This window comes from Deltaproteobacteria bacterium (assembly GCA_016183235.1).
GTDB lineage: Bacteria > UBA10199 > UBA10199 > DSSB01 > JACPFA01 > JACPFA01.
In genome coordinates, this window is the sequence record JACPFA010000021.1 from 1 (window position 1) to 57,671 (window position 57,671).

The window sequence follows — 57,671 nt, forward strand, 5'->3', positions numbered from 1 at the left end:
TGAAATTCAGCCTGCTCATCCGATAAATTGTAGTAGCGTTGCAATACCAATATCTTAAACATCATCACCACATCGTGGCGGGGGCGGCCACCAGGGGCTTTAGCTTTCTTGAGAACCAACTCTTCCAAGCTAGGACGAAACAGCTCCCAATCAATTCGCTCATCCAAACGTTCCAACGGTTGCGTAGTTTGACTCAGTTTTTTCAACCGTTGATCGTAATCAAAAAAACCAGGGGACATTTTTCTAATGAATTTATTCATTCCCCCTTATAACACATCTTATTCCATACTCAAAATAGGCATGGACAGGAAACTCAATAGAATCAATACTTGTAAGCCTTTTTTATCTTTGAAAATAGTCCAGAATAAATAACTTGTTTTACGCCATCTCGGCGCTTCTCACCCTCTCCCTGGCCCTCTCCCCTCGAGGGAGAGGGGAAAAGAGGGTTTTTAGAGGTGCCCTAAAGTGGTAGTATTATGTCCGAAGATAAAATTGGTAAGTTTGTCCAACAACAGCGTGCTAAACGAAATATGACGCAGGAGTATCTTGCGTCAGAGCTTGGTATTTCCCGCCCTACCTATATGCAAATTGAGCGCGGGGAGCGAGAGCTTACCATATCCGAGGCAAAGAAGCTTGCGGCGATTTTTGACATGTCGCTTGATAATTTTCTTGTCGGAAAAGAACCAAAACGCAGTGTAACAATTGAGAAAGAATCATTAAAAAAATCAGATGATTTACAAATTCGTGTTACAGAAAAGAATCTTGATAAGTTCAAGCAAGTTTTACTCTATGTTTTGGGGAAAGTAGGTAGCAAGCCAAATGTAGGCGAGACCGTGCTCCATAAATTACTCTATTTTATTGATTTTGATTATTACGAAAAATTTGAAGAAAATTTGATGGGCGCAACATACATTAAAAACCATCATGGCCCCACCTCTGTTGAGCTAGGTTCAATAATGAAAGAAATGCAAGAGCAAGGCGAGTTAGAAGCCGTAAAAAGTCAGTATTTTAAGTATTTACAAAAGAAGTATCTGCCACGAAAACGTCCGAATCTCGATATTCTATCCGCGCGCGAAATTGAGCATATTGACGATGTACTAGCGCGTCTTTCCGATAAAAACGCCGCCGAGATAGAAAATTACTCACACGAAGATATACCATGGAAATCTGCGCAGGACGGCAAGCCGCTTTCTTATGAGAGCGTTTTTTACCGCGACGAGCGATACTCCGTAAGAAACTATGACGATGAACTTTGATGAGCTGCCGGAATTTCAAAAAGAACTCAAACGGCTTGCCAAAAAATACAAATCACTTCCTGACGATCTGGAGGAATTTCGGAATGTAGTTTCTGTTGTTCCTCTTGGCAACAGCAAGCATTTTAATGTCATCACGCAAACCGAAGTTTTGCATATTGTTAAAGCGCGGTTATTTTGTAGGTATTTGAAAGGGTCGTCATTGCGGATTGTTTATGCTTATTTTGAAAAAAATCAACACATTGAATTTATCGAGCTGTGCTAACCTCGCCCACCACTATTTCTTCTTCCCTATCCATTCCAAAATGGTTTTTTCAAACCCGTGACCCTTGGGTTGGTAATATTTTTGCTCTTTAATTTTATCGGGCAAATAATCTTGGATTTTTCGACCCTCTGCAAAATCGTGCGGGTAAAGATAGCCCTTGTGATAACCTAGTTCCTTCATAAGTTGGGTGGGGGCATTTAAAATTGTTTTGGGAATAGCCAGGTTGCCGTGTTTATTCACGTCTTCTTTAGCCGCAAGATAGGCTTGGTAGCTAGCATTACTTTTGGGACACACCGCTAAATAAGCGACCACTTGAGCTAGAGGAATCCAACCCTCCGGCAAACCTACTAAATCAAAGGCTTGCAGAGCGCTTACCGCTAGAGGCAAGGCGCGGGGATCGGCGTTGCCCACATCTTCGCTCGCAAAAATAACCATGCGACGCAAAATAAAGTGTGGATCTTCTCCGGCCTCTAGCATCCGTGCTAGGTAATATAAACTAGCGTCTGCATCGCTGCCGCGCATACTTTTGATGAAGGCGCTGATGGTATTATAATGTTCTTCAGCATTTTTATCATAACGGAGGGTTTTGGTTTGTAAGGCCTGTTGAATATGGGCCGGCGTGATTTCTCGTTCATTGGTTTTGAGTAAGTTATGCGCGGTTTCAAGGGTGTTGAGTAATTTGCGAGCATCACCATAGGTAGATTCGATTAGGCTTTGTTCAGCATCCGTACTTAAAACCAAAGACGAATTCTGCAAATTTAAATAAGCCATGGCCCGTTTGATGATGGCCTTTAGGTCATCGGTGGTGAGGGGATTAAGCACCAAAACTTGGCAACGTGATAAGAGGGGGCCAATGATTTCAAACGATGGGTTTTCGGTGGTGGCACCGATAAACGTAACTGTTCCATCTTCTACATAGGGCAATAGATAGTCTTGTTGAGCCTTATTAAAGCGATGAATTTCATCGATAAAGAGCAGGCTTTCTTTACCATCATATTTCTTTTGATGTTTGGCCCGTTCAATGGTTTTACGTAAATCAGGCAGGCCAGCTAAGACAGCAGAAAAGAAATAAAAGGTTTTTTCAGAAGTCTTGGCCAAGAGTTTAGCCAACGTGGTTTTTCCGACCCCAGGCGGGCCCCATAAGAGTAGCGATGGGAGTTGTTTTGACAATAAAGAGGTTAACAAACCGTTGGGCCCCACTAGGTGGGGTTGCCCGACAAATTCAGCCAAGGCTTGGGGGCGTAATCTTTCGGATAATGGTACGTTATTGCTTGCCTCGTGGGGCAATTTGTAATCAAATAGGTCCATCTTTCAAATGCTAAAATCATTAACCTTAAAAAATCTAGCCGTTTTTGCAGATGCCCAACTTGAATTTGGCCCTGGCCTCAATGTGATTACGGGTGAAACCGGTTCAGGGAAAAGTGTGCTGATGCAAGCCTTATTTTTGTTGGCTGGCGGCAAAGTCAGTTCCAGCATGGTTCGTACGGGTTCTGCTGAGGCAACGGCTCTGTTACAAGTCGACATTCATCAACAGGCTGGGCTGCTTCATATTTTAGAAGAATTGGGCATTTCTGCCGAAGCAGAATTATTGTTACGCAGGGTCTTAAACCAAGAAGGCAAATCAAAAGCCTTTGTTAATGATGTCCCCGTGACACTCAATGCTTTGGCAAAAATCACGATAGCCATTTTTCACCTCACTCGTCAGCATGAGTATGTGCGTCTGCTGGATCAGGATACGCCTCGGTTCTGCATCGATCAAAAGTTGCAAGCGCAGGTTCAGCAATTTAAGACTATTTTTTCAGATTATTCACAGTTTCAAAAAAAATGGCTCGCTTTCCAGTCTCATTACGAAGCAAGTCGAAAACAAGAAGATTTTTTGCGCTTCCAGTTAGAAGAATTAACCAAAGCCCAATTGCGGGCTGGAGAAGAAGCTGAACTAGAAACCGAAAAAGCAAAATTAAAAAATATTGCTAAAATTTCCCAAACTTTGACTCAAGTGTTGAGCATGTTAGGCGAAGAAGAAGCTTGTGTGCAACATCAACTGGGGCGGGTGAATCGTGATTTAGAAAAGCTAGCGATGATCGTGCCTAGTTTTTCTGAACCGGCAGGCCATATAAGCCAATGTTTATCGCAGTTAGACGAGGTTTATCGCCAATTGCAAAATGAATGTTCAATTTCAGAAGATGCCCCCGCTCGTCTTGATCAAATCGAATCAAGGTTAGCCCTGCTTCACGAGTTGAAACGAAAATATCATTCGGATTTACCAGCTTTAATCCAAAAACAACAAGAGATTGAAAATAATCTTCAGTATTTAGATCATCACGATGAAAAATTGCAGGAGTTTAAAACTGAAGGGCAAGGCTGGATTCAAAAACTAAGCGAACAAGCTAAAAAACTTTCTCATTTAAGAAAAAAGGCGGCCCTTGATTTAAGTCGGGTGATACAAAATGAACTTCATGGCTTAGGTTTGCCCAAGGCGCGTTTTGAAATTGTGGTAAAAGCGGGAGAAGATTTTTCTGAGATGAAAGAAACGGGGTGGGACGAAGTTGAATTTTGGATCAGCATGAATCCAGGGCAAAACTTAGTACGACTCGCTGAAGCCGCCTCGGGTGGTGAATTGTCGCGCATTTTATTATCGTTACGGCGATTACTTTACCCTAGCGAATGGAAGGGCGCCCTTATTTTTGACGAGATTGATCAAGGCGTTGGCGGGGGGGTTGCCGAATTAGTAGGGCAAAAATTAAATCAACTGGCCAAAGATCGGCAGGTGATTTGTGTTACTCATTTGTCGCAAATTGCGGCCTTTGCGCCCCATCATTTTAAAGTTGAGAAACGTATTGAAGGCCAGCAAACGAAATCTTTTGTGCAAGTTTTGAGCCGCGAAGATAAAGTAACAGAGATGGCTCGAATGTTAACCGGCGTTAAAATTAGTGAAAAGGCTTTGAGTCATGCCCGAGAGATGCTAAGAAATTCAGCTGCTTAGTGTGATTTTAACAGTTGGCGATACGGATAAGCTGTTTTATAATGGTAAAAATATGACACAAACTCCATCCTTTGAAATTGAATCCTACGGCATGTCGAATGTAGGAATGAAACGCACCCAAAACGAAGACAGCTATTTGGTCAATGATAGTTTAAACCTTTATTTCATTGCTGATGGGATGGGTGGGCATGTGGGGGGTGAATATGCCTCCCGCTTAGCGGTGACCACCATTGAAGAAGTCATGGGCCATTTTGTGCAAGACCCCGAGGCCACCGTTATTTCAGGGGTTAATTCAGTGGGTAGTGAATTGGGCGATCAAATACGTTTTGCCATTCGAGAGGCCAGTCGGCGTATTTATGAAGAAGCTACTGCCAATGCGGCTTTGCGGGGGATGGGTACCACGGCGGTGGGGGTTATGGTCGATGACTCGCGTGGGTACTTCGCTAATGTTGGGGATTCTAGGGCTTATCTCATTCGAGATCGCGAGATTATGCAAATCACCAAAGATCACTCGTTAGTGGGCGAACAAGTGCGTGAGGGCATTATTGGCGAAGAAGAGGCCAAGGTTCATAAATTGAAAAATATCATCACTCGTTCGGTTGGCTTTCAAGAAGAGGTGGAGGCCGACATTGAAACCGTTTCTTTAAAGAATGATGATATCATTATGCTTTGTTCGGATGGCCTCTCGAATCAGGTGAAAGATGCTGAAATTTATGAAATTTTATCCAAGCTCGACCTGCCTACGGGTTGTAAGCGCCTCATCGACTTGGCCAATAGCCGGGGGGGCGATGATAATATTACCCTGGTAGTTTTGCAAGTCCATGAAATTACTAAACAAAATTGAAAAACTTTAAGTCTTGACCTGCCTGGCAATCTCTGCTACTTTTCACGCCAAGTTGTACGCATCCCGCTCCTTTAAATAAAATTTTTTAAGAAACCAGTTTTTGGGCCTAGCCGATAAGTCTAATACGGCTGTGTTAGGTAAAAGGGGTGTGTTGAGAAATGTCATTCCCGCGAAGGCGGGAATCTAGAACTGCCTGAAATCGCTGGATCCCTGCCTCCGCAGGGATGACAGAAGGCACGTTTTTCAACAAGCCCAAAAGACAAAACCGCTATTTGAGGTTTTTGAATGTTAAAAAAGATTAGGGATACGCTTAAGCGGGGCAGAAACTATTGTAAAGCCCCAGCTATTACCCTTCAACAGCCCATTTTTCGCTTAAGTCTAGGAATTGTTGGGGTTGCGATTTTTTATTCACTAGCCATGACCTGGGGGTTTTTTCATTACCGTACTCAATATACAGAATTAAGTTCTTCCGCTGTGCTCACTTCGGCTAGTCACTTTGAACGAGAAAAGGCCAAGTTAGTGGCTAAAATAGGTGGTTTAGAAGACGCCCTACAGCGGACCGAACATTTTACCCAAAAATTAGAAGCTGCGGTGGGGGTAGAATCCAACAAACTCAATAAAGGGGTGGGGCCGCTTTCTGAGCAAGAAGATTTGGCAGAATTTTTAAAGCGAGTTCATCAATTGCCCAAGGTTGGTTCGACCGCCTTAAAACAAGATTGGCAAGAGGGTAAGTTTGACACTGAATTTTATGCAAAACTAAATGTTAAGATCGATGAAATGGCAGAATTTGCAAGCCGTTTAGAAGAGCGAATTAATGAAGTTTATACCGCCAGTCAGGAGAAAATTTCTTTTTGGTCAACCACCCCATCCCATTGGCCGGTGCAAGGCTGGGTGACCAGCGAGTTTGGGATGCGTTATAATCCATTCGGTGGTTATCGTTTTCATGAAGGTCTTGATATAGCCGCGCCCGTGGGTACATCCATACTTGCCCCTTCGGATGGGATCATCATTATGTCTAAATATGATAGTGGCTATGGTAATAGTGTCATCATCGATCACGGTTATGGTGTAACCACGCGTTATGCCCATGCCTCGGCACTTTTTGTGACAGAAGGTGATCGAGTGATGCGAGGGCAAAAAATTGCTGCTGTGGGTAGCACCGGTTCTTCGACCGGGCCGCATCTTCATTATGAAGTCAAGGTCGATGGGATATCGACTAATCCAATGAATTATATATTCGAGTAGACTAAATAACGGTCACGTCTTTTCAAAGTGAGTAAGCCGGCTGCTTTACTTGGCCAGCGCTCCATTGGGGGCCCCGCCGCGGACCCTGTCCTGGACAGGTCCTTCGGCTTCGCCTCAGGATAAACTCCGGAGCGATGGCTTCCCCAAGGTGCAGTCTTGCTCAGAGATGGTTATTTTAAATAAATGATTTTAATCATTTACATTGATTAACCGATCGGTTACATTTAAGTCTATGATAAGAATTAGTTTATGGTTCTTGATGGTGCTTTATTTTTTGGGGGCTTGCCTATTTTTCTTTCAGGCTGATCTTATGTTTGCGGCCCTTAATTATTTCCCCAATCAATTAGGGTGGTTTAACCCTATACCTGATGCGGGGGCTTCTTTTTGGCAGCCCTTGGTTTTTTCGATGATGCTCATGCTGGTGGCTTTATGTTGGGCTAGTCTCAAAGAGCCGCAAAACACTCGTTATTTTCAGATTCATCTTTTATCCAAAGTTATTTCAACAGCGGGGTTTTTTTATATGTTTTGGTTTCATCGTCATTACTTTGCTTATTTGGCAGGGGTGCTGACCGATGGGCCTATTGCCCTGTTTGTTTATTATTTGTTGTTCAAAACTCGTAGCAGCACGAATCGTTAACGTAGATTTTTATGGAAATTACCAATCGACCTGCTTGGCCAGCGGTGAAATCAGATCTTGGGTTTCAAGAGGTCTGGTATCTTAAACTGGTAGAACCAAAAGGGCAACGTGCCCTGTGGTTACGATTTACCTTATTAAATAATCCTCATGTGCCAAAACAAGAAGCTTGCGTTTGGGCAATTTTTTTCAAAAGAACTTCTGACCACGTTGAAAAAGTCGCCCTTAAAGAAACCTTTGCAATACCATGTCATCCCGGGCTTGCCTGCCCCGGACACCGATCCGGGGACCCGGGATCCATGATGGCATTTAAAATAAATCAACATGGTTTTAAGATAGGTGATCATTCTTTTTCAGATCAACAAACTTCTGGAAAAATTAAGCAGGGCAAACAAGAGATTGAATGGTCTTTGGCCATGCGTCCTTGCAAAAATTTGAATTTTGATTTTGTGCCTTCGTTACTTGCTCGCTTAAGGCTGGTGAAGAATTATGCCGTGACCGTTCAATCGGATTTAAGTTTTGATGGTTGGGTTAAGGTTAACGGAGAATCTTTTCAATGGCAGAACGCACCTGGCATGCAGGGGCATCTCTTTGGCCAAAAGAATGGTTATGCCTGGGCTTGGGCGCATGGGAACTGCTTTGTTGATTCTCAAGGGGCGCCCGTTGATTTTGTTTTTGAAGGCCTGACTGCCCAAGCGAGATTAGCAAATCGTTATCCTTCGCCCTACATTTCTTCGTTTTTCATTGTTTATCAGGGGAGGCCTTTCTATTTTAACCGCGTCCGTGATTCCATCTTTTGTCATTCTCGTTTTGATTATCAGGGTTGGGAAATTAAGCTTAAGGCTAGCGATTTAGAATTTCATCTCCACATCCAGTCGCAGCCTCATGAATTTGCAGGCCTCACCTACGAGGACACTGACGGGAGTTTTATTTATTGTTCAAACTCCAAACTTTCTTCGATGAAAGTTCAAATATTTCGCCAACAAAAATTAGAGGTAGAATATACAGCACCTCATACTGTTGCCTATGAGGTGGCCAGCCGAACCAAACCAACTAATATTGAGTTTTTATTATGAATATTTTTAAGTCTCATCAAGGTCGCATCATTAAAGCACTCATGCTAGCAGCCCTTGCCTATGATACTGACTTATTAAAAACCTTTGATGTCGATCAGGTGGTCAAAGAAGTTTTTCAGCGGCTCAAGAATTTTCCTTTTTATATTCGATTTTCTTTTCATAGTTTTCTTATTTTGTTCGAATATTTTTTCCCAAAATTATGGCATTGGTTTAGGCCGTTTAGTTTTTTGCCTCAAGAGGTTCAAGTTATCTATCTAAACCGTTGGGAGTACAGTGGTTTTGGCCCCTGCCGGCAGGGAGTTTTATTAATCAAGGCCCTAAGTCTTGGGGTATTGTTGCGGCAGAAACTTCTGTTAGAAGCCATTGGTTATGGAGCCGCTTTAGCTAAACGTGCCAAGGCCCCTTTTGACAAACACCATCCTATTTTAGATTTGCCTAATCACCTTCAGCCGCGTGATTTATCTTCTTTCAGCGAAGATAAAGAAGAATCTTGTGATGTCATTGTGGTGGGTTCGGGGGCAGCGGGGGCGGTGTTGGCTAAAGAGTTGGCTGAAGGTGGTATGAAGGTGGCTCTGGTTGAACAAGGCACTTTTCATCCCCAACATAATGACTTGGCCATTGAGTCGGTAGATCGTCTTTATGAAAATCATGGCATCACCGGAACTTTGGGCAAACCCATGATTCCCATTCCCGTGGGGCGATGTTTGGGTGGGACAACCGTGATTAATTCAGGCACTTGTTTTCGGGTATTGCCTCATGTCTTAAAACGCTGGCAAACCGAGTTGGGTTTAAGTGAACTATTAGATGAAGAGATGAATGCAGCCTTTCAACGGGTCGAAGAACACTTAGGCGTAACCCCGGCCGATTATAAGGTGATGAGCCGTTCGAATACCCTGATTCGTGATCTTTTGGTGCAAGAAGGTTATCAAGGTGCACCTTTGCTCAGAAACGTGCGGGGTTGCCAAGGGAGTGGGATGTGTTGTTTTGGTTGTTCGACCTTGGCTAAACAAAGTGTGGATATTAGTTACATCCCCAAAGCCTTGGCTGCAGGCACGGTTGCTTATACCGGGGCGCATTTAAAAAATATTTTAACGGCTTCTCATCAAAGGGGTCAGGTCATAGGCATCGAAGCCGAAGGGGTTCAAAAACGAAAATTAACGCTTTATGCCCCTAAGGTGATTTTAGCCACGGGTTCGTTTGTGACTCCACAAATTTTGGTAAGGCACGGTTGGTTAAAGGGCAATCAACATTTAGGCCAACATTTAACGGTGCACCCGGCGGTAAAAGTATTGGCCGAATTTGAAGAAGAAATTCAAGGTTGGGAGGGTACCCCGCAAGCCTATTACTATGATGGTTTGCGCAAACAGGGGATTCTTTTTGAAGGGATTTTTGTGCCCCCTGATTTGGCTGGTCTTGCCTTTCCCGTTTCAGGGCATCCCTTTGTGCATTTTTTAAAGCATTATTCTAAAATGTTGAGTTATGGTTTTCTGATCAATGATGGTAGCGAGGGGCACATGGTGAGTTTGCCCGGGGGGCAATGTTTATTTCGCTATTCATTAACTCATGAAGATGAGGCGAGGATTTTTCAAGGCGTGCAATTTTTAGCCCAACTACTTTTTAAAGGCGGTGCTAAAAAGGTGCATTTACCGATTCAAGGGCAACGTTTTGAGGTGAATCGTGCTGCTGATTTGGAAAATATTTCGGTTAAAGACTTTGCCCGTTCTAAATTGGAGATTCGGGCGTTTCATCCTTTGGGAACCTGCCGAATGGGTAAAGATTTTGCGGCCGGGGTTTGCGATGTGAATCACCGAGTGTTTGGAGTCGAGGGTTTGTATATTTGCGATGGGAGTGTGATTCCAACACCGCTAGGGGTCAACCCTCAAATGACCATCATGGCCTTGGCCACCCGCCTTGCCAATCGATTGTTACACTAAAAATCCTAAATCCGGTAACTTCAAGATTACCGCAAGTTGAAACCACACATACATTTCGTTTGATTCATTGCTTTTTTGTGCTTAAACAGGTATAAGACGCGGTAATTTAATACTTTCAAAAGAGGATCTTATGGGAGAGATGCTTACGTGGGAAGAAGTACAAGGAAAATATCAAGAACAGTGGGTAGCGTTTACGGAGTGGGAAGAAAATGAACATGGCGATGTAATTAAGGGATACGTTGCCTACAGCCACCCCAGCCAAAAAGTTTTTTACGACTACCTAAAAACCCACCTTCGGCCAAAATGGAAAAAAATTGCCAGCCTCTATACTGGAAATGTCCAGGGGCCATTCTTCCTTGATGTATGAACAAAATTGAATCTTACCGTTATGATCCACGCAAAGACATTATTCATATTCCTGGTTATATTTGGGGGCCATTGGGGGAACAGCGTGTCAAGTTAGCTTTTGATCCCGGGGCCTATCGGACTATTGTCAATACTTCCTTGACCGACTCTCTTGGTTATCAGGCAAATCCAAAAAGTAGGGGCGTGAGCACTTCATCAATCGTTGGTCGGGAATGGGGCTATACACTTGTTGTGCAAAAATTATCTATTCTCAGTTTTGAATTTGCCAATGTAGAAATTGCCTGTTTTGATCTTCCTGAAAAATACGACATTGATGGCCTTATTGGATTGGATCTCATCGAGAAATTTGAAATTACTCTAAGACACAAAGATCGTTGGATTCAGTTTCGGTTATTAGACTAGTTTAAGCTGCAGTTTGTAAATCCTATATTGACAACTTCCCGTCATTTCTTGCAGATAAGTAGGTGCCTGGACAGGAGGAATTTATGTATCGATGGATGATGGGAGGGGTGTTTGTTTTTGCAATAATAACAATGATTGGGTGCTCGAACAATCAAGCGAGCGATCCGTTACAAACTACCGAAAATCCTACCCCGACTCCTAGTCCAACTAGCCCACCACCTCCAACCGTTACACCTGAGGATACGGTGATTGGTATAAAATTTACCGAAGTGGGGGATGAGTTTTCGGCACCGATGTTAGTGGATTTAGAATTTTTGCCTGGCACCAATGGCGAGCTTATTACGATTAGTTTAGATGGCAATATTTATTACCTTACCAGCGATTTCAAAATTCTTTCGCAATCACAAAATTTAGTAGTTGGTTTGGAGTTTGAGCAAGGCCTGCTTAACGTGGTTGCAGATCCAGACTATGCTACCAATCATTATATTTATCTTTTTTATACAACCGTGGGTAATCAGCCGGTTGATCAAGAAAATCGGGTTGATCGTTTTACGGTTAGTGTTGATGTGAGTGCGGGAACTTTTAATTTAGCCGATCAGCAAAATATTATTCGCTTACCTAAATCTGAAAATCCTGAACCTGGCACCAATCACAATGGGGGCGGGCTTTTCTTTAATGAAGCGGGGCAGCTGTTTATTGCCGCCGGCGATGCTGGTGGAAGTGGATCCGCCAATCCAACTTATGCCATCGCTCAAAATACCGAATTGAGTTTAGGCAAAATTCATCGGGTGATTCCCAATCATAATTCAGGGCAAGGGGGTTTTACCATTCCCAGTGGAAATATTGCTTCAACGAATTATCCTAGCATTTACGCCTATGGCCTGCGCAATCCCTTTACGATTACTTATCATCCGGGGCATTTATTTATGGGCGATGTGGGTGGTGGTTTTTATGAGGAAATTGATTTGGCGATGAGTGGTGGTTTGAATTTTGGTTGGCCTTTTACCGAAGGGCCAACGAACGATCCGCAATATGTCACTCCCATTGGGGGTTATTCGCACGAAGATACCACGCAGGAAGAAGAAGATCCTGCTGAAGATCCCGAAATGCACGCCCATTCGATTATGGTGGGGCACTTTTATACCGGTTCACAATATGGAAATTTTTTAGACAATGTATTGATCTATTCTGAATTTTATGAAGGTTGGGTGAGGGGCCTCACCCTTGAGCCTATGACAGGTGCGGTTTTGAATGATCGCCATTTGGCCCATCTGGCAGGCATGACCAGTGTGCAAATGGGGCCAGATGAGTTTCTCTATGCAGTATCGTTAGGTGAGTCGGCACGTATTTTAAGAATCGACCCGATTCTGCAATAAAATAGTTCAAAATGATAAATTTCTCATTTTGAGAATCGTAGTCATGGCATTCTCATAAAATCACCAAATTTTTCAATAAGTTATATTTTAACAAAAAAATCTCCTTCGGTATGAATCTTGCTTCTCTTAAGAATCGTCATCCCGCACTCGATGCGGGATCCGGCTTTTCTAATAGATTCCCGCTTTTGCGGGAATGACATGAGAGGGGTAAGGGATTATGAGAAATAATTTAAAGGCCTGGGGTATCGTAGGGGTGTTGGTTGTGTTGGTAGCCTGTTCGAGCGAACAAGGTGTGAATTCGCCTGATCCAAATTTGAACAACCAACCTCCTGCGATTCAAGGGGGGCCTAGCAATATAGCGGGGCCAACACCTTCAGCATCACCTTCACCTTCACCATCCCCCGCAGTTCGTGCAGAAGTTGAAAAGCACGACGTTATTTTACGTAGCATGAGCAATAAGAATGCTGCCATTAGGGTGATACGCGAGCTTTTTAATTATGGGCTAAGGGAAGCAGTGTATATGGCAGACAATATCCCTGTTCGTTTGGCAGAGTGCGTGAGCCAAGAAGAAGTTCAAACTTTACAAGATAAATTTAAAGATGAAAATGGCTACTTTGCAACACTTGATTCTGTTGCTTGCGGTGAAGGTGCACCTTTTGTGCGGATACCTCCTGAGGCTCCAGCTAATAATGTGGGTGGAGAAATTGCGCCTCCGATCGATCCCCGGTGGGAACGCCAGAATTCAAGTGTTGTTTTGAATGGCTATGATCCCAATTTTAGAGATAAACTCATTAGCAAACTTTCAGAAATGATGGAGCTCACTCTTCGAGAAGCTATAGGATTGGTTGATGATCTTAGAGATGTTCGCTTGGTGGTTGTTTCTTGTGTTACTGCTCATAAGGCAGAGACAACAGCAAGAGATTTAGAAAAAGTGGGTGGCGAGGTTCAAATTGTTGAAGGGAACTGTGGCGCAGATTGGACGGTTTTTTTGCTTGGGTTCCAGGCCGCCCGTGAAGAGCCCTTAATTGAACGGCTAGTCGAGATGACGGGGAGGGATCCACGAGAGCTTCGTCGCCGCATCAGAGGAATCAATGAAGATGCACCTTTTACGGTTCTTGAGTGTGTCAATCAAAATCAATCTAGGCTTGCCCTCAATTTATTAGCCCATGCCGGAGGGAATACAAGGTCCAACCGCCCGCCCAATGGCTGTGCGCAATAAAAGTTAAGATCTTATAATTTTTTTAACGCCATCAAGCATCTGCGATAACTCGGGTGCGTTTTTGCGGCGAGTGTAAAGGGCGCCAAAGACTGCGGCGAAGGTTCCGCCCACTGTGTTAAAAATCAAATCCCACATGGTGTTATCAAGGCTGTATTGGGTGTTACGCTTAAAAAGGTGGTCCACCGTAAATTCGCCGATCTCCCAAAGGCTGCCCACGGCCATAGCAAAGATGATGGTAAAAATGGCAATTAAGGGTAAACTTAAAACAACCTTGCCTGAATAATGAAAGCTAAAGACAATAAGAAATGCCAATAAAGCAATGATACTGGTGCCATAAAAATGCATGATTTTATCGAAATACCAAACATTATCGTAAAATCGCAAAACTTCGCCTAAGATGATATGTAAAAACAAGGCGAGCGAAATGAGGAGATCAAGTTCAAAGGGCAGGGTGACTTTAAGACTGCGATACCAGTAGGCTGGAAGCAGGGTGGCAAGCAACGATAACAAAACCCCAAAGATAAATAAAAAGTCGTGACGATAAAGCGAATAGGGGATAGCGCCAACAAGCCCTAAGCGAAAGGTCCATAGGATCATTCGGCGAAGCTTGGAGAGAATATTCATATGGGGACCTCTAAAAACGACCCATCTGCCGCGTTGCCCGCAAAGCCGCGATCCTCACGTATTTCCATATACGCTCCGGTCGCGTCTTTGCGGGCGCCTTGCATCTGGGCCCTTTTTAGAGGTCCCCCCAAATCCAAGTTTGCACTCAATGTGGCTCTTGCTGTCGCAAAGCCGGTCGTATCCCGCATTTCCCAGAACCCACTACTCCTGAAGGGGTTTGTGTTCACTTGACCCCCGACAACAAGTGTTCCATCTATGCCTTACGCCCAACTATTTGTCGAGTCGACAAACTTTATGAAACCATGGGGCAAGCCTTGCATATGACCCGCAAGCAATTTTATATTTACAATAACCAACTTTGCAATCAATGGATCCGCGAAGAAAAATTAGGCGATCATTTTCTGATTAATATGGTTGATTATATTCGCATGTATGGTTGATTATATTCGCATGAATGAGGAATAAGGTGAAATAAAGAAAGAGGTGTTTATGACCAACTTGCAAGGTAAAACCATTATCATCACCGGGGCAAGTCGTGGCATTGGCCGGGCGATTGCTTTACGGTGTGCCCAAGATAAGGCCAATATTGTTATTGCGGCTAAGTCAGCCACACCGCATCCTAAATTGCCTGGCACCATTTATACAGTGGCTAGTGAAGTAGAAGCTCTTGGCGCCAAGGTTTTACCCCTACAAGTTGATGTGCGTAGTGAAGAAGAAGTTGAGAAGATGGTGGAAGAGACGGTTAAAAAATTTGGTGGCGTTGATGCCCTGGTTAACAATGCGGGGGCCATTTTTTTAGCAGATACTCCCAGTACACCCATGAAGCGCTTTGACCTTATGCACGGTGTTAATGTGCGGGCAGTTTATTTATGTTCGCAAAAAGCCCTGCCTCATTTGAAGAAGGGAAAGAACCCGCATATTTTAAATCTTTCCCCACCCCTTAGTCTGGATCCCAAATGGTTAAAAAATCATTTGGCCTATAGCCTTTCAAAATATGGCATGTCGCTTTGTACGCTTGGAATGAGCGCTGAATTTGAACCCTATGGGATTGCCGTTAATTCCCTTTGGCCAAGGACCCTCATTGCCACTGCGGCCGTCGATTGGCTCATGGGTGAAGCGGGCATTAAACAAAGTCGCAAACCTGAGATCATGGCCGATGCGGCCCATGAGATTTTGTGCAAAGAGAATCGGCAAGTAACCGGGCAAACCTTAATTGACGAAGATGTCTTGCGACAAGCGGGTATGAAAAATTTTGACCAATACGCCCATGAACCTGGCGAAACCTTGATGCCTGATTTATATGTTGAGTAAAAAACTGAGAATGAAGATTGCCACGCTTCATCATGGGTCCCCGCCGGAGTTTACCCCTGCGCAGGCAGGGGCGGGGATGACATTGCTCGCAATGACACCATAGGTGTTACTGATTCAAAAACGCATGCAAGGCCTCAAGGTCATTTTTCAAAAATGACATGGGTTGCATGAGTTTGGTATCTCGCTTAGGTTTATAATTAGCTGGATACTTTGCCTCTAAAACTCTAGCAGTAAGTAGCTCTAATGATGAGCCATGGTTGGCAGGGCCGATGGGGCCATCAAGCTTTGGGTCTTTGTTGTGACAAGCAATGCAGTTGGCCATGTAAACAGACTTGCCTTTTTCGGCCAAACTCATTTCGGGCCCACCTGAAGGTGGTTTGGGGGTACAGCCCAATAAAAGCCCTATCCATAGAAGATGAACAAAATATCTCATGCTAACACCTCAATAATTGCGTAAAGAACAATCGTTAAAAGCAAACCACAGTGGATAACACCTTTAATGGTTGCTAAGGGGCCCAACTTACCACGAATTGCATTGAGTTCAAGCAAAACGATGATGGCGATCATGGGTAAGGCTAAATGTTCGAGTTTGACATCGGCGATAAAGCTGACGGGTAAATGACTGGCGGCACCCATGAAAAAAAGCATGGGGATTGAGAATAGGGTATTGGTTCGCGAGGCCAGCAACCCTTTGGCGCCCGCGGCAGCAGCCTCAGGGAGGGCAGCGCCTCCTTTAAGAACTTGTTCTGCCGAAGCGATGACTTTCTTTTGATTAGGCCAAATAATCAGCCACACGTTGAGGAACATGAACGTACCCAATAAAGCACCGGTTAAAATCAACACGCCATAGGGGGACTTGAATTGTTCCCAACCTGAACTCCCACCGCGGTGCAATAGAATGGCTAAGCCTGAAACAAAGGTGAACATCGCGCCCCAACGAAACCACCACAGGGCCCGTGGCACCAGTTTGCCAATCGCGGCATTTTTGACATTGGCCTCGGTTTCTTTAAACCATTCGCCTTGCACAAAGTTAAAGTAGTACAGAAGGCCTATCCAGGTAACACCGGCTAAAAGGTGGATCCAACGTAAAATGAATTGACTCCCAGCGGGAGTAAGTATGGCGATTTCCATAAAAAGCTCTCCTTCCTATTTACGGGGCTGTTGAAAAACGCCCATCTACGGCTGCCTTGTATCTGGGCATTTTTGAACAGCCCCAAGAAACAACATTTTTCAAGACTCCTAATATAATTTAAGGGCAGTTTAAAACATGGTGTCATTGAAAAATCAAACAAATTAAATGCTTATTAATATGGGTTTTAAATAACCCACCCCAATTTTGTTTTTATACTTGTTAATGTACAAATAATGGAGTTAAAATGAACTATCTTTTTTCGGGGGCATTTTATTTTATAGAAAATCAAGGGGGTCTTATGGGCGGTCTTTTTCAACGTTATTCAACGTTCCTACTTATCTTACTCACATTAACTTGGTCAGCTTGTGGTGGGCGAGCTAGCAGCACGGCCTCTTCAGGGGTCGATCTCAATTCAACCCTTGCGGTCATTGATGCTCAAGACGATAGCACCGGTTCCGATTTGATGAAGGCTTTAATAACCAATAGCCCCATGCTGTTTGCCCTTTCAGACGTTCCCTTGACAGCCGATTATTATACTTTGCCAACTAATATTTGGGTTTATGATCCGACCGTGGCACCCCTTGACCTCATTAACGAAATTTTATGTTCACTCGATCAAACCGCCCATGATCAAATGGTCAACCGAGGGGCCTATAAAGCCCAAGTCGATTTTGCCCTTTGTAATAAAGACAAAGACCAGTCAGGCAGTTCCAACGATCAATCGGCCGGTAATTCTTCGGAGCAAGAACTTGAATATTGGACCGTTTTATCGACCCGTGGCAGTGCCTCCGATCCTGAAATTGTGAAGGTATGGATTCCCTTTGCCGGAGACGACAGTGAAGGTGCCAGTAGCACGGGTAGTAGTGAAGAGGAAAGTGAAAGCTCATTACTGCTGGGCTATGGTGAGATTGTGAGTGGGCCAACCTCAGCGAATCCCAATGGAGTGTTTCAAATACACTTTAAAGAAAGCGCAACGGATGGTTCAGTGGGTCCAACCATGAATGGGAAGTTGGGGAGTTCTTTTGATGCGACGACCAGTGAGAATACCTTAACCATGCGCATGTTAGAAAGTGGCTCTGAATTTTCATTTAGTTCAGGTGCTACAATTGTTAAAAATACCACCAGTAAAACCTTACAAGGTATTTTGAGCGAATCCTTTTCGGGTGGGGGATTTAGTAAATCCTACGAACATAAGATTGCTGCCAATGAAAACTTTGTGAAGGGTACCTCCACTGAAGATGGGGCTGCTGAATCAAAGTGTAAAAATCGTAAGGCATATAACACCTATGTTTATCGATATAGTTTATTTGATTTCACGACCGGTAGCCAAATTGATCTCGATAATCCAGGGATTCCGCTTATCTATACTAACAGCAATGGGGAGAGTAATTTTTGCTATGCGAGCTATTGGGGCCTTTGGTGCGATCGAGATGAGTACCCCAGTAGTGGTGGTACGTTGACTGGAGAAGAAGATGGGTCCACCTATACCTTCTTGGGTGGTGATTTCCGAGTTATCAAACGTACTCGCGAAACAATGGCCTTGGCTGATTTTATTAATGTGCGGTTGGATTGGTGGATTAATGATCAGGCTATTCAAATAGTCTGGACAGGCTCTGTTTTTCAAGAAGTAGCCGAATGTACTTTTACAATGGGAAAAACCTGTACAGACTTAAGCTCCCCTGAGACCATTGATATTTCAAGTTTTGGTGGCAATATGGTCTATTTCTGGTTGGATGGTGTAGGAAGTATCAACGTGCCCATTGTATCTTTTACCAATTCAAGTGCTGTTTATGTGACGGCTGAAGATAATGTTAACTCGGCTGACGCATTGTTTAGTTCGGGTACAGCAACCTTGTATGGTGGGTACCAACAAATTAAACCTGATTTAACCGATAGCACCTATTCCGATCCTTATTTACCCACTTTAGAAGGGGGCGCCTATACACTTCAAATTGACCCTACTACCTGGACGGCAACCTATGTGGCCAATGCTAGTGGTACGATCAATACCGATAACCTTACTTCGGCGGCAGCCACGACGGGGCAAAATACTTGGGGTGTGCATTCTGGGGATCTTTATACTTCTACTTCAGCCCTTCAAGATGCTGAGAACCAAACCATCTATTATCAAATCGAAACCGGGCCCAATGCTTGGAATACTCACCGTGAGATCCAGCTCAATGGGGCGGCGGTAGCCTTTGACCGGCCATTGAAGTGTTCTTATACGTATACCGATCCCGACACCAGTATTGCTCAACTCTATCAAATGGAATACGGTGGGGCAGGGGATTTCTGGGGGGTTCCATGGGAAGAGGTAGCCGACGGATTGTGGAGACCTAAATTTACCATTCCGGATGGTGATTCTGTCACCTGCAAAGATAGCGATGGGAACGAAACCACTTATCTCGTGCGTGCCCTTGATAAAGAGCAACAGTTACAAGACGCCGATGAAAGTAATTGTGCAGGTTTGAGCACCGAGTTTAATTTGAGCCTGCCCGATACTAATTTTACAGATCCCAATATTGGTGATCTTCCGGATGCTGAATTAAAGGTCATTCAAGGGGTTGTTATTGGTAATTAGTATCAATAGTGTCATCTATGGATCCCGGGTCTAAGGCCCGGGATGACGCAACGCCGTCATGCCGGACCTTGGATCCGGCATCCATTCGGGGTTGTTCGTTAATCAACATAACCTAATTTTTTTGCCACGTCGTTTACTTGCTTTTGCCCTTCCAACAATTCAAACAAAGGGTCATATTTTCCACTGAGAAAACTTTGCTGAATGCTCGTTGGCAAATTGACTTTAAACTTTGTTTCGTCAATTTTGATTTCAAGGTTTTCTAAATCGAGCATTAATTTGGCTTGAGGGTTTTCTTGGATAGATTTTACTAATTGAGCCCGTTGACCATCTTCCAAGGTTACACAGGGGATTCCCATGGTTGCACAATTTCCAAAAAATATTTCAGCAAAAGATCCACCTATGATGGCTTTAAAGCCAAACTTGGCCAGGGCTTGCGGGGCGTGTTCGCGGCTCGACCCACAACCAAAATTTTGATCGACCACCAAAATCGATGCACCTTGATGCTCAGGTCTGTCGAGCACATGATGCTTCGATCGGCCTTGTTCATCAAAACGCACATCATAAAAGGCATATTGCCCCAACCCCTCAAAGGTAACACATTTCATAAAGCGAGCCGGGATAATGCGATCGGTGTCGATATCGTTACCGCCTACGTACACTGCCTTGCCAGATATTTTTTTTATCGAATATTCATTCATCATTATCATGCTTGCCCTATTTGTCTTATGAAGGAGTCACTGAGTTCTTTTCGAAGCGGGAAGAGGCTACTCGAAACCACTTTGCTGTGGTTGAGAGAGCCTTAAGCCGGATTCGAAAAGACCTTAGCAACTCCTTCATAAGACAAACACCTCTCTTGCATCACTCACTCTGCCAGTAATGGCAGCCGCTACTACCATAATTGGGCTCATCAAAATCGTGCGCCCGGTTGGTGAACCTTGGCGCCCTTTAAAATTGCGATTAGAACTCGATGCGCAAATTTCATCCCCCACCAGTTTGTCAGGGTTCATGGCCAAGCACATCGAACACCCAGGTTTGCGCCACTCAAAGCCAGCTTCCTGGAAAACAGCGTCAATCCCTAGTTTGCGGGCTTCATGATCCACAGCTTGTGAGCCAGGTACCGCTAAAGCCCGTACCCCTTTGGCAACCTTATGTCCTTTAATCAGTTTGGCCACTTCAATGAAATCTGAAAGTCTTCCATTGGTGCAACTGCCTAGAAAGGCCACTTGTACCGGGATGCCTTTCACCGGTTGATTGGGTTTGAATTTCATAAAATCCAAGGCTTCTTGAATGGAATCACGCTCCAGCCCTTGATAATTTTTGGGGTCAGGAATTGTTTCGTCAATAAACACGGCTTGCCCTGGGTTGATACCCCAGGTAACCGTTGGGTTAATCTCTTGAGCTAAAAAAGGTGCCAGGTCATCGTAAGTAGCATCAGCATCGCTCTTAAAGCCATCCCATTTTTTTACCAAGTCACTCCAATTTTGCGTGGCCACATATTTGCGACCTTTTAAATAATCGTAAGTGGTTTGATCGGGGTTGATATAACCACACCTGGCACCACCCTCAATCGACATATTGCAAAGGGTCATGCGTTCTTCCATGGTGAGGTTGGTAATGGTGTCGCCGGTATATTCGTAGGCAAAACCCACCCCGCCTTTAACGCCTAATTTGCGAATGATGTGTAAAATAATATCTTTCGCTGTTACGCCCTTGCCCAATTTCCCATTAACTTCGATCTTTCTAACTTTGAGTGGGCTTAAGGCCAGCGTTTGAGTGGCCAACACGTCGCGCACTTGGGTTGTGCCGATTCCAAAGGCCAAGGTGCCAAAGGCCCCATGGGTAGAAGTATGGCTATCGCCGCAAGCAATAGTTAACCCCGGTTGGGTAAGCCCCAGCTCTGGGCCAATCACATGCACAATGCCTTGTTGCCCTGAATCGGCTCCTAAATAAGTGATGTGTGATTCTTGAGTATTTTTTTGCAAGGCACTTAGCATTTCGTCGGCCAAATGATCTTTTAAAGGCCGGGCAATATCATCGGTTGGGATGATATGATCGACGGTAGCAAAGGTTAGGTTAGGGTAGGCGACGTTCAGTTTTAAATCGCGAATCATGCCAAAGGCCTGGGGGCTAGTGACTTCATGAATCAAATGCAGGCCAATAAAGATTTGGCTTTGACCATTAGGTAATTTCCGAACCTCGTGGGCCTCCCATACCTTTTTATATAAATTCTTGCCCATATAAAAATGTCATTGCGAGCCATGTCATCCCTGCCCCCGATCAGGTCGAGGGTAAACTCCGGCAGGGACCCATGATAGCTAGGCAATCTTCCTTTTCATCAGTGCTTGTTGAAAAATGCACTTTCTGTCATCCCTGCGAAGGCAGGGATCCAGTGATTTAAGGCAGTTCTGGATTCCCGCCTTCGCGGGAATGACATTTTTCAACACGCCCATCATTCTTTTAAACTTAAACCCAACTAAATGTCAAGACGGGGTATAATCGTTAAAAACAATCCTAAATATTGTACAAAAATAGAAAACAATGCATTTTTTCATAAAAATAACACAAAAATAAATAAATGATATTGATTTTTTACGAAAAAAGCTGTCTTTTAGCTAAATATTATTTTACGATAGTTGAAAAAGGCGACTAAAATGGCTGAAAAGAAACGAACTGGGGCACAAGCTTTATTAGATGTCATGCATTATCATGGGGTAGAGTATGTATTTGGCCACCCTGGCGGTGCAGCCATCCCAATTTTTGATGCTTTAGTGGGATCACCTATCAAATTTATCCTCACTCGTCATGAACAAGGGGCTACTCACATGGCAGATGGCATGGCACGGGCTAGTGGCAAGGCCGGTGTGGCCTTGGTAACCAGCGGCCCTGGTGCTACCAATACCATAACGGGCATTATGACGGCCCATATGGATTCTAGCCCCATGGTGGTGGTAACCGGTCAAACCATCACTTCAATGTTGGGTATGGACGCTTTTCAAGAGGCCGATGTGTCGGGGATTACCTATCCGGTGGTTAAACATTCTTACCTCGTCAAAAACGTGCACGATATTCCCCGGGTGGTTAAAGAGGCCTTTTATTTGGCCGAGTCGGGGCGCCCCGGGCCAGTGCTCATTGATTTACCCAAAGATATTTCGTCGGCAGAGTTTGTCCCTGATTACAATGCAGAAATGGATTTGCCCGGTTACAAGGTGCCAGGTGCGGGTGACCCGGAAGCCATTGCCAAGGCAGCTGAACTTTTAAGCAAGGCAAAACGGCCTTTGTTGCTCGTTGGTCATGGCGCGGTGATTTCGGGTGCAAATAAGGCCATCAAGTTTTTGGTGGAAAAAATGCGCATTCCGGTGACCAATACTTTATTGGGCAAAGGGGCATTTCCCGAAAGTCATGAATTAAACCTCGGCATGTTAGGCATGCACGGTACGGCTTACGCTAACAAAGCCGTGGTGGCCTGCGATCTCATCATGTCGATTGGTTCACGTTGGGATGATCGCATTGTGGGGCGGCTCAAAGATTTTTGTCCTGATGCCGTGAAGATTCACGTGGATATTGATGATGCCGAGATGGGTAAAATGGTGAAGGCCCATTGTTCGATTGTGGGTGATGCCCGGTTGGTGGTCGAAGAACTTAACACCCAACTCAAACCCGCTGACACTTCCGATTGGTTAAAACAAGTTGCCAAATGGAAAAAACAATATCCCCTTCATTATAAAATGAAGGGTGGGCTTAAAATGCAATACGTCTTTGATGAAATTTATAAACTCACCGAAGGCAAGGCGGTGGTGGTTACCGATGTGGGTCAACACCAAATGTGGGCAGCGCAATTTTTTAAAGTGGATCAACGTTTCCATTGGATCAGTTCAGGGGGAGCCGGCACCATGGGTTTTGGTTTTCCAGCCAGCTTAGGGGCTCAGCTTGCTCGGCCCGATAGCATGGTTATTGCTATTGTGGGGGATGGTGGTTTTCAAATGACGCTTTGTGAACTGGCGACGGCTGCCATCAATAAAATTCCGGTGAAAGTTTTTGTAATGAACAACCGTTATTTAGGCATGGTGCGGCAGTGGCAAAATCTTTTTTACGAAGATCGCCTCTCGGGGGTTGATTTAGAAGGCAATCCTGATTTTGTAAAATTAGCCGAATCTTATGGCATCAAAGGTTGGAAGATTAAACGCAATGCCGATGTGCGTCGGATTGTCAAAGAGGCGTTAGCTTATCAAGGTGGGCCTTGTTTGGTCGAAGTGGTGTGTGAAAAAGAAGATAACGTTTTTCCCATGATTCCAGCAGGGGCCGCTGTGTCGGAGATGATCATTGAACCGACGAAACGTAAATTAGCTAAGCCAACAGGGAGTACGTAATTGTCATTGCGAGCTGTGTCATCCTCGCGAATGCGGGGACCCATGATAACAGGCGTGGCAATCTCGATTGGAGTAAAATTTATGAACAATAGCCCCGAATCCCACGCAATCAGTTTGTTAGTTAGCAACAAACCAGGCGCGCTGATCCGTATTGCTCTTGTGTTTGCCAGGCGTGGTTATAATATCGATAGTTTAGTGGTGTCGCCAGCGACCGATGAAAAATTTGCGCGCATGACCATCGTGGCCAACGGCGATAAAGAAACCTTAGAACAAATCATCAAACAATTAAATAAATTAGTGGATGTAATTCACGCCCGCGATCACACCGGTGAAGTGATGGTCGATAAAGAATTGGCCTTAATTAAAGTTCAATGCCCCATTGAAAAACGCACCGAGGTTTTACAAATCGTCGAATATTTCAAAGCCGAAACGGTTGATCTTACCGAAGACACCATGATGCTTCAAGTCACGGGCGATTCCGAAAGAATCAATTCGATCCTCGTGATGCTCAATAAATATGGTGTTGTCGACACCGTCCGGAGTGGTAAGCTCATCATGTCTCGGGGGCATGCTACTACTTAATTTAGACTATTTTGCATCATAGGGTGGCCCAATAAGCTGCCAGGCGGCTGCCAATGCAGCCTCGTTGTGCCTTATTATATTAAGCCCTTCAAATGCCTGTAATAAGTGGCTGGCCATGATCTTATCAGGCAGAGTGGCGATCTCTATCTCTAAAGGGATTTCGTCATCAAGCAGCCGATAGTTTTCTAAATCAAGTTGTGAAAAAATTTCTAAATGTTCAGCCAAAAAATCCCAATCGCCAATCTTCATGAGATAAATCAATTGGCTGGCTGTGTTTTCATGTTCAGGTTGGGTGATAAGCTTATTTCGTACTGCTTCGACATATCTTGGGTCGGGCATTTCAAATGCCTCAAAATATCGAGGTACGGCCATGCGAATATCAGGGAAGGCCGATTCTTTAAAACTCCAGACTAAATCGTGATATTTACTATTTTGAGCCTCTTTTAAGATCCAAATACAAGTGTCGAGCGTATTGGGCCGGCGACTATTTTTTAGAACGTCAGCGACAATATCAAAATCTTGTTCTTGGGTGATAAGGGTCGTTCGTTCGGGGTGTTTTTGGTTGAATTCGTGAATGATGAGATTATGGAGAGTAACGACGATGTGTTCGACAAGATTAGAATCCCGATCTTGAGTCGCCTTAAGCAGCTTGAGTAGGTCAGGGATGAGTTGAGTACGTTTGCGTTCTGCTATCTCAGAAACGTAAGCCATTTTGAACTCTGCTTCCAGTTGTGGATCATGGAGCATTTTTTTAGTTAACTCATCAAAACCTGCTTCTCCTGCTAGGTTGGTTTCCCAAATGATCGTCTGATGACGAATGGAATGGGTTGATGAGTTTTGGGCTTTGTTCAAAAGCTTATTCATGGCTTCTGCTAAGAAGGCTTGTCCGTAGAGGCTGTTAAAGGTTGCATCAACATAAAGGGAATTAATCGTTTGCATGATTTTAGCAATGGACTCTGGATTTTTGGCATAAGTAATCATAGTCAAAAGTTGTTTTTTGACGTTGTCCTGATTGCCCTCTCGAGCAACCTTTGGATTGCGTATGACATTTTCAAGATGAACTTGGGTATAAGTTGGATTGTCATAAGGCAAGTAAGCGCCATTATCGATGAAATAGCTACCATTGGTTGCATTGTGAAGGGCCGTAAAGGCAATGTTGACAACTTCTTGGGAAGGATCTTGCAGGGCAAGAAAGAGTTGTCCGCTGATGATAACCCATTCCTGATCAGTCAAAAATTTATTTTGATTGTTCGGCCATCGGCCTTGACTCAAGCAGAATAGCGTATAAGTTGCAAGAATTCTTATTTCATAATCCTTGTCTTGTGTGAGGGTTTTAGCATGATCCATCACTTGTTTTCTTTGGGACTCACTCATCTCATTAAAAGGTAAGGCATTCAAAAGCCGGACCGCAGCCGTTCGATACATCCGGCTGTACTTGGGGTCGGAATAGGTTAACGAGCTATGAATTAAAAGATCTGAGGAACTCTTTTTGGCACCAAGCTCAGTTCTAGCAATTCCCTTGAGAATAGAGTCAACCTGAGAGGGATGGGTTGCCATGAGTTGTTTCCAAGATTCTTGGAAATGAGAACCTACTCGGGGTAGCAATTCTGTAATCAGGGAGATCATTTCATCACTTAAGGAAGGTTTGTTGAATAAGGTGTCGAAGGTTCCTTGCAGAGTATTTAAGGCAATCCCTCTGTTGACACTCAAAAATTTAAGTGAAGTAATGGGAGCAGAATCATCGAATTTTTGAGCAGGGTCATGGATTGAAGCCAGGATTTTTTGAGCTACTGCCAAAAAATCAGGGTTTTGAGTTAACGTTGGTAGGGCTTTCGCGCCGCCTTTGAGAAAATAATAAGCGGTTTCTAAAAAGATGGGCCACACTTCCTTGGCTGCTTGGGGGTCGATCCTCTTTTGCCAGCTTAAAAATCGTGCTGCATATTGATGGGCATAAACTCCACGGAAGATTCGACTTTCTTTCGCAATCTTTTGTAACCCTTGAAGTAGTACGATTTGGAGTTTGGGGCTTAAGGTGTTTGATTCGTACCAAGCAAATAATTGATCGATCACGAAATTATTGTAGCCGTAACCCATGGGTGTTGGTTCTTTTTCAATATTTTTTGATTCCACCACTTGTAAATGATTTTCTACCAATCCTTCGATAATAGCGGTCTTGACTATTTCGTTGGTTGTCGCATCAAAAAGTGTTTTAAGAGTTTCAAGCGTGATTTTGGTGCCAGTGGCGTGAAGAGCAATGCCTTCAATCATGGCGATTCGAACGGCATTAGATTCAGATTGCCAAGCTTGAACCATGGCATAATCCGCCCGATGCCAGTCGTCGATAAAAGGTGGATTGCGACGATCAAGTTCTTCTTTGGGGATTACACCGATCCTTCCAGCGAGTTTCCAAAAAATCTTTTTTTCTTCTTCCGAAGAAAAATATTTCTTTTGTTTAAAGAGCTCGCGATTATTGAGATAAATATCCCACTTTTGTGCAGGGAGACCGGTTAAGTAATGAGCGCCCTTTAAAACTTGGGAGGCGTTATCTCCGTGGGTAAGATGATAGCAAGCAATGATTGTCTCAGGGCTGGACCGATCTAATTGGTCTAAAAAGACATCTTGTGGAACTCCTGAAATGGTTGCAAAGAAGTTAGCAATGCGCAGCTTTTCTTGTTGTTCATCAATCTGAATGTTGAGATGTTTAGCCAAGTCTTGTTTTAAGTCGCTAGGAGACTTGTAACCAACTTCAACCCCCGTGATTTTTCCACCCTCCATATAGATCATGGTTGGGAAAGCGATGCGTTCAGGAAGGATGCTTGGGCCATTTCGTGACCTACCGTCATATTCCCTTAATTTTGTGATAAGGGCAAGGCCTGCCTCGGTGCTACCATCGTGAATACGATAGAGGTTCAAATCTTCAGGGAGCGACGTTCTGCGGTTGTCAAATTCCTTTTCCATGCGTTTACAAACTTCACACCAAGGTGCCGTAATATCGAGGATGACTTTGCCTGCATGAGGTGAAAATAAATCTCCTAAGTTTTTCTGAGTGAGGGCAGGGATCGTTTGTCGATACGAAACAATGACGGGTGGTTGACTGAGTTTATATAAAGCCTGATTGTATTGATTCAACGATAAAGTAATGGCCTCTAACAAATCTGTTTTTTGATTACCGTTAAAATCAATCCCTTGTTCGATGGCTAAAATAACAAAGGGGGTCCATTCCCCACAAATCACAGTTTCTTTTTCTGTATTAGGTGCAACCGCAATAATGGAAAACTCAGGTAACTTTTCCACTAAATAATCAGGGAAAACCCCACTATAGCACTGATCAGAAATTGAAACGATGGAATCAATACTATGCTCAGGTGTACTAACGACTTGTTTGATTTGTTCGGCGAATTGTTGCGTGTCTAAAGTCTGATGATTCTCCAAGACGAGCGAAATCCGTTCTCCATCTTTGCTGCCATGGCCTGTGGTGTATAACAGTAAAAGTTTTTGTTTGCCGGGCGCTTGAGCAATTTGAGCGAGCAGATTTTGGATGCCCTCGATCGTTCCAGGTGCTGAATGGATACCTTGGATAGAAGGTGGGTGTGAGGTAGCCAGGTACATGTTTTCGGGCTGAACTTTTAAATAAGCAAATAAACGAGCCATATTGTGTAGATTCCCAATATGACGATCCTCTTCATCACCATTAATAAAAAGCAGATAAACTTCGTCATGCGGGGGTAAATTCAGCGTTACTTTCGAAACTGAACTTTCAGAACCAGTCACATTTTTCCAAAGTCTAATTCTGTTTTCCAATGCGGTGCTAGGGTTGAGTTGAATTTGTTGAGGGCAAATAGCTTCAGGACTACCGTCTGGAATTTTGGCAAAATTTTCGTTTGTCAAATTATCAATGGAGTTACTAATAAGAGGCGAAGCAAAGATGCAATTAAAGCCTTCTATTTCTTCCAGAGTAAAATTATTTGAGCCCTGACTAAGTTGCGAGGCTTGCTGCTTTTCTTCTTCCGATAATTTTCCATCTAAATTTTGGTCAATGGAATTAGCATATTGCGTAAGCCATGCCAGAGAATACTGGATGCGAATGCCAGAATAATCGTTCAAATTTCCCCCCATGGCCCCTAAAAATAGGGCCAATTTAAGGCTTTAATCGGTTATTTTATAGATTAGGTGCTATTATTTTTTAACCGGACGATAATCATCCTAATTTCGATTGCAGGGGTTCCTAAATTATACTAACCAAATGAGGAGGCTTTATGCAGTATCGAATTGAAAAAGACACGATGGGTGAAGTGCAGGTGCCAGCGACGGCCTATTATGGGGCGCAGACGGCTCGGTCGATTATGAATTTTAAGATTGGGGGCGATCGGTTTCCTAGGCCGTTGATACGTGCATTGGGTATTTTAAAAAAAGCGGCGGCCCAAACTAATTTGGAACTGAAAAAATTACCTGCTGATAAGGCTAAACTCATCTTACAAGCAGCTGATGAAGTGATCGAGGGCAAACTCGATGAACATTTTCCCTTGGTGGTGTGGCAAACCGGCAGTGGTACGCAAACCAACATGAATGCCAATGAAGTGATTGCGAATCGTGCCATTGAGTTGGGTGGGGGCAAGTTGGGTGATAAGGCGATGGTTCATCCCAATGATCATGTGAACATGTCGCAAAGTAGCAATGATACCTTTCCCACGGCTATGCATATTGCGGCAGTGGAGCAGATTCATCATCGTTTGATCCCTGCGCTAACCCAACTCAAAGAGGCCCTGGCAAAAAAGAGCGAAAATTTTGCAAAAATTATTAAGATTGGTCGCACCCACTTAATGGACGCGGTTCCGCTAACGTTGGGCCAAGAATTTTCGGGCTATGTTCAACAACTTGAAAATGGCTTACAACGAATCAACGCGGCCTTGCCACGTTTATGTGAATTAGCCCTGGGAGGCACTGCGGTAGGGACGGGGCTTAACACCCATCCTCAATTTGCAGAAAACGGTGCCAAAAAAATTGCTGAGCTGACGGGTCTGCCCTTTAAATCCGCCCCCAACAAATTTGAAGCGTTAGCAAGTCACGATGCCATGGTAGAAGCCAGTGGGGTGCTTAAGGTGCTAGCGGTTTCTCTCCACAAGATTGCTAACGACATTCGCTTTTTGGGTAGTGGCCCGCGCTGTGGGCTGGGAGAATTATCATTGCCCGAAAATGAGCCCGGTAGTTCAATTATGCCCGGCAAAGTCAACCCCACACAGTCAGAGGCCATGACCATGGTGTGTGCACAGGTGATTGGCAATGATGCCGCGGTCACTTTTTCTGGGGCGAGTGGCCATTTTGAATTGAATGTTTATAAACCCGTTATTATTTTTAATATTTTAAATTCGATTCGTTTGTTGGCCGATGCTTGCGATAGCTTTCGCCAAAACTGTGTGGTGGGAATTGAGGCCAACGTTGAACGTATCCAACGCTATGTGCAAGAATCACTCATGCTCGTTACCGCACTTAATAGTAAAATCGGTTACGACAATGCCGCTAAAATTGCCAAAAATGCCCATGCCAAAAATATCACGCTTAAAGCATCGGGGATTGAATTGAAATTGTTAACGGCAGAGCAATACGATGAATGGGTGAGGCCGGAAAATATGCTTGGCCCTAAATGACGTACTGGCGTCATCCCGGCCCGTGAGCCGGGATCCATGAATAGGGACGACATTATTTCTTATTTTCGAAGTGGATAAAATCGATCAGGAAAACTGCTCCCAATAAAACAGCCTTTTCATTTGCTTCACAGCGGTCAGGGAATTGAATCCCAAATTTGTCAGAATCGGTGAAGGCTTCTTTTAATAGTCCGCCCCATCTTTTAGTGATTTTACCGCAAATCTGATCGGATTTTTTCACTTCAAAGGTCCAGGGTTTCAAAAGCGGCCCATGGATTTCGTAGAGCGTTGCACCTTGAGTGTTGCGTACTTCATAAAGCCGACGAAACAATACAAATCTTTTATAAATGCTCCCTAATAAACGATCCTGCGGATTATAAATGAATACTTCGTGATGAATCCAACGGAAGGGGCGCTTCAATTTTAATAAAACTTGACCCTGCAAATCTAAGATATGAATTTCAAAAGGTCGGCTACCTTTTAGGAATAGCCGTAACAAGGTAGAGCCTTTGACTTCTGCGGCAGCACCAAGTGATTCCCCTTGTTCGTTGGTAATTAAATAACGATTGCGCTGTTCAAAGCCAGTTAAGATCTCTCCCCATTCCTTTTTCTGTTGGATTAAAAGGGAAGGTACTCGATTTAAAAATTCCATATTTTAAGATTTTAAAGACTTCGGAAGCTTTCGTCCACTTTTAATTTTAGGCGTTTTCTCCTTCTGAATCAGAAGGATTATCGGTATCCGTTTCGTCTTGAGGCTCACCAGCATCGATCATAGCCTTTTGCGCGGGAGTTCCGTCGTTGCAGGTATTGAAGGAAGGGCCTTCTACTTCGACAAAAGGCCAAACTTCAACTTCGGCCGTAGTGGCCTGATCAGAGGTTTCGCCGGCTTGACATTCTTCCTTGTAGCTTGGGCCTTTTACGCTCACTAAACTTCCGCAGGCCGTAATGGAAAAAGTTGTAAAAATAATTCCTAAAATAAATAGCTTGCTCATATATAACTCCTATCCCTAAACAGGTTTTATTCGTCACTTAGTTCTCGATAGAAGAGACAGCTTAAGTTTTCTCGGTGGGTAGAAAAAAAAGATTTTTTAGAGGAGAGGGCCTGTTTATCGATACTTAGGGGGCAACTTTAGTCTCATTCTAAACCGAAAATAACTTTGTCTTGTTGCAAAGTCAGGGGGAATTTCGTGGCAATTAGTAAAAATAAAATCATTTCAACTGGTTACTACAATCCTCAAACCGCCAAATACAATAAAAAAATCGAAACTAATGAAGTTAATGAAGCCTCTATTGATGAGCTACCCTGGAGCGATTTAGAAAATAGTGATGAAGATATCTACCTTGGAGATGAAAGTGAATTAGGGTTGGAAGAACTTGAAGAGGGGGTTGCTCAGTCAACTCCCACTTCAAAACAAGATTTTTTAGAACATATCCAAACGGTTAAAGATTTGCTTGCCCAATATCATAAAAATTTACCCGCTTCATGGGTTAAACAACTAACCGTGCGTTTGAAAGAGTTGACTTCTCTTGCTAAAAAACTTTCAAATTCTGAACCCGTCGATGAAACAGTTACTTTGGAATTAGATCAATTAGAAATTAATATTTTGGAGGCGGGGAGCAAAAATCTTAAAGAAGTTTATACGCAAGCCGAACAAGCCCTGGATGAATTACAGTTTAAGCTCGAAGCCGATAGTATGATAGAAGATACGGCTAAAGAAGAATTTCTCGTGCTGTTAAAGGAACAAAGCGAGCTTTTGAAAAAAGACCCCCTTTATGCATTATCATTGCTGAGTGAAGAGGGTGAGTATCGGTCGATCGAAAAAGATTATGCTTTAGCCCGAGAAGAACGCTATTCAGAGGATACAAAACCTAGCAGTGTTAATGGTAGCAAGGCTACTTATCAGGTGCAAGAAGGCGAAGTTACCCTAACCTTAAATTTTGAAGATGCCATTGATGGTCACGAAATTATAGGGGCTGATAAAGTTGTTTTGCGCCCCCAAAACTCAGAAGATATTTTTTCTTATGAATATAACCCAGATAATCATGTGTATACAGTTGCCGTAAAAGGTAAAAATCAGCGCAGTGAAACGATCACGATTCAAGGTACCAAAGAAACGGAAGTCGTTTTCGAGGTAAAGGATGAAAAAAAGGTCAAACTACCTGAGGGCGAAACGGGCAAGGTGCAAATAGCGGGCAATACGAGTTACTTGGATTCCCTACATCCTTCATTTGCCCAATTGGCTGAAAAGACGGGCATGTCTTCGGATAATTTGTTGAATAAATTGTATGAATATTTTCCAAAGTTAGACATTGATCAGGATGGGAAAATCTTAACCCATGAGGCCAACACCGCTATTAAGAAGGGGGAATTTCCGCCCAAAGAACCGGATAATAATTTGCTGCAGTTTTTAGTCAGCATAGATTATTCGTTGCAAGAGATGTTGATGGATAATTATGATTGGATCGAAGTTGATGGGAGTGGCCATAGAACAGGTGGAAACGGGGATCAAATTGATAGGGTGTATTCAGCTATCCGTGACCGTGCGGTTGAATTACTAACCATTCTCTATGAAGGTTCAGAAACTATCGTTAAGTCTAGTGAAAGAACAGGGTACGGAGATTCAGATGATATTTTGATTAATGGGAAGGCTACCGATATTATCCATCAAGAAGCTGCTGATCAAGAAGGCTATAGATTGAGTAAGAAAGATTTTGAAAATATGGCCCGCAAAATTCTACAGATTAATTCTTAGATAAAGATTTTTATAAATATAAAGATCTTGCTTATCCACTTCGGCCACACTTTTACCAATTTTCCATTCGTAAGCCGGGGATGCGTAAAAATTCATCCCGATTTCGAGTAATTAAAACAAAGTCATGAGATTGTGTAATACTGGCAATTAGCAAGTCGTTGGCACCAATAGGGGTTCCAGCTTTCACTAAAACTGCACGGATAATACCATAAAATTCTGCAGCTCTGTCATCAAAGGGAAGGGATTCAAATTGGGAAAAGAACTGAGACAAAATTTTTAAATTAGCTTCTATAAGCTCGCTTTTTCTGGCCCCAAAAATAAGTTCTGCTTTAACCACACTACAAATAAAAATATCTTCGGGAGAATGAAATTTTATTTTTTCAATGAGTTTTCGATCTTCTCCTTTTAAAAGCGCAATGCAAATATTCGTGTCTAAAAGAAAGCTCACCAAGCATCCCTTTCTTCTGCAATTTCCCTTTCAATTTTTGGGAAGGGCCCAACCCAGCCCCCAACCACTTTGGTGAAGAAATCCTTGTCCCATTTTTTCTTCTGGCCAATTTTATTTTTTAAAACTTCTGTAAGAAATCTAGATAGACTTTGCCTTTCTCGTTTGGCGAGTCGCCTAATTTCTTTTTCCAGTTCATTAGGTACGTAGACATTCAGTTGAGACATAAGCAACCCCTCCTCTTTAAAGGAGCATACTCTATATACTTGCATAATACAAGTATTTTTTTAGTAATGCTTCAGTCTCGCAGGGAGAGTGCTTGGGTTATTTTGTCAGCCGCGCTCCAGCGGCGAGCCTCATGGGGCTAGCCGGCACGGACTTCCTGTCATTGCGAGCCCAACGGGCGTGGCAATCTCACCGGTTAAACAGAAGAGATTGCTTCGGCTGGCTGGCCTCGCAATGACAGAGGAGACCCTGCCGCGTAAGCTAATGGCTTCCTCAACAATTTGAGCACTCTCCACCCGTAACTGAAGCATTACATAAGCAAGTCCTTGCAAAATAGGGTAGGGCACGCTAACAGCAACAAATTGAGAATGGCACTAGAAAATAGAGGAAAAATTTCCAAAGGAAATTTTTAGGGCGCTTGGCTCAGTGGAAGAGCACTGCCTTCACACGGCAGGGGTCGTAGGTTCGAATCCTACAGCGCCCACAATATTATTTTACCCAATGAGAATCACGTCTTTCAATCCTCTGAAATCATTATCAGCGGTTACTAGTTTGGCTTGATGGGCTAGGGTGGTGCCGTACACAATGGCATCGGCCATGGGGAGTTTGTGTTTGATAGATAAATCTGCGCAAAGCAAAGCCAAGTCATCATTGAATGGGATAGTGGTTCCCTTTTGCATTTGGCTAATGGCCAAAAGAGCCTCAGATTCGCTCGAGTTTTGTTTTATTTTTTTGTAGACTTCAAATAATACTAAAGAGGGTGTGAGTAGAGGGTCCTTGCCTAAAATGTAATGAGAAAATTTATCTTTCTTGGGAAGTCCAAAAAAGAATTCGATCCAACCTGATGAATCAATCACATAGTTCATAAACGATCGGTTTTCTCCCTTAAGGGGGAAGTGTCGAGGGATTTCCCTTGAAAAAAGCCTTTCATCTTCTTGAGAGGTATTTCGGGGATTAAATAAATAACCCCACCCTTTTCGATGACACTAAATTTCTGCTTAGGGAGCAATTTGAGGCGGTTCCTTACCTCTTTAGGGATTACCACTTGAAATTTTGGGGACAATGAAACGTATGTCATATTTTTTATTTAACCAACATTATATTAATCGATGAAAATATCGTATAACAAAATAAGAAAAAGGTAAAGGACTTTTTTGGTTTGATCAATAGCTTAGCTTTGGTTTAAGCTTAAACCCATGCCATTCCAAAATATTCTTGTTGCGGTTACTTTTTCTCCGAGACTGGCGGCTTTGGTTTGTGAAGCCGTGCGTGTTCAAAAAGTATGGAATAGCAAGCTTTTGTTTCTGCATGTGGGAGAAAAAACCTCCGAGAAAGAAAAAATCTTAGAAAATCTATTAACTCAATATCAAGCAACGGGTGCAACGATCCTTTGGGAAAAGGGTTCTATTGTCAAAAAAATATTGGCGGTTTGTCAAAATCAAAAAATTGATTTGTTGTTAGCTGGGGCTTTGGCCAAGGAGACCATGCTTAAATATTATATTGGTTCAACGGCTCGGGAATTGGTCCGTAAAGCTGCATGCCCCGTGCTTATTCTCATTTCTCCAAGTTTGATACCCAAACCTTTTCAAAAAATTGCCATTCATGTGGATGAAAATCGAGATTTTCAACGTTCGCTTGAAATGGGTTTTAGCATTGCTCGGTTGGAAAAGGCGCAAATGGTTTACATCACCAAAGAAGTAGAAATTGGTTATTTTAAAATGTTGATGTCACAGAATTTGAGTGAAGAAGAAATAGCGCGCTTAAAGTCTAAAATAACTAATAAAGAATTAGAGTTTATCCAAAACTTGCTCAAAAACTTTGACACCCATGACATCATCGTGAAGCCAGAATTGCTTTATGGCAAAGCGGGTTTTGAACTCAAAAATTTTGCTCAAGAGCATAGTCTCGATTTGATTGTCTTAAATGCCCCCGATATTTCTTATGGGATTTTAGGCAGGCTCTTTCAACACGATGTTGAAAATTTGCTCGAAGAACTACCCTGTAATTTATTAATTATAAAAGAAAATTAAAGGGCATCTCTAAAAACTATGTTCGTTACGAAAAATCACAATCTGAGCCGAGACAAGGAAGATGAGCAAAAAGCCCGGAGACGTAGCCACAGCGCTACGTTGAGGACTTTTTGTGAAATCTGACGCAGTTGCAGGCCAGAGTGTGATTTTGCAGTAGAAGATAGTTTTTAGAGGTGCCCTGAAGGGAATAAAAATATCTTATGCTCAAGTTAACTCATCTTGAACTTGATACCCTCATGGTGCAAATGGGCTTGCTGCTATTGGCCGCCCGCCTCTTGGGCGAGGTTGCCCGTCGTTTCAAACAACCCGTGGTGGTGGGGGAAATCTTGGCCGGGGTATTGTTAGGGCCTACAATTTTGGGGGCCATCAGCCCTGAATTTTTTTATAAAATTTTCCCCCTATCGGGTAGCACAGCATTAACCCTCAACGCCATTGCCTCGCTTTCTGCTGTGATGCTGCTTTTTATTGCGGGGATCGAAGTCGAACTTGAGATGGTGTGGCAAGAAGGCCGCAAGGCTTTGTTTACCAGCTTTGGCGGGGTGATTGTTCCTTTTGTTGTGGGTTTTGGGATTGCATGGTTTCTGCCTAATCTTTTTGAATATTATGAAAGCTACGATCGTTTTCTCATGCCCTTGTTTTTGGGAACGGCCTTGTCGATCAGTGCATTACCCGTGATTGCTAAAACTTTGATGGATTTGGATATTTTTAAAACCCGATTGGGTAATTTAATTATTGCCAGTGCCATGGCCGATGATCTGTTTGGCTGGATGATGTTTTCACTGATTATTGCTCGCATGGGTGCTGGCCCTGGGATCAATTTGCTCATGACACTTTTTTTAACGCTACTTTTTACCTTCGGCATGCTTACGCTGGGCAGAATCTTGTTAGACAGGTCTTTAACGTTGGTCAAAAAACATTTTGTTTGGCCCGGTGGTGTGGTTGCCTTTGCCTTGTCATTGTGTTTTCTGGGGGCGGCTTTTACCGAATTTATTGGGATTCACGCCATTTTTGGCGCCTTTATTGTAGGGGTGGCTTTAGGTGATTCAAGGCATCTTTCCATGCAAGCCAGAGAAATTATTTATCAGTTTGTCAACAATGTGTTCGCCCCACTTTTTTTTGCTACCATTGGATTAAAGGTCAATTTTGTTGAAAATTTTAATTTGCTACTAACACTCATTGTGGTTTTTGCCTCCTATTTTGGGAAATTGGTGGGTTGTGGGTTAATTTCTTATTGGTCGGGGTTTCAATGGCGAGAGGCCATGGCCATTGGCTTTGGCATGAATGCCCGTGGCGCCATGGTTATCATCTTGGGATTATTAGCTTTGGAACATGAACTGATTCAAACCAATCTTTTTGTCTCTTTGGTCATCATGGCCTTGGTTACCAGCATCACCAGTGGCCCTTTGATGAAGTATTTTTTAAAACCCACTCCGGCCACACGTTGACAAAAGGGTTTTTCTTAAGTAGGGCAGCGAACAATGGGAAAAGCGCGTCAAAAATTAATTCTTTTTTTATTAGGGTTTTTCCTATCGCAGGGGATGGTGCAAGTGCTTCATGCCCATGCCTTGGGGGCTGGTAAATTAGCGGGGACTTGTGACACTTGCATCCTTTTACAACCAACGAGTTTTGCCGAGGCTCATGATCCTTCTCTTAATATAGGTTCGTATCAAACCGATTTTTTATTTATTTATTCTAACCCCCTTCCATTGGGTTTTTTTTGTGATCTACAGTTTTCAAGAGCCCCTCCCATTTTAAAATAATGTCATAGATGGATCCTCAGGTCTTAGCCCGGGATGACGTCATATATATAGATCCTAGGTTTTAGTCCGGCATGATGGCGCTATGTCATCCCGGGCTAAGACCTGAGGATCCATGATGACCAATGTTATGGATGTTTACGATGAAGTTTATTTTATCAATACTTTTTTTATTTCTTTTCACGATCACTGGTTATGCTGAAGAAAGTCAGCCAACCACTGCAGAGGAAGAGATTCAGCAAATTAATCAGCAATTAAATCAATCCCCAGGCAGCTCTTCTGTTCCTGCTAAAAAATATTTTGGACCTTTTAGTTATCCTGCCACGAATCAGGGTTTGGCCAAAATTATTCCCGATATTAGTGTTATCGGGAGTTTGGCGACCGCTTACTTTAAAGAGGAGCCCGCCGGCGAAACGGGCCATGAGCCTGCCCGTACGGGTTTTACCCTACAAGAAATTGAGATAGCCCTTCAATCGGTCATAGATCCCTATTTTCGAGCAGACGTTTTTTTATCCGTCAGCGAAGAGGGATTTGAGTTAGAAGAGGGTTATGCAACTACTTTGAGCTTGCCCAAGGGTCTTCAAATTAAGGCAGGAAAATTTTTGTTACCTTTTGGGCGACAAAATTCGAAACATCTTGAACAATGGGATTTTGTGAATGCCCCCTTGGTATCAAAATATTTGTGGGGGCCGGAGGGCTTAAACGAGTTGGGGGCTGAAATAGCCTATACCTTTCCGACCCCCTTCTTTCTTCAACTGCAGGGGACCTTTAGTAACGGAGTCAATGAAGAAAGTTTTGATGGGAAACAAAAAAAAGACTTTTTATATCAGGGGCGTTTATCGACTAGTTTTGATTTCAATGAGAAATGGACTTTACTTTTAGGGGCCTCGGGTGCCTGGGGCTTTAATGACGAGCTGCCAGGAGCCTTTACCCAAATCTATGGAGGAGACTTGTTAATTCGATACAGACCTTCTTCATACCGAGCTCTGACCTTGCAAGCGGAATATCTTTTTCGTGATAAGGAATTGGCAAGTGGCAAGGCTCAAGATGGCGGTGGTTACCTATTTGCAAACTATCAGTTTGCAAAACGTTGGCACGCAGGGCTGCGCTACGATCAAGTGGGTTGGCCAGCAGGGCTCATCACGCGTGAGTTTCGTGTGAGCCCCGATATTACGTTTAATCCAACCGAGTTTTCTCGTTTGCGTTTACAATATGATTTTAGCAAGGTGCCAGGTCACGAGGCTAATCATGCAGCTATTTTGCAATTGCAATATACGATGGGGCCTCATGGGGCCCATCCCTTTTAATAGAAGCTTGTTATGAAAAAATTATTTTTAACCATTTTAATATTTATGAGTTTCATCTTACAGGCTCAAGGCAAAGTTAAAATTGTAGCAACATTGCCGGTGTTTGGATCTATTGCCCAAGAAATCGGAGGCGAACGAGTAGAGGTGACGAGTTTGGCATCGGCAGATCAAGATCCTCATTTTATCGATGCCAAGCCATCTTATGCTGTTTTATTGAATCAAGCGGATTTGTTGATCGAAGGTAATATGGGTTTGGAGACAGGCTGGTTACCACCTTTGTTGTTGCAAGCTAGAAATCCTAAAATCATGAAAGGCGGCAAGGGTTACGTGGATGCTTCGCAGGGAGTCGAGAGTTTAGAAATTCCACAAGGGGGGGTGAATTTATTCCAAGGTGATATTCACCCGCGAGGCAATCCACACCAATGGTTCGATCCGCGTGCGGTCAAGATTTTAGCGGTCAATATTAACCAGCATTTGGTTGCCATCGATGCTGAAGGCAAACCTTACTACGATGCTCAATTGAAAAACTTTATTGATCAATTGAATCAACATTTAAGTCAGTGGGCTCAATTGACCCAAGGATGGCGGGGTAAAAAGATCATTACCTATCATCGGAGTTTAAGCTACTTGGCGCATTGGTTAGGCCTTGAGGTCCGAGATACTTTGGAACCTAAGCCAGGCATACCGCCTAGTACTAGGCGAATTGAAGAGTTGGTAAAAACTTTACAAAACGATAAAATTTCTTTGCTATTGAGCGAAGAATTTTATCCTCGTAGTTTAGCGGACTATCTGGCGCAGAATATGAAAGTTCCTTTGTTGGTGATTAAGGCGCAACCCCATGCTAAGCAAAAATATGTCGATTGGATGGATTCGTTGCTTAACCAAATGCAGAAGAAAATTTTGTGAATGAACTGATTTTAACTTTAGAAAGTTTGATTGTAGGTTACTATCAAACCCCTTTGAGCCAAGCCATTTCTGCTTCGGTGCGTACGGGTGCGAGGGTAGGGGTGATGGGCCCCAACGGTGCGGGTAAGAGCACTTTTATAAAGACGCTCTTAGGTATTTTGAGGCCTGTGAGAGGGAATTTTCATTGGTTGCGGTCCGTGCGGCTTGGTTATGTGCCTCAAGAAAGAAATTTTGATCCGCTCTTTCCATTAACGGTTCAAGATTATCTGCAGATGGGTTCTTTAAAAAGGGTCGAGGCACTTGGTGAAAAAGAGGTGGAGGCCATCCTACAGCAGTTTGACTTGCTGGCCTTACGTTATCAATTGGTTCGTTCCCTTTCGGGTGGGCAAAGACAGCGCGCATTGATTGCTAGGGCACTGGTGAGCCAGCCCTCGGTGCTATTGCTCGATGAGGCTTGGAATTCACTCGATGCTAACTTCAAAAGTTACTTAGAAGAAAATCTATTTCAATCTACCCAAGATCGGGGGCTTACTTATTTTTTAGTGGAACATGATTTGTCGAGGCTCAAACGTTTAAGGGTAGAGCAGATTTTTTTATTTTCTCAAGACGGGGTGTGGATAGGTAATTTAGAAGAATTATTGGCCAATCCCAAGCTTGTGGAGTTATCGGGTGATTAAAAGAGTTTTTTATTATTTATTGTTCACCATTGTCTTGTTAGCAGCGTTTTCTTATTTCCGTATTGCCGATGCCAAAACCTTCTTAAGTAATTTTTTTCTGTTTCGTGACCCCTTAATTGGGGGGATGGTAGCAGGGCTAGTTGTGGCCTATTTGGGCGTTTATATGCTGTTCAATCGCATTGTGTTTATGAGCCTTGCGGTGACACAAGGCGCGGGTTTGGGCATTTTTCTGGCTCTTCTGGTAGGGGCATGGTTGGGGCTTGAACATATGAATGCCTGGATAAGTTTGGGTTCTGGGATTGGGCTTGCGTTGTTGATTAGTTTAAGTTTTGGATTTTATCGGCGACAACGGCATTTGTCAGATGAGTCCATGATAGGCATTCTTTATGTCTTGGCTTCTAGCCTTATTGTGCTGGTGGGGGATCGAATTTCCGAAGGCCGTCATGAAATTGATAATTTGCTTTTTGGTAATGCCGTTGCGGTAACAACCCATTATTTGTGGGTGCTGGTTATAGGTGCAGGATTATTGCTGTTGGTACATTTGTTGTTTTATCGGCAATTTTTGTATTGTTCGGCAGATCCTGAATTTATGCAAACCCAAGGCGTTAAAGTGGGGCTGTGGAGAGCCTTGTTATACTTGACTTTGACGGTGGGCATTACCTTAGCTGTAAAATTATTGGGGAGTCTTACGATTGTTGCCTTGATTGTGATTCCACCGTTTATTGGGTTACGTCGAGGTAAAAATGCTGCCAGCGCTTTTGTGATAGCAAGTCTCTTAGGCCTGGTTTGCCCAGCCGTTGGTTTTTATTTATCTTACCTATTTTCATTGCCAGCAGGTGCTTCAGTGGTGAGTGTTTGCGGATTATATCTTTTATTAAGCCTTCTGGAAGATAAATTCCGTTGACAATCGTGGTTGGGCTGGAAATAGGTGGTTCACCTTATGTCGCAGAAAAAACTGGTTATTTATTTAGGATTGATTTTATCAATTTGTGCTCAGTGGATCATTTTAAAATTTTCTGGGATTACGCTTCACACCCCATGGAATGCGGTGGCCCCAGGGGTGGCCATCTTTGGAGCGGCCTTTTTATTATCTTGGGCGGCGGAGCTTGCACAATTTGAAATCCCCGAGGCTTTAGCGATTTCGTTTTTGGCGTTTATTGCGGTGTTACCCGAATATGCTGTCGATGCCTATTTTGCTTGGGAAGCCGCAAAAGATCCTCAATACATTCATTATGCCACTGCCAACATGACGGGCGCTAATCGGCTGCTCATCGGTATGGGCTGGGCAACGGTGATTTTTGCCTATTATTTTCGCTCTAAAAAAACCAAGGTGGTTTTGCCGAAAACCAGCCGCATTGATTTGATGGCCCTTACTTTGGCCACGCTTTACTGTTTTATCATTCCTATTAAGGGCACCTTAACTTATTGGGATTCGATTGTTTTATTGAGTATCTTTGCCCTCTATATTTTTAAGCAAAGCCAAACTCACCATGCTGAACCTGAGGTAGAGGGGCCGGTGGCTGTGCTGGCTAAGTTGCCGCGGGGTAGGCGAATTTTTGTGACGGTATTGTTATTTTTTATTTCGGGCTTTACCATTTTTATTGCCGCAGAACCCTTTGCCGAAGGGCTTTTAGAATCCGGCCGAAGGTTTGGGGTAGAAGAATTTATTTTAGTGCAATGGTTGGCGCCGCTGGCCAGTGAATCGCCAGAATTTATCGTGGCGATTATTTTTGCATTAAACAAAAAACCCACAGCGAGTTTATCAACCTTGGTTTCTTCAAAAGTTAACCAATGGACTTTGCTGGTAGGCATGCTGCCTTTAATTTACAGTTTTTCGGCAGGGCAAATTTTGCCGATGGGTTTAGATGCTCGCCAATCCGAAGAAATTTTATTAACGGTAGCGCAATCGTTTTTTGCCATTGCCGTTATCGCCAACTTGTCGATTTCACTCTGGGAGGCTTTAATTCTCTTTGGACTGTTTGCGACCCAACTCTTCTTTACCTCAGGTGCCGTGCGCCATGTCTACGCCTATGTGTATATTGGCCTAGCGTTCTTACTGCTCCTAACCCAAAAGGAAAACCGCCGTGGTCTTTATGCAGTTATGCGTGAGACTTTCACATTGTCTGCCAAGCATTAATTTTAAAATCCTCTAATTTCATAATCTTTTTCTTTGCCATCGAGCCAATAGCAACACGACCAAACCGCTTAGCAAAAATTGGATGAATATGGGGCTGGAGGCTTGCGAGGTTAGGTTACAACCCTTGGAGCCAGTTTCTTGGGTTGTCGTTGGGTTGAAGTCCTTCTTTTCAGTATTGTTGATCGTGCCTGTGGGCGACGGCTTAGGTGCGGGTTGGGTACTGGCTGGAGGTTGAGTACTGGCTACAGGTTGAGGCGTTTCATCACAAACACTCGGATGATCGCTGTCTGAATCTTTTTGGTCTGGGTTGGCAACCATGGGGCAATTATCAAGGTCATTTTTGACACCATCACCATCGATGTCACTATCACAGGCATCGCCTTCAGCGTCGCCATCTAGATTTTTTTGATCGGTATTAGGAGTGATGAGGCAGTTGTCGGCACCATTGGGTACATCATCACTATCCATGTCACCATCGCAAGCATCTCCGCCATCATTCTGCCCATCGGTGTTTTTTTGGTCTGGGTTGGCAACCATGGGGCAATTGTCTTTTTCATCAAGAACTTTATCGTTGTCGTCATCGACGTCACAGATATCGCCATAAATATCATCGTCAGTATTTTTTTGATCAGGGTTGGCATCATTCGGGCAATTATCACCCGGTTCCAAAACACCGTCGCCATCTTTATCATATTGAATTTCATAAACTCCATTGCCAGTGCCGGCGTAGAGTTTATTGCCAAAAACAGCAAAGGACAAAACATTCTGGGCATTCGCCACCATCATTTTATCGAGACCAGCTTGTTTCCATTGGCTACCATCAAAACTAAAAACGCCTTGCCCATCGGTTCCAGCATAAAGAGTTTTGTTAAATACAATGAAGGCATTGATTTTTTTATTGATCAGGGCTTGCTCGGCAAGAGTCCATTGGTCATTCACCCCCCTGTAATGGAAAACTCTACCATTTTCAGTGCCAGCACGGAGTAAGTTAATAAAAAAGGTTAAAGCCGAGACTTTCAGGTCTGAAAGCCCATTAGATTTTGCAACCCAGCCTTTATTGATATCAAATAAAAACACCCCCTCGTTGGTTGCAATATAAAATTTGGTGCTCGAAGCAGCCATCGCTCGAACACTTTTGTCGTTAAGACCTTTATTAAAAGCTTCCATCTGATTCTTATCGGCATTTAATTTAAACACTCCATCTAGGGGGGTACTGGCAAAGAGCGTGTCTTTATTTTCAAAGGGATAAATGACCAGATGGTCGACTGTTTTGGTGGAATCTAAACCAGGGATAGGATTAGACCATGTGCCTTCTTTAATGGAATAAGATTTTACCCCACCATCAAAGATGCCGGCATAAAGCATTGCGTCAAGGACCATAAGACTTTGTATATTTTTGCTAGCAAGTAGGTCTGGTTTTAAAGGGGTCCAATTATTACCATCATATTTGTATACACCGTCTTCTTTGGTGCCCGCATAGAGGGGGGTCAAAGCACGGTAGTCGGTTAAAGCTTGAACCGTTTTTCCTTCAAGCCCCGTAAGGCCCCAATGGTTAATTTCAGCTTGAGTGGAATGTGGCAAAAAAAATTGAAAAAAGATAACGATGGCTAAAGACAATAAATTAATTTTTCGAAACATACCCCTCACCCCCTAATTAAATAACTAATTAAATAACTAGTTCTTTTTTATTCTCTGTGGGCGTAGCCTTAGGGCTAAACCCATAAAAAAGAATAGAGTGAAAAACCAAATAAACCCCACAGATGATTGAGCTGAGGCGTTTAAACTACATCCACTACCCCCGCCCGTAGGTGGAGTGGTGGCTTTGACTATTGTAAAATCAGGGTCACAAACATTGCCAATCCCATCGGCATCATCGTCTTTTTGATCGACGTTAGCAGCTTTAGGGCAATTGTCGCTTGCATCGACCACACCATCACCATCGGTGTCAGCTGCGGGTGGCGAAGGAGGGGTAGAAGCAGGTGGCAGTTCAGGTTCAGTTGATGGAGGTGGTGAAGGTGGCGTAGCATCTCCTGGACTTGTTTGAAAATGAATCTCATACACCTGATTCTCAATGAGTGCATAGAGACTTGATCTATCGGCACTCAATTTCGTGGCAGGTTTGGATAGAGGCTTAAAAGATTCCCACTTACTTTTGTTGAGACTATAGATATTTTTATCAGGTGTAGCGGCGAGTAACGTGTCATTGTATTCTATCAGATCGGTTATGGATAGAGAGCCCAAACCGTCGGAAGCACTCTTAAAAAGGGCATCGGCATCCTTTTTGTAAAAAATACCCTTACTTCGATAACTGACAAAAAGATGACCGTCGAATGCAAGCAGGTCTGTTACCCAATCCTCGGGGAGTCCTACATTGAGTGCTTTTTCAAAACTATTGTTGGAGATGAAAAACAAACCTTCATTGGTTCCTACGTATGAGCTGCTACCAAAGCGGTAAAATGCAGTGACTCGGGTTTGTTCCGCACTGCTGAGGATGCCCCAAGCTATACCCGCGCGGGAAATAACACGACCTTCACTTGTTCCAAACATCAGGGTGTCACCTATACTGGTGAGCATGGTTATGGACTCAGCTGGAACGACACGAGGGGGTAATTCGACAGGTTTCCAATTTTTGTTCGTAAAGGAATAAAACCAAAGTTGGTAACCTCCGGCAGCAAAAAGTCCTTTATCGCTTGCGGCCAGATATTTAATGGGAGAACCTTCCGGGCCAAATTTTTCCCATCCACTACCATTATGATAAAAAACCCCTTCCTTAGTCCCTACGTAAAGGCCAGCTCTTGTGGTTGGATCGCCAATAAGATCATATAGTTGCAAACCATCTGGAAGGCCTTTAAGCTCGGTCCATTCGTTAACCCCTCCTTTGCTTGGAGTAGAAAATAACAAGATTAATACGACTACACAAAATAGATTGGATAATTTGGACACCTTCATCCCATGCCTCCTAAGAAATTAAAGATTCCCAGTTCAATTAAGATTGTACGGGAAAGGGTAGGGCTTTGTAAAATGTTTTTTTGTAAGTCAGGTTCCATTTATGAAAAATATTATGAAAAATATGATATGAAAAATATGACGAAGGAACAATAAATTAAATAATTACGACATGTTAAGCTTACTTATTTCGAAAGGAATTCTAAAATTCTTGAAGCAAAGGGTGTAGGTACAATAAGGAGGGGAATTTTTTTCTCTCCTGGATAATGAGGGAGTTTTGCCACGTATTCAGTCTGATAAGAAGGTTCAAAATTGCCGATCTTCACCAGACAAGAGCTTTGTGGTTCCAACAATGCAAAACAAAAGCATGAAACAAAAGCATGACGAAGGAATAGTAAATATAAGAATTACAAGGAGTTAAGCTTCCTCCGTCATACGATTCCTATATTTACATCACCTGCCAAGAATTGATTTTAATTCGCTCTAATTTCTTTAAATTGCGTAAAATTAAGAAAAAATTATCTTGAAATTACGTAAAATCAAGATATGCTAGGGGAATGGAATATTATAAAAGACAGCTAGAAGATGCGTTGCTGGGTTATCTAAACGATCGGCAACTCCATAAAAATGTGCTTATCTTGGCGGGTGCTAGGCAAGTGGGGAAAACAACCCTCATTGAGCAAATCACTCAAAAAAAGCCTGTTCTTTTACTCCATCTTGAAAAAGAACCCTCCATTGCAGAACACATCGATCGTTGCGAAAACTTTCAAGCCTTTGAGGATTACCTAAAAGAAGTTCATCGTTACCATCCCGAGAAACAAATTCTGGTCATTGATGAAGCACAAACCTCTCGCAAGCTAGGCAGTTTTGTGCGTTTTATGAAAGAGGATTGGGAATACGCCAATGTGATTATCACAGGCTCACTGGTTAGTGAAATTTACCAAGAAACCTCACGGACACCCGTAGGGCGAGAAACTCATTTAGAACTTTGGCCCATGAGTTTCAAAGAATATTTGTTTGCCCTTGAACAAAACTCCCTGGTTAAGGCCTTGGAAGAATATCATCCCCTCCAGAGTTTTTCAGCGGAGAAACATGAACGATTATTAGAACATTTTAATCGTTATCTCGTGGTGGGGGGGCTGCCTGAGGTTGTGCGGTATGCGCTCCATGGTAAAGATTTTCAAAAAATAAGAGCCGATATTTATAAAAGTTATGAAGATGATTTTATTCGTTATTATTCGATTGAAGAAGTTAATTTATTTAAACGCTCCATGGAAGCCGTGGCGAGCAATGTCGGATCCCCTAGCAAAGATAGTCAAGTCATACGATTGGATGCCCCCGGGTATAAAAAAGTTGCAAGTATCTTCGCTCGACTGGAAAAATGGAAACTCATCATCAAGTGTGAACAATTGGGCATTGAACCAGAAAAAAATAAATTTCATCCTAAACGTTATTTATATGATGTTGGTATATTGGGAGATCTGCGACTAAAAGGGTTACCCTTCATCGGTCTAGATGAATTACATTCGCCCATGCTTCGCACTCCACTGGGTGGTTTAATAGAAAATCACGTGGCACTTTCACTTAAAATCCAATTTAATGATAATTTGTTTGGGCTAAGACTATCTTCTCGAGCTGAGATTGACTTTGCAGTAAAATTTAATCATCAAGTTTACCCCGTTGAATGTAAACTCAGCCCAAAATTAAAAAATAATTTTTTAATTGGCCTGAAAACTTTTGAAAGTAAAATGGGTCTAAAGGGATTTCGTGGTTTCTTACTGTTTGGTGGTATGCCAAAGAAAATTGATGATCCAAAAGTGTTGGTACTTCCTTATTACTTTGCCGATGAAATAAAAAGATTGCTAGAAAGATTTTAGTGTTAGTGGATGGCTTTTCTAAAATGCAATTTTGGTGCAACAAATTACTATGAAGCAGAATTTTTCCCCATGTTGATTTGGGGTCAGACCATTAAATAAAAAATAAGCCGGAGCTTAAGTTGGCTCCGGCTTATTTTGCTAAATTTGAGGCAGTCTTATTTTTTTCGGAAATAAAGTAGCCTGCCTAGTCCTAGCAACATGAGTGGCATAAATGTGAGCCACGAAAGTAGCGAGGTGCCAGGTGTGGAGAGGATGCTTAGACTACACCCACTGCTTTTACCTTCGCTAGGGGGTGGTTCGTTTTGACCAAAGTCAGGACCATCCGTGTCTAGGGGAGGTGTTGGGACGGGTGGGGTGGGGGATGGGGTTGGAGGCTGTTCGGGTTGTGCGGCGAAATGGATTTCGTAGATTCGAGAAGTATTGCCGATGTAAAGACTACCATTTTTTGTAGGAGCTAGATGGATCACATTTATATTACCAAATGCCGAAGCTAGTGAGGGAGCAAAGGCTTGCCACGTTGAACCGTCTAAATAATGAAGACGACCGGGCTGTTGGCCAAATGCGATACGCACAAGTAAATAAAGGCGATCGCCATAACTTTCGAGTCCCATGATCGAAGCATTTGGTTCAAAAGTAAGGCCATCGGATATCTTTACAAAATTAGGTTTGTCAAAATCTTTGGCGTAGACTTCGGTATTATAAGCAACAAAAAGGGTATTATTAAAGGTCGTGATAGCCTTGACATTCGCTGCTGGTAAAATGTCGTGGTTGGGCCTTATTGGGTTACCGTAGACGTAAAGCCCTTTACTGGTCCCTATTAAAATCATTTCATTAGGTTCATGTTGGTAGATGGCATTGATAAGCACAGTCATCTGCTGATTTGCAAGGTCGGGATACTGGGTGCGAAGATCAAGTGTTTGCCACGCACGCAGGTCGGCTCTCGTCGGAGCCAAGACTTTACCCCGGTTGGTTCCTAAGATGACATTGCCGTTACCCACGCTGATTGTGACAATTAATTCGTCGCCAGGAGGGGCTGGGATGGCAATTTCGTCCCAAATTCGTTTGCCGGAATTATAACGCCATAATTGTTTACCATCGGTAGTATAGAGAACATGGTTGATGATACCTATTTCTAAGATGATTTTATTTTGCAGGCCAAAGGGCTCCCAGCGATTTTCGGCATAAATATATTTATACACACCCGTATTGGTACCTGCATAAAGAGAACTTCCGCTACCACCTACGATACTGTTGATATTACGTACATTTCCGGGTGATAGTTCAGTCCACGCATTCAATTCTGCGTGGCTGGTGCTGGTGATAGAAAATAAAAAGACAATGGCTAAGAAAGCCTTGAGTGTGTTCCCCTTCATAACCCTATACCTCCTAAATTAAAATTCACCCCCGCTTCTTTTATTGTAAAGAGCTTATCTGATGAGGGCAAGCCAAGAGTTGTTGAGCTAAGGGGATTTTTGTTAGAAAGGCAAACCTCTCAAGAAAATTGTGTATAAAGCGTTTTTCATTAGTGCAAAATAGACTTTATATGTTTTTTATTCATGAACTTGCTTGTCATCTTTTGGAAGGCTCTTGACAGCGGTTTTAAATTATGTACACTGTACATTGTTATGAAACAGTTTTCTGCCACTGAGGCTCGAAAGAATTTTTTTAAACTTCTTGATTCTGCTGTAGAAGGCGAAACAGTGACGATTAAAAGAAAAGGGATTGTATTAAAATTAGTTCCCAGCCGCCCCCAAAAAACTAAGAAGGTTTCGGGTTATTCTCCTTATATTCATAGCGATGTGAGCAAGGCCGATCAATGGGTTTGGCATTGGGACCCAAACAAGGGGCTCATTTCTAAGAAAAACAGGTAGCTCATGTCTTCAAAAGAAGTGCTTCTCGACACGCATGTCTTTTTATGGCTTCTCTCACAGTCAAAACGGCTAAAGTCTTTAATCTGGTTAAAGGACTTTTCTATTTATTGTATTTCACCAATTAGCATTTTAGAAATAAGATTTCTTGAAGAATGTGGTCGATTGAAGATCGATTTGGAAAAAATCATCGAGGGGATTCGGTTTGATGGTCGATTTAAAATCGATGATGTCTCGCTCGAAAGATTGTGCTTTCAGGCATTAGAAATTTCATGGACTCGTGATCCCTTTGACCGTTTTTTGGTAGCCCATAGTTCGCTTCGGCGAATCCCTTTAGGAACCTGTGATCATACGATCCAAAAGAACTACCCCAGGGTCGTTTTTTAGCTATTTCATCCTAAGCCAATGCCCAATTTTCATACTAACCTAAAGCGCCAGCTCCGCCAACCATGGAGCAGCTTTACAAATTTGGATTTTGTCGATCGTTCGTGGGGATAAATTTTTATCGTGAAAAATATTGAAAAATATGACGAAGGAACAATAAATTAAATAATTATAATACGTTAGGCTTCCTTCGTCATATTTTTCCTTTTGGATTACCGAGTTTGCAAAGACTTTAGAAATGCCAGAAATTTGGGATGATGTGAAACATATCATCCAGCAGACGATTAAATAAAAAATAAGCCGGAGTGTAGTTTCGCTCCGGCTTATTTTCCCTAAATTTAAAAAGGTCTTACTTTTTTCGGAAGTAAAATAGCCTGCCTAGTCCTAGCAACATGAGTGGCATAAATGTGAGCCACGAAAGTAGCGAGGTGCCAGGTGTGGAGAGGATGCTTAGACTACACCCACTGCTTTTACCTTCGCTAGGGGGTGGTTCGTTTTGACCAAAGTCAGGTGGTATCGATGACACCATCACCATCTGTGTCTAGGGGAGGCGTTGGGACGGGTGGAGTGGGTGGTGGCGGTGGCGGTTCGGGTTGCGCGGGGAAGTGGATTTCGTAGATTCGAGAAGTATTGCCGATGTAAAGGCTGTCCTTGGTAGAAGTTAGGTAAAGCATGATTGTATTATTAAGGGTTGAAGCAATGGTAGGTGAGAATTCTTTCCAGCTTGAACCTTCGAGATAGAAAAGACGACTTGGATAATCATTTCCACCACGTACCAATAGATAGAGACTCTCACCTTGTTTGGTAAAGCCCCTTACCACTGGCGCAGCCCGGTCAAACTCGAGACCATCGGATAATTTCACAAAGTTAGATTGGTCAGAGGTTTTGGCATAAACTCCCGTTTTGTAGGCAACAAAAAGAGTGTTATTAAAGACAATAAGATCTTCTACACCATCTCGTGGTAGGACACCTCCGCCGATAGCCATCGGGGGATGAGATTGACCCACAATTGCTGCATAAAGCCCCCTGCTGGTTCCAATCACAATGATTTTGGAATCATATTGGTGAATGGCACTGACTACAATAGTTTCATCCTCGAAATCGTAACTGTTCCAAACGGCTTGGTTAGGGCCAAACTCTCTGAACACAAAGACCTTGCCTTTGTTGGTTCCTAGTATAAGGGTATCGTCACTCTTACTGAGAGAACGAATAACTTCTTCCCGTTCAAAAGAAGCAGGCAATGTAAGCTCATTCCATTTTTTGCCTGCGGCGTCGTAATGCCACAATTTCTTGCCATTAGCAGCATAGAGAACATGGTTGATGATACCTACTTCTAAGATGGTTTGGTCTTGCAGGCCAAGGGGCTCCCAACGATTTTCGGCGTAAATATATTTATGCACACCCTTATTGGTACCTGCATAGACATTAAGAGACATTTTGCCACCTACGATGCTGTGAATGACGCCAACATCTCCGGGTGATAGTTCAGTCCACGCATTCAACTCTGCATGGCTGGTGCTGGTGATTGAAAATAAAAAGACAATGGCTAAGAAAGCCTTAAGTGTGTTCCCCTTCATAACCCTATACCTCCTAAATTAAAATTTACCCCCGCTTTTATTATAGGAAGCTTATCTGATGTGGGCAAGCTAGGAGTTGTTGAGCTAAGGGGATTTTTGTTAAAAAAACAAACCTCAATGCGAAGCGATGTAGAAACCGTTTTTTGTTAGTACAAGCGATGCACTTTACTTTGCATCAACGGGGATGCGCATGCCGTAGAACGAGCGATACACAAAGAATAAGGCGATCACAAAAAGGCCCAAGCCAATGCCTAATTTCCATTGGGGGTTGGTGACTTGAACGGCAATTTCTACAGCGAGCAAACCAAACAACGTGGTGAATTTAATCACGGGATTTAAGGCAACCGAAGAAGTGTCTTTGAAGGGGTCGCCCACGGTGTCGCCCACAATCGAGGCTTCGTGCAGCGGAGTGTTTTTTTGTTTAAGTTCTACTTCAACAACTTTCTTGGCGTTGTCCCAGGCGCCTCCGCCGTTGGCCATGAAAATGGCTTGGAATAAACCAAAGAAGGCCATGGCGATGAGATAACCAATAAAGGCATAAGGGTTCAAGAAAGGCACGGCCAAGGCAAAACAGAAAATGACGATGAAGATATTGGTCATGCCTTTTTGGGCGTAGACCGTGCAAATTTCTACCACCTTTTTGCTATCTTGAATGGAGGCCTTTTCGATGCCTTCAAGTTTGATATTATTTTTAATGTAAACCACCGCGCGATAAGCCCCGGTGACCACGGCTTGGATAGATGCGCCGGTGAACCAATAAATCACCGCCCCGCCCAGCAAAAACCCGAAAATCACTTCGGCTTGAACGAGGCTTAGTTTTTCAACCACTCCACCAAAGAGTCGTTCGAGTAATAAGATGATACCAAACACCATAGTGGTAGCACCCACGACGGCTGTACCAATCAGCACAGGTTTGGCCGTGGCCTTAAAGGTATTGCCAGCGCCATCCGCAGACTCTAAACAGTGTTTGGCGGCTTCAAAGTTGGGGTCAAAACCGAATTCTTTTTTAATTCGATCTTTAATATTGGGGAGTTTTTCTACCAGTGACAACTCATAAACTGATTGTGCGTTGTCGGTAACCGGGCCAAAGCTATCCACGGCAATAGTCACCGGGCCCATGCCTAAAAACCCAAAGGCCACCAAACCAAAAGCGAAGATGGGGGCAGCAAAGGGGTATTCGATGGGCATGATGGAAAGGAGTGCAGGGTGTTGTGACATAAAATAAGCGACCAACATGAGCACTAAAATCACGAGGCCTTGCCAGAAGGCTGAAAAATTACCGGCGACCAAACCTGAAAGGATGTTAAGTGAGGCCCCGCCTTGGCGGGCGCTGTTGACTACCTCTTTAACGTGGCGAGAGTTGGTGCTGGTGAACACTTTGGTAAATTCTGGAATAAGGGCCCCAGCGATTGTGCCACAACTAATGATGACTGATAAAATCCACCACAGTGAACCATAAGTAGAGGCCAGTAATAAGTGGCTGGCCCAGAAGGTAACCCCAATCGATACCAGCGAGGTGATCCAAACTAAGTTGGTGAGTGGGTGCTCTAGGTTAAAATCTTTTTTGTTGCCAAACAAGCCTTGGCTTAATTTAGCATTAAAGAAATAAGAAACGAGTGAGGTGATGATCATTAAAATTCTCATCACGAAAATCCAAATGATCAATTGCGCGCAGGTGCCAGGTTGAGTTTCTAAGGCCAAGGCAAGGAAGGCAATTAAGGCAACCCCGGTGACACCATAGGTTTCAAAACCATCGGCGGTGGGGCCTACGGAATCGCCCGCGTTATCGCCCGTGCAGTCGGCAATGACGCCCGGGTTTTTGGGGTCATCTTCGGGGAGATGAAAAACGATTTTCATTAAATCCGAGCCAATGTCGGCGATCTTGGTGAAAATACCCCCACAAATACGCAACACCGTTGCCCCCAGCGACTCACCCACCGCAAAACCAATAAAACAGGCACCGGCAAGTTCTTGTGGAAGGAAAGCTAAAATCGAGATCATAAAAAATAATTCAACGCTTACCAATAGCAAGCCTACACTCATGCCCGATTGTAGCGGGATAGCCAATACGCCCATGGGGTTGCGATAGAGCGAGGCAAAAGAGGTGCGAGAGTTGGCGACGGTGTTAATACGAATCCCAAACCAGGCGACCCCATAAGAACCTGCAATTCCCAATAAAGAAGCGGCTAAAATAATAGAGACTTCAAAAACTGATTTGTGATTAAGCGCCGCGAAGTAATAAACAATGCAAGCCCCAATTAAGACCCACAGAATGGCCAAAAATTTGCCTTGTTGGGTGAGGTAAGTTTTGCAAGTTTCCCAGATGATTTGAGAGACATTTTTCATTTCACTTAAAACCGGCAGCGCCTTGGTTTGTTTGTATTGAATGATTCCAAAGATCATGCCAATGGCACAAACGGCCAAGCCCCAGTGCATGAGGCTTAAACCCAAGACGTCGTGCCCAAAGAGATTAAAAGTGACCGCCTTAAGATCGGGAAGATTGATGTCGGCTTCACCGGCGAGAGCTGTTTTGGTGAGAAGTAAAACAGTCATCAAAATAAAAGCGGGACTTAAAAACTTTTTTATTTTATTCATGAAATCTCCCAATTGGAATTTTACGGTGCGCCTCCAATATATGACTTTCCTACCAAGGTCAAGTGCAACGCTTCAGTGAAGTGTGGAAAAAGTGTTGTGTCATTCCCGCGAAAGCGGGAATCCAGTCTTCTTTCAAGTATTTCTGGATCCCCGCCTTCGCGGGGATGACAGCCAACCATCCCACTGAGGGGTTACGATTGACAATCATTCTTACTTGTGGTGATTTCCAAAACTTCAAGGCATTTTCTGTTTGGGTGAGTATCCATGAAATTTAAAATTCTGTTCTCTATTATTATATTGATCTGCCTTTGCATCAGCAGCTTCACTATCCATGCAGAAGAAATCACCTGTTATCCCCACCCCTATCAAGCGCCTATCCAAGAAAAAACGTTGAGTGAAAAAATAGATGCCTCTTTTGGGGGGATTGTTGAAAGAATGGTGGCGGTCCTATTTTGGAATCCTTTCGCCTTTTCCATTACCGACGAACAAGGCAAGCCCCTTTTAGAGCCCGTTAAGGCCAAAAACAAGCAGGGGCAGACTTTGGCCATCGTGAGCATCCCGATAGGGAAAAAAATGGGTGGGGAAACCATCGTTCATCACCTTGATGCCTGTCTCGATGCAAAAGGAAATTTTCAATTCAATCAATCGGGGTATCCCTGGCTCACCCATTGGAAATTGGAGCAAGGGAATTTTGTCCATGACAAACCCTATTTCCCCGCTGATTCATTTCCAGTTTATCTGGCAGACGAGCAGCGGTCTATTGATAGGGAACACCGCTATCTTGAAAGTTTAAAACCAAAAACCTCTGGAATCCCCCTGGTGGTTTTGCTGCTTTTGTTTGCAGGTATTTTCTACACCATCTGGTATAAATTTATCAACTTTCGTCTCTTTAAACACGCCATCGACTGCATTCGGGGCATTTATGACAATCCCAAAGATCCCGGCGAAATTTCGCATTTTCAAGCCCTAACGGCCGCCCTTTCTGCGACCGTAGGCTTAGGTAATATTGCCGGAGTTGCTGTAGCCATCGGCTTGGGAGGGCCGGGGGCTGTTTTTTGGATGATGTTATTGGGGTTTTTGGGCATGACCTCAAAATTTCATGAATGTACGTTGGGCCAGATGTATCGCTGGATCGACTCGCAAGGGCGGGTTCATGGTGGGCCCAAATATTATCTCGATCGTGGGCTAAACGAGTTAGGCTACAAATCTTTGGGCAAGATTCTAGCCGGGATATTTGCCATTTTTTGTGTGGGGGGTTCTTTGGGGGGCGGCAACATGTTTCAGGCCAATCAATCTTTCAAGGCGATCAGCGGAGAATTGACCAAGTTTAAGTGGTTTGCTGATTTTCAATATTTAGATTGGGCCATAGGCATTGTCTTGGCTATCTTGGTAGGGCTCGTGATCTTGGGCGGGATTCGCCGCATTGGTAATGTCACGGCTAAGCTCGTTCCCCTTATGGTTTTTATCTATGTGGGGGCCTGCCTTTACATCATTATGATGCATTTTACACAACTCCCTGCAGTTTTTAAACTCGTCTTTGCCGAGGCCTTCAATTTGCAAGCCGGGGTTGGGGGTTTTGTAGGGGTGATGGTGCAAGGTATCAAACGAGCGGTCTTTTCAAATGAGGCGGGTATTGGTTCAGCCGCTATTGCCCACGCAGCCGCTAAAACAGAAGAACCCATACGCGAAGGGATAGTAGCACTGTTAGAGCCCTTTATCGATACCGTGGTTATCTGCGCCATGAGTGCCTTTGTGCTTATTGTTACAGGTGCCTACGCTCATCCCGATGCAGGTCAAGGGGTTGAGATGATGCGTTTTGCTTTTCACTCAAAACTTGCTTGGTTTCCCACGATTCTCTCTCTGTCAGTTTTCTTTTTTGCGTATTCTACGATGATCAGCTGGTCTTATTATGGTGAGAAGGCCTGGACCTATCTCTTTGGCCACTCCTCAGGTTCGGTGAATACCTACAAAATCATCTTTTTGATTTGTATTGTATTGGGCACCGTTTCTAGTTTGGACAATGTGATTACTTTTTCCGATCTCATGATTTTAGCCATGGCTTTTCCTAATATTTTGGGCGGCATCTGGTTGGCCAAAAAAGTACGCCGCGCCCTTCAAGAGTATATGGCCAAACTTAAGGCGGGTAAGTTTCAACGTTATGGGAACCACTAAAGGGAATGTTGAAAAATGTCATTCCCGCGGAGGCGGGAATCCAGAACTGTTTAAAATCACTGGATCCCTGCCTTCGCAGGGATGACAGAAAGTGCATTTTTCAACGGTCCTCTAAAAAGGGCCCTTTGCTTGCTTAATTTTAGTGCAGGTGAGTAAGTTTTGAGCACCCCTTGACCTGTTGTAAAACAGGTTTTTCAATCGAAATCTTTATAAATCAGTGAGTTAGTAAGACCATATTGAGTGGCATAGAATTTGCTTGTGCGTAGTTGCGATTCATTTCAATTTTTAATTTAAGAAAGGGTTGTCTCTATGCCACGTAAACTCTTGCCACTCGTCAGCGTCTTTTATTTATTTTTGTTGGTTTCTCTATGCTCAGCACCCGCTTTCAGTGAACCTACCTTAGAACAACGCGTTGGAGATCTCGAAGCTTATATGAACAATGTCGATCGTACCGCCAAGGCAGCCGATGGTTCTTATATCGGAAAGCTTCCCGGGGCTGGCCCTGGCCATAATGCATGGCTATTGATTTCTACGGCGTTGGTTTTATTTATGACCTTGCCGGGATTGGCCTTATTTTATGGTGGTTTAGTGCGGGCCAAAAACGTGTTGTCGGTTATGGCACAATGTTTGGGGATCGCTGGGCTGGTTACTATATTATGGTGGGCAGTCGGTTACAGTTTGGTTTTTGCAAAAGGCGGGCCCTTTTTTGGTAGTTTAGATTTTGCTTTTTTCACGGGGGTAGATGGCAACCCTAATACGGATTATGCCTACTGGACTTCACACAATGTCTTTTCGATGTTTCAACTCATGTTTGCCATCATCACACCGGCCTTGATCATTGGTGCCATTGCCGAGCGTATGAAATATTCTGCGATACTTTTATTTGTAGCGTTGTGGATGTTTGCGGTTTATTTCCCGCTGGCTCATATGGTGTGGGGCATTAATGGCTACATGAACGGAGTGTGGAATGCCTCAGCGACCATCAAGGCGATTGATTTTGCAGGTGGGACCGTTGTGCACATGTCATCGGGTTGGTCGGCTTTGGTTTTGTGTTTGATTTTAGGCAAACGCCTTGGCTTTGGCCGCGATGCCATGCCACCGCATAGCATGGTGCTTTGTATGGTGGGCACGGGCATGCTGTGGGTGGGTTGGTATGGGTTTAATGCCGGCAGCGCCTTGGCGGCCGATGGTTTGGCGGCGGTGGCTTTTACGAATACAACTTTGGCAGCAGCGGTGGCTAGCTTTGTGTGGGCCATGGCCGAGTATCTTTTGAAAAAGAAACCCAGTATTTTAGGGTTTTGTTCGGGTGCGGTGGCAGGCTTGGTGGTTATTACGCCTGCTTGCGGATTTGTGAGCACGAATGCCGCTATCATCATTGGTATTTTAGCAGGGCTCGTTCCCTTTTTGGCTTGCTATAAGCTAAAAAGTTGGTTGGGTTATGACGACGCCCTCGATACCTTTGGGGTGCACGCCGTAGGTGGAACGCTAGGTGCCTTTGTTACCGGTGTCTTTGCTAATGGCAACGTTAACGCGAACCTGCTTACAAATTTAGGGGATATTGTGGGTAAAACCCTATGGATCGAACAATTAAAAGCCATGGCTATAACGGTTGTTTTGTCGGTGGTGGCGACAGCGGTTATTGCCTACATTGTGCGGGCTCTGATTGGCTTAAGGCCTGCCGACGAAGTGGAACGCCAAGGTTTGGATTTGTCTGAACATGGTGAAGAAGGCTACGTATTTTAAATTAGGAGGAATATTCAATGAAAAAAATCGAAGCAATTATCAAACCATTCAAATTAGATGAAGTCAAAGAGGCCCTAACCCAATTGGGGATCAAAGGCATGACTGTCACTGAAGTGAAAGGTTTTGGCCGACAAAAGGGCCACAAAGAAATGTACCGCGGGGCGGAATATGTGATCGATTTTATTCCAAAGATTAAAATCGACCTCGTGGTCACCGATGGCGAAGTGCCTAAAGTGATGGAAGCGATTCAAGCCAGTGCCAAGACGGGTACCATTGGTGATGGAAAAATATTTGTCACCAACGTCGAGGCGAGCCTGCGTATTCGCACCGGAGAAACGGGCGAAGATTCGCTTTAGTTAACTCTTTTAATTTTGAACGAGCCAAAGGCTATGCCTAAATCAAAGCCCTGGCCGGTGCCTGACAGGCTAAGTGACAC

General features: G+C 43.6%; 53 protein-coding genes and 1 tRNA gene (1 of these 54 running past the window's edge). 34 read left to right on the top strand and 20 right to left on the bottom strand.

Translation table 11 applies throughout. From position 1 onward, the window contains the following. Window positions 1–260: transposase (locus tag HYU97_04460; GenBank protein ID MBI2335995.1), on the bottom strand; the 260-nt coding region annotated here is incomplete at its 3' end. Between the two features lie 216 nt (window positions 261–476). Between HYU97_04460 and HYU97_04465 the strand changes: the two genes are divergently transcribed. Further along, entirely contained in the window at window positions 477–1,256 is a 780-nt protein-coding gene (locus tag HYU97_04465; GenBank protein MBI2335996.1) for a DUF4065 domain-containing protein, read from the top strand. Further along, window positions 1,240–1,518 (top strand): hypothetical protein, encoded by a 279-nt coding sequence (locus HYU97_04470; GenBank protein ID MBI2335997.1) that lies wholly within the window; start codon window positions 1,240–1,242, stop codon window positions 1,516–1,518. The genes HYU97_04465 and HYU97_04470 overlap by 17 nt, the downstream gene beginning before the upstream one ends. 12 nt (window positions 1,519–1,530) lie before the next feature. Here the strand turns inward: HYU97_04470 and HYU97_04475 are convergent, their stop codons facing one another. Further along, window positions 1,531–2,826, bottom strand: a complete 1,296-nt coding sequence (locus tag HYU97_04475; GenBank protein ID MBI2335998.1) for a replication-associated recombination protein A — start codon at window positions 2,824–2,826, stop codon at window positions 1,531–1,533. Window positions 2,827–2,833: 7 nt separating this feature from the next. Between HYU97_04475 and recN the strand changes: the two genes are divergently transcribed. The 10 genes from recN (at window position 2,834) to HYU97_04525 (ending at window position 13,597) form a co-directional block, all read left to right on the top strand. Continuing rightward, window positions 2,834–4,501, top strand: a complete 1,668-nt coding sequence (recN, locus tag HYU97_04480) for a DNA repair protein RecN (protein ID MBI2335999.1) — start codon at window positions 2,834–2,836, stop codon at window positions 4,499–4,501. Window position 4,502: 1 nt separating this feature from the next. Further along, window positions 4,503–5,345: a Stp1/IreP family PP2C-type Ser/Thr phosphatase gene (locus tag HYU97_04485; GenBank protein ID MBI2336000.1), complete on the top strand. Its 843-nt coding sequence runs from the start codon at window positions 4,503–4,505 to the stop codon at window positions 5,343–5,345. A gap of 285 nt (window positions 5,346–5,630) precedes the next feature. Further along, window positions 5,631–6,590, top strand: a complete 960-nt coding sequence (locus HYU97_04490; GenBank protein MBI2336001.1) for a peptidoglycan DD-metalloendopeptidase family protein — start codon at window positions 5,631–5,633, stop codon at window positions 6,588–6,590. A gap of 232 nt (window positions 6,591–6,822) precedes the next feature. Beyond that, window positions 6,823–7,227 carry a hypothetical protein gene (locus HYU97_04495; protein MBI2336002.1) on the top strand — a complete coding sequence of 135 codons (405 nt, stop codon included), beginning with the start codon at window positions 6,823–6,825 and terminating at the stop codon, window positions 7,225–7,227. Between the two features lie 11 nt (window positions 7,228–7,238). Next, window positions 7,239–8,300, top strand: coding sequence for a hypothetical protein (locus tag HYU97_04500; protein ID MBI2336003.1), 1,062 nt, complete (start codon window positions 7,239–7,241; stop codon window positions 8,298–8,300). Next, the gene (locus tag HYU97_04505) at window positions 8,297–10,234 is read left to right on the top strand and encodes a GMC family oxidoreductase N-terminal domain-containing protein (GenBank protein MBI2336004.1); all 1,938 of its coding nucleotides are present in this window, start codon (window positions 8,297–8,299) and stop codon (window positions 10,232–10,234) included. Before HYU97_04500 ends, HYU97_04505 begins: the two co-directional genes overlap by 4 nt. A gap of 130 nt (window positions 10,235–10,364) precedes the next feature. Further along, window positions 10,365–10,601, top strand: coding sequence for a hypothetical protein (locus tag HYU97_04510; protein ID MBI2336005.1), 237 nt, complete (start codon window positions 10,365–10,367; stop codon window positions 10,599–10,601). Then, window positions 10,598–11,002, top strand: coding sequence for a retropepsin-like domain-containing protein (locus tag HYU97_04515; protein ID MBI2336006.1), 405 nt, complete (start codon window positions 10,598–10,600; stop codon window positions 11,000–11,002). The genes HYU97_04510 and HYU97_04515 overlap by 4 nt, the downstream gene beginning before the upstream one ends. An 83-nt stretch (window positions 11,003–11,085) precedes the next feature. Next, window positions 11,086–12,378, top strand: a complete 1,293-nt coding sequence (locus tag HYU97_04520) for a PQQ-dependent sugar dehydrogenase (GenBank protein MBI2336007.1) — start codon at window positions 11,086–11,088, stop codon at window positions 12,376–12,378. 217 nt (window positions 12,379–12,595) lie between these two features. Beyond that, window positions 12,596–13,597: a ribosomal protein L7/L12 gene (locus HYU97_04525; protein MBI2336008.1), complete on the top strand. Its 1,002-nt coding sequence runs from the start codon at window positions 12,596–12,598 to the stop codon at window positions 13,595–13,597. A 3-nt stretch (window positions 13,598–13,600) separates the two neighbouring features. Here HYU97_04525 and HYU97_04530 read toward each other — a convergent pair whose 3' ends face one another. Then, on the bottom strand, window positions 13,601–14,221 hold the full coding sequence (locus tag HYU97_04530; protein ID MBI2336009.1) for a hypothetical protein: 621 nt from the start codon (window positions 14,219–14,221) through the stop codon (window positions 13,601–13,603). Between the two features lie 227 nt (window positions 14,222–14,448). On the opposite strand from HYU97_04530, the gene HYU97_04535 reads away from it, so the two are divergent. Together HYU97_04535 and HYU97_04540 are read left to right on the top strand one after the other, a co-directional pair. Further along, window positions 14,449–14,661, top strand: coding sequence for a hypothetical protein (locus HYU97_04535; GenBank protein ID MBI2336010.1), 213 nt, complete (start codon window positions 14,449–14,451; stop codon window positions 14,659–14,661). 49 nt (window positions 14,662–14,710) lie between these two features. After that, window positions 14,711–15,532 (top strand): NAD(P)-dependent oxidoreductase, encoded by an 822-nt coding sequence (locus tag HYU97_04540; GenBank protein ID MBI2336011.1) that lies wholly within the window; start codon window positions 14,711–14,713, stop codon window positions 15,530–15,532. Between the two features lie 106 nt (window positions 15,533–15,638). Here the strand turns inward: HYU97_04540 and HYU97_04545 are convergent, their stop codons facing one another. Beyond that, complete coding sequence (locus HYU97_04545; protein MBI2336012.1) at window positions 15,639–15,965, bottom strand: c-type cytochrome; 327 nt, start codon at window positions 15,963–15,965, stop codon at window positions 15,639–15,641. Further along, complete coding sequence (locus HYU97_04550) at window positions 15,962–16,663, bottom strand: urate hydroxylase PuuD (protein MBI2336013.1); 702 nt, start codon at window positions 16,661–16,663, stop codon at window positions 15,962–15,964. The genes HYU97_04545 and HYU97_04550 overlap by 4 nt, the downstream gene beginning before the upstream one ends. A 299-nt stretch (window positions 16,664–16,962) precedes the next feature. Here HYU97_04550 and HYU97_04555 point away from each other — a divergent pair, with 299 nt between their 5' ends. Further along, entirely contained in the window at window positions 16,963–19,245 is a 2,283-nt protein-coding gene (locus tag HYU97_04555; GenBank protein ID MBI2336014.1) for a hypothetical protein, read from the top strand. A 98-nt stretch (window positions 19,246–19,343) separates the two neighbouring features. Here the strand turns inward: HYU97_04555 and leuD are convergent, their stop codons facing one another. Then, entirely contained in the window at window positions 19,344–19,943 is a 600-nt protein-coding gene (leuD, locus tag HYU97_04560) for a 3-isopropylmalate dehydratase small subunit (protein ID MBI2336015.1), read from the bottom strand. 135 nt (window positions 19,944–20,078) lie between these two features. Next, window positions 20,079–21,482 (bottom strand): 3-isopropylmalate dehydratase large subunit, encoded by a 1,404-nt coding sequence (gene leuC / locus HYU97_04565; protein ID MBI2336016.1) that lies wholly within the window; start codon window positions 21,480–21,482, stop codon window positions 20,079–20,081. Window positions 21,483–21,896: 414 nt separating this feature from the next. On the opposite strand from leuC, the gene ilvB reads away from it, so the two are divergent. Next, window positions 21,897–23,612 (top strand): biosynthetic-type acetolactate synthase large subunit, encoded by a 1,716-nt coding sequence (ilvB, locus tag HYU97_04570; GenBank protein ID MBI2336017.1) that lies wholly within the window; start codon window positions 21,897–21,899, stop codon window positions 23,610–23,612. A gap of 81 nt (window positions 23,613–23,693) precedes the next feature. Further along, complete coding sequence (gene ilvN, locus HYU97_04575) at window positions 23,694–24,194, top strand: acetolactate synthase small subunit (GenBank protein MBI2336018.1); 501 nt, start codon at window positions 23,694–23,696, stop codon at window positions 24,192–24,194. A gap of 6 nt (window positions 24,195–24,200) precedes the next feature. On the opposite strand, the gene HYU97_04580 is transcribed toward ilvN, so the two are convergent. Further along, on the bottom strand, window positions 24,201–28,298 hold the full coding sequence (locus HYU97_04580; protein MBI2336019.1) for a thioredoxin family protein: 4,098 nt from the start codon (window positions 28,296–28,298) through the stop codon (window positions 24,201–24,203). Between the two features lie 152 nt (window positions 28,299–28,450). Here HYU97_04580 and fumC point away from each other — a divergent pair, with 152 nt between their 5' ends. Continuing rightward, window positions 28,451–29,839, top strand: a complete 1,389-nt coding sequence (gene fumC, locus HYU97_04585) for a class II fumarate hydratase (GenBank protein MBI2336020.1) — start codon at window positions 28,451–28,453, stop codon at window positions 29,837–29,839. Between the two features lie 52 nt (window positions 29,840–29,891). Here the strand turns inward: fumC and HYU97_04590 are convergent, their stop codons facing one another. Beyond that, window positions 29,892–30,488: a scramblase gene (locus tag HYU97_04590; protein ID MBI2336021.1), complete on the bottom strand. Its 597-nt coding sequence runs from the start codon at window positions 30,486–30,488 to the stop codon at window positions 29,892–29,894. Between the two features lie 46 nt (window positions 30,489–30,534). Then, entirely contained in the window at window positions 30,535–30,828 is a 294-nt protein-coding gene (locus HYU97_04595; protein ID MBI2336022.1) for a hypothetical protein, read from the bottom strand. A gap of 195 nt (window positions 30,829–31,023) precedes the next feature. On the opposite strand from HYU97_04595, the gene HYU97_04600 reads away from it, so the two are divergent. Next, window positions 31,024–32,589, top strand: a complete 1,566-nt coding sequence (locus HYU97_04600; protein ID MBI2336023.1) for a hypothetical protein — start codon at window positions 31,024–31,026, stop codon at window positions 32,587–32,589. Window positions 32,590–32,641: 52 nt separating this feature from the next. Here the strand turns inward: HYU97_04600 and HYU97_04605 are convergent, their stop codons facing one another. Beyond that, window positions 32,642–33,037: a type II toxin-antitoxin system VapC family toxin gene (locus tag HYU97_04605; protein ID MBI2336024.1), complete on the bottom strand. Its 396-nt coding sequence runs from the start codon at window positions 33,035–33,037 to the stop codon at window positions 32,642–32,644. Then, a complete protein-coding gene (locus HYU97_04610) occupies window positions 33,034–33,261 on the bottom strand; it encodes a hypothetical protein (protein MBI2336025.1) in 228 nt (75 codons plus the stop codon). Before HYU97_04610 ends, HYU97_04605 begins: the two co-directional genes overlap by 4 nt. A gap of 410 nt (window positions 33,262–33,671) precedes the next feature. Here HYU97_04610 and HYU97_04615 point away from each other — a divergent pair. Continuing rightward, a tRNA-Val gene (locus HYU97_04615) sits at window positions 33,672–33,743 on the top strand. Window positions 33,744–33,753: 10 nt separating this feature from the next. On the opposite strand, the gene HYU97_04620 is transcribed toward HYU97_04615, so the two are convergent. Then, window positions 33,754–34,125, bottom strand: a complete 372-nt coding sequence (locus HYU97_04620) for a type II toxin-antitoxin system VapC family toxin (GenBank protein MBI2336026.1) — start codon at window positions 34,123–34,125, stop codon at window positions 33,754–33,756. After that, a complete protein-coding gene (locus tag HYU97_04625; protein ID MBI2336027.1) occupies window positions 34,122–34,337 on the bottom strand; it encodes an AbrB/MazE/SpoVT family DNA-binding domain-containing protein in 216 nt (71 codons plus the stop codon). The genes HYU97_04620 and HYU97_04625 overlap by 4 nt, the downstream gene beginning before the upstream one ends. 118 nt (window positions 34,338–34,455) lie before the next feature. Between HYU97_04625 and HYU97_04630 the strand changes: the two genes are divergently transcribed. The 8 genes from HYU97_04630 to HYU97_04665 all read left to right on the top strand — a co-directional run bounded on the left by HYU97_04630 (window position 34,456) and on the right by HYU97_04665 (window position 42,073). Beyond that, entirely contained in the window at window positions 34,456–35,289 is an 834-nt protein-coding gene (locus tag HYU97_04630; protein ID MBI2336028.1) for a universal stress protein, read from the top strand. Window positions 35,290–35,489: 200 nt separating this feature from the next. Next, complete coding sequence (locus HYU97_04635) at window positions 35,490–36,734, top strand: cation:proton antiporter (GenBank protein MBI2336029.1); 1,245 nt, start codon at window positions 35,490–35,492, stop codon at window positions 36,732–36,734. Window positions 36,735–36,767: 33 nt separating this feature from the next. Then, on the top strand, window positions 36,768–37,049 hold the full coding sequence (locus HYU97_04640; GenBank protein MBI2336030.1) for a hypothetical protein: 282 nt from the start codon (window positions 36,768–36,770) through the stop codon (window positions 37,047–37,049). Window positions 37,050–37,189: 140 nt separating this feature from the next. Continuing rightward, complete coding sequence (locus HYU97_04645) at window positions 37,190–38,353, top strand: hypothetical protein (GenBank protein MBI2336031.1); 1,164 nt, start codon at window positions 37,190–37,192, stop codon at window positions 38,351–38,353. A 12-nt stretch (window positions 38,354–38,365) separates the two neighbouring features. Beyond that, window positions 38,366–39,259: a zinc ABC transporter substrate-binding protein gene (locus HYU97_04650; protein ID MBI2336032.1), complete on the top strand. Its 894-nt coding sequence runs from the start codon at window positions 38,366–38,368 to the stop codon at window positions 39,257–39,259. After that, window positions 39,256–39,936, top strand: a complete 681-nt coding sequence (locus HYU97_04655; protein MBI2336033.1) for an ATP-binding cassette domain-containing protein — start codon at window positions 39,256–39,258, stop codon at window positions 39,934–39,936. Before HYU97_04650 ends, HYU97_04655 begins: the two co-directional genes overlap by 4 nt. After that, entirely contained in the window at window positions 39,929–40,840 is a 912-nt protein-coding gene (locus HYU97_04660; protein MBI2336034.1) for a metal ABC transporter permease, read from the top strand. The genes HYU97_04655 and HYU97_04660 overlap by 8 nt, the downstream gene beginning before the upstream one ends. 36 nt (window positions 40,841–40,876) lie before the next feature. After that, window positions 40,877–42,073, top strand: a complete 1,197-nt coding sequence (locus tag HYU97_04665) for a sodium:calcium antiporter (GenBank protein MBI2336035.1) — start codon at window positions 40,877–40,879, stop codon at window positions 42,071–42,073. Between the two features lie 18 nt (window positions 42,074–42,091). Here HYU97_04665 and HYU97_04670 read toward each other — a convergent pair whose 3' ends face one another. Both HYU97_04670 and HYU97_04675 read right to left on the bottom strand, forming a co-directional pair. Next, on the bottom strand, window positions 42,092–43,711 hold the full coding sequence (locus HYU97_04670) for a thrombospondin type 3 repeat-containing protein (protein MBI2336036.1): 1,620 nt from the start codon (window positions 43,709–43,711) through the stop codon (window positions 42,092–42,094). 36 nt (window positions 43,712–43,747) lie between these two features. Continuing rightward, on the bottom strand, window positions 43,748–44,620 hold the full coding sequence (locus tag HYU97_04675) for a thrombospondin type 3 repeat-containing protein (GenBank protein ID MBI2336037.1): 873 nt from the start codon (window positions 44,618–44,620) through the stop codon (window positions 43,748–43,750). A 956-nt stretch (window positions 44,621–45,576) separates the two neighbouring features. Here HYU97_04675 and HYU97_04680 point away from each other — a divergent pair. Continuing rightward, on the top strand, window positions 45,577–46,896 hold the full coding sequence (locus HYU97_04680; GenBank protein ID MBI2336038.1) for an ATP-binding protein: 1,320 nt from the start codon (window positions 45,577–45,579) through the stop codon (window positions 46,894–46,896). Window positions 46,897–47,051: 155 nt separating this feature from the next. Here the strand turns inward: HYU97_04680 and HYU97_04685 are convergent, their stop codons facing one another. Next, window positions 47,052–48,269 carry a hypothetical protein gene (locus HYU97_04685; GenBank protein ID MBI2336039.1) on the bottom strand — a complete coding sequence of 406 codons (1,218 nt, stop codon included), beginning with the start codon at window positions 48,267–48,269 and terminating at the stop codon, window positions 47,052–47,054. 252 nt (window positions 48,270–48,521) lie between these two features. Between HYU97_04685 and HYU97_04690 the strand changes: the two genes are divergently transcribed. Together HYU97_04690 and HYU97_04695 are read left to right on the top strand one after the other, a co-directional pair. Beyond that, entirely contained in the window at window positions 48,522–48,767 is a 246-nt protein-coding gene (locus HYU97_04690) for a type II toxin-antitoxin system Phd/YefM family antitoxin (GenBank protein ID MBI2336040.1), read from the top strand. A 3-nt stretch (window positions 48,768–48,770) separates the two neighbouring features. Continuing rightward, window positions 48,771–49,151: a PIN domain-containing protein gene (locus HYU97_04695; GenBank protein ID MBI2336041.1), complete on the top strand. Its 381-nt coding sequence runs from the start codon at window positions 48,771–48,773 to the stop codon at window positions 49,149–49,151. A 503-nt stretch (window positions 49,152–49,654) separates the two neighbouring features. Here the strand turns inward: HYU97_04695 and HYU97_04700 are convergent. Both HYU97_04700 and HYU97_04705 read right to left on the bottom strand, forming a co-directional pair. Then, window positions 49,655–50,725 (bottom strand): hypothetical protein, encoded by a 1,071-nt coding sequence (locus HYU97_04700; GenBank protein ID MBI2336042.1) that lies wholly within the window; start codon window positions 50,723–50,725, stop codon window positions 49,655–49,657. 165 nt (window positions 50,726–50,890) lie between these two features. Beyond that, window positions 50,891–53,320 (bottom strand): sodium-translocating pyrophosphatase, encoded by a 2,430-nt coding sequence (locus tag HYU97_04705; GenBank protein MBI2336043.1) that lies wholly within the window; start codon window positions 53,318–53,320, stop codon window positions 50,891–50,893. A gap of 573 nt (window positions 53,321–53,893) precedes the next feature. On the opposite strand from HYU97_04705, the gene HYU97_04710 reads away from it, so the two are divergent. From HYU97_04710 to HYU97_04720, 3 genes are all read left to right on the top strand, one after another. Further along, window positions 53,894–55,492 carry an alanine:cation symporter family protein gene (locus HYU97_04710; GenBank protein ID MBI2336044.1) on the top strand — a complete coding sequence of 533 codons (1,599 nt, stop codon included), beginning with the start codon at window positions 53,894–53,896 and terminating at the stop codon, window positions 55,490–55,492. A 309-nt stretch (window positions 55,493–55,801) separates the two neighbouring features. Continuing rightward, a complete protein-coding gene (locus HYU97_04715; protein ID MBI2336045.1) occupies window positions 55,802–57,235 on the top strand; it encodes an ammonium transporter in 1,434 nt (477 codons plus the stop codon). 17 nt (window positions 57,236–57,252) lie between these two features. After that, a complete protein-coding gene (locus tag HYU97_04720) occupies window positions 57,253–57,591 on the top strand; it encodes a P-II family nitrogen regulator (GenBank protein MBI2336046.1) in 339 nt (112 codons plus the stop codon). Here the strand turns inward: HYU97_04720 and HYU97_04725 are convergent. Beyond that, on the bottom strand, window positions 57,588–57,671 hold the 3' portion of the coding sequence (locus HYU97_04725) for a hypothetical protein (protein ID MBI2336047.1). The gene runs 345 nt beyond the window's last position; only the last 84 of its 429 coding nucleotides appear in the window; its start codon lies beyond the right edge, outside the window — the gene reads right to left on this strand; its stop codon occupies window positions 57,588–57,590. The two genes, HYU97_04720 and HYU97_04725, sit on opposite strands and share 4 nt — an antisense overlap.

Excerpts from the sequence above, each read along its gene's own strand:
- HYU97_04635 (MBI2336029.1), top strand. The coding sequence starts at position 35,490 with ATGCTCAAGTTAACTCATCTTGAACTTGATACCCTCATGGTGCAAATG.
- HYU97_04550 (MBI2336013.1), bottom strand. The coding sequence starts at position 16,663 with ATGGAAATCGCCATACTTACTCCCGCTGGGAGTCAATTCATTTTACGT.
- HYU97_04555 (MBI2336014.1), top strand. The coding sequence starts at position 16,963 with ATGGGCGGTCTTTTTCAACGTTATTCAACGTTCCTACTTATCTTACTC.
- HYU97_04515 (MBI2336006.1), top strand. The coding sequence starts at position 10,598 with ATGAACAAAATTGAATCTTACCGTTATGATCCACGCAAAGACATTATT.
- HYU97_04540 (MBI2336011.1), top strand. The coding sequence starts at position 14,711 with ATGACCAACTTGCAAGGTAAAACCATTATCATCACCGGGGCAAGTCGT.
- HYU97_04705 (MBI2336043.1), bottom strand. The coding sequence starts at position 53,320 with ATGAATAAAATAAAAAAGTTTTTAAGTCCCGCTTTTATTTTGATGACT.
- ilvB (MBI2336017.1), top strand. The coding sequence starts at position 21,897 with ATGGCTGAAAAGAAACGAACTGGGGCACAAGCTTTATTAGATGTCATG.
- HYU97_04670 (MBI2336036.1), bottom strand. The coding sequence starts at position 43,711 with ATGTTTCGAAAAATTAATTTATTGTCTTTAGCCATCGTTATCTTTTTT.
- HYU97_04470 (MBI2335997.1), top strand. The coding sequence starts at position 1,240 with ATGACGATGAACTTTGATGAGCTGCCGGAATTTCAAAAAGAACTCAAA.
- HYU97_04610 (MBI2336025.1), bottom strand. The coding sequence starts at position 33,261 with ATGTCTCAACTGAATGTCTACGTACCTAATGAACTGGAAAAAGAAATT.
- leuD (MBI2336015.1), bottom strand. The coding sequence starts at position 19,943 with ATGAATGAATATTCGATAAAAAAAATATCTGGCAAGGCAGTGTACGTA.
- HYU97_04645 (MBI2336031.1), top strand. The coding sequence starts at position 37,190 with ATGAAGTTTATTTTATCAATACTTTTTTTATTTCTTTTCACGATCACT.
- HYU97_04715 (MBI2336045.1), top strand. The coding sequence starts at position 55,802 with ATGCCACGTAAACTCTTGCCACTCGTCAGCGTCTTTTATTTATTTTTG.
- HYU97_04680 (MBI2336038.1), top strand. The coding sequence starts at position 45,577 with ATGGAATATTATAAAAGACAGCTAGAAGATGCGTTGCTGGGTTATCTA.
- HYU97_04650 (MBI2336032.1), top strand. The coding sequence starts at position 38,366 with ATGAAAAAATTATTTTTAACCATTTTAATATTTATGAGTTTCATCTTA.
- HYU97_04495 (MBI2336002.1), top strand. The coding sequence starts at position 6,823 with ATGATAAGAATTAGTTTATGGTTCTTGATGGTGCTTTATTTTTTGGGG.
- leuC (MBI2336016.1), bottom strand. The coding sequence starts at position 21,482 with ATGGGCAAGAATTTATATAAAAAGGTATGGGAGGCCCACGAGGTTCGG.
- HYU97_04500 (MBI2336003.1), top strand. The coding sequence starts at position 7,239 with ATGGAAATTACCAATCGACCTGCTTGGCCAGCGGTGAAATCAGATCTT.
- HYU97_04490 (MBI2336001.1), top strand. The coding sequence starts at position 5,631 with ATGTTAAAAAAGATTAGGGATACGCTTAAGCGGGGCAGAAACTATTGT.
- HYU97_04595 (MBI2336022.1), bottom strand. The coding sequence starts at position 30,828 with ATGAGCAAGCTATTTATTTTAGGAATTATTTTTACAACTTTTTCCATT.
- HYU97_04505 (MBI2336004.1), top strand. The coding sequence starts at position 8,297 with ATGAATATTTTTAAGTCTCATCAAGGTCGCATCATTAAAGCACTCATG.
- HYU97_04620 (MBI2336026.1), bottom strand. The coding sequence starts at position 34,125 with ATGAACTATGTGATTGATTCATCAGGTTGGATCGAATTCTTTTTTGGA.
- HYU97_04590 (MBI2336021.1), bottom strand. The coding sequence starts at position 30,488 with ATGGAATTTTTAAATCGAGTACCTTCCCTTTTAATCCAACAGAAAAAG.
- HYU97_04665 (MBI2336035.1), top strand. The coding sequence starts at position 40,877 with ATGTCGCAGAAAAAACTGGTTATTTATTTAGGATTGATTTTATCAATT.
- HYU97_04630 (MBI2336028.1), top strand. The coding sequence starts at position 34,456 with ATGCCATTCCAAAATATTCTTGTTGCGGTTACTTTTTCTCCGAGACTG.
- HYU97_04675 (MBI2336037.1), bottom strand. The coding sequence starts at position 44,620 with ATGTTTGGAACAAGTGAAGGTCGTGTTATTTCCCGCGCGGGTATAGCT.
- HYU97_04710 (MBI2336044.1), top strand. The coding sequence starts at position 53,894 with ATGGGTGGGGAAACCATCGTTCATCACCTTGATGCCTGTCTCGATGCA.
- HYU97_04510 (MBI2336005.1), top strand. The coding sequence starts at position 10,365 with ATGGGAGAGATGCTTACGTGGGAAGAAGTACAAGGAAAATATCAAGAA.
- HYU97_04700 (MBI2336042.1), bottom strand. The coding sequence starts at position 50,725 with ATGAAGGGGAACACACTTAAGGCTTTCTTAGCCATTGTCTTTTTATTT.
- HYU97_04720 (MBI2336046.1), top strand. The coding sequence starts at position 57,253 with ATGAAAAAAATCGAAGCAATTATCAAACCATTCAAATTAGATGAAGTC.
- HYU97_04525 (MBI2336008.1), top strand. The coding sequence starts at position 12,596 with ATGAGAAATAATTTAAAGGCCTGGGGTATCGTAGGGGTGTTGGTTGTG.
- HYU97_04625 (MBI2336027.1), bottom strand. The coding sequence starts at position 34,337 with ATGACATACGTTTCATTGTCCCCAAAATTTCAAGTGGTAATCCCTAAA.
- HYU97_04465 (MBI2335996.1), top strand. The coding sequence starts at position 477 with ATGTCCGAAGATAAAATTGGTAAGTTTGTCCAACAACAGCGTGCTAAA.
- HYU97_04695 (MBI2336041.1), top strand. The coding sequence starts at position 48,771 with ATGTCTTCAAAAGAAGTGCTTCTCGACACGCATGTCTTTTTATGGCTT.
- fumC (MBI2336020.1), top strand. The coding sequence starts at position 28,451 with ATGCAGTATCGAATTGAAAAAGACACGATGGGTGAAGTGCAGGTGCCA.
- HYU97_04640 (MBI2336030.1), top strand. The coding sequence starts at position 36,768 with ATGGGAAAAGCGCGTCAAAAATTAATTCTTTTTTTATTAGGGTTTTTC.
- HYU97_04475 (MBI2335998.1), bottom strand. The coding sequence starts at position 2,826 with ATGGACCTATTTGATTACAAATTGCCCCACGAGGCAAGCAATAACGTA.
- HYU97_04530 (MBI2336009.1), bottom strand. The coding sequence starts at position 14,221 with ATGAATATTCTCTCCAAGCTTCGCCGAATGATCCTATGGACCTTTCGC.
- HYU97_04545 (MBI2336012.1), bottom strand. The coding sequence starts at position 15,965 with ATGAGATATTTTGTTCATCTTCTATGGATAGGGCTTTTATTGGGCTGT.
- HYU97_04520 (MBI2336007.1), top strand. The coding sequence starts at position 11,086 with ATGTATCGATGGATGATGGGAGGGGTGTTTGTTTTTGCAATAATAACA.
- HYU97_04690 (MBI2336040.1), top strand. The coding sequence starts at position 48,522 with ATGAAACAGTTTTCTGCCACTGAGGCTCGAAAGAATTTTTTTAAACTT.
- ilvN (MBI2336018.1), top strand. The coding sequence starts at position 23,694 with ATGAACAATAGCCCCGAATCCCACGCAATCAGTTTGTTAGTTAGCAAC.
- recN (MBI2335999.1), top strand. The coding sequence starts at position 2,834 with ATGCTAAAATCATTAACCTTAAAAAATCTAGCCGTTTTTGCAGATGCC.
- HYU97_04685 (MBI2336039.1), bottom strand. The coding sequence starts at position 48,269 with ATGAAGGGGAACACACTCAAGGCTTTCTTAGCCATTGTCTTTTTATTT.